Genomic DNA, 55,260 nt, shown 5'->3' on the forward strand with positions numbered 1-55,260 from the left:
ACGGCCAAACGCCGAAGACCAGACATGACCTCCGCTCTCGACCAGCTCAAGCAATACACCACCGTCGTCGCCGACACGGGCAACTTCCAGCAACTCGGCGAATTCAAGCCGCAGGACGCGACCACGAACCCGTCGCTGATCCTCAAGGCCGTTCAAAACGACGATTACAAGCCCTTGCTCGAAAAGACCGTCAAGGACCATGCAAGCAAGTCGACGGGCCATATCATCGACCAGTTGCTGGTGGCGTTCGGCAAGGAGATCCTCAAGATCGTCCCGGGCCGCGTATCGACCGAAGTCGATGCACGTCTTTCGTTCGACACGAAAGCTTCCATCGAAAAAGGCCGCGAGATCATCAAGCTGTATGAAGACGCGGGCATTGACCGCAAGCGCATCCTGATCAAGCTCGCGTCCACGTGGGAAGGCATCCGCGCCATGGAGACGCTGCAAAAGGATGGCATCCACTGCAACATGACGCTGCTGTTCTCGACCGCGCAAGCCGCGGCGGCAGCGGACGGCGGCGCGCAACTCATTTCGCCGTTCGTCGGCCGTATCTACGACTGGTACAAGAAGTCGGCGGGCGCGGATTGGGACGAAGCGAAAATGGGCGGTGCGAACGATCCGGGCGTGCAGTCGGTGCGCAAGATCTACGCGTACTACAAGAAGTTCGGCTACAAGACCGAAGTGATGGGCGCAAGCTTTCGCACAGTCAATCAGATCACGGAACTGGCCGGCTGCGACCTGCTGACCATCAGCCCCGACCTGCTCAAGAAACTCGCGGACAGCAATGACACGGTCGAGCGCAAGCTGTCGCCGGAAGCCGTCGCGAACGACAAGGTCGAGAAAATCAATGTCGATGAAGCAAGCTTCCGCTTCCTCGTCAACGACGACGCCATGGCCACCGAAAAGCTGGCCGAAGGCATTCGCGCTTTCGCGGCTGATGCGGTCAAGCTCGAAAAGCTGATCGAAGCGCTGAAGTAATCTGGCGGCTGCAACACAGAGACTACGTGTCTGGAAACGGGCGCCGGTGCTATTTCGCCGGCGCCTTTTTTTATGCGGGTCGGGGTCGCGCGAGGCGTTTTTAGCCGCAGGGCGTGGGCTAGACTTTTGAGACGGGCGGGGGCCGCCCACTACAAAAGGAGCGCCAATGCGTCTCGAACCCTATCTGTACTTCAACGGCCGCACGGAAGAAGCGCTCGTGTTCTATCAACACGCAATCAATGCGGAAACCCTCTCCGTGCTGCGTTTCAAGGACTCCCCCGACGGCGTGACCACGACGCCCGAATGGCAGCACAAGATCATGCATTCCACCTTCAGGATAGGCGCGAGCATCATCATGGCCTCCGATGGCGTGAACTCGGCGCCCCAGGTGTTCTCTGGTTTCAGCATCGCGATCGTGGCCGACGACGACGCGTCGGGCCAGCGCATGTTCGAAGCGCTGAGCGTGGATGGCAATGTCCGGATGACCTGGCAGCCGACTTTCTGGAGCAGCGGCTTCGGCATGGTCTCCGACAAGTTCGGCATCCCGTGGATCGTGAGCGTGATGGACGACCTCGGCGGCTGACTTTCTCTTTCTTTCTGATACGCGTTTTTATCGGTGGAAGGGCTGCGCGCCTTCAAGATTCCATTGCCGCTCGATCTCGATCAGCCGCAAGCGTAGCCGGTCCACTTGTTCCGCCAGCCGTTTCGCGAGCCAGTACGGCCCCTGCAATTCGGGCGCGATTTCGGCCGCCACGCTCGCGGTCCGTTCGAGCCGCGCGGCGGCCGCCGGAGAACCTGTTGCCGCGTGCAGCAAGCCGACCCTGCCGAACCGCAACGCGCGCGCCATCAGCAGCAAGGTGTGGCGCACGGCGCGCTCCTCGGCGTGCCCGCTCGCAGCCAGCCCGGGCGCGTTGTCCGGAACCGCCGACGCCATCATTTCAAGCGCGGTGATGATCGAGCGATGCTGGCGCTGGATATCCTCGAGTACGGCAACCGGCGCGTCGATTTCCTTTGCGACCGATGCCAGCAACGAACGCGACGAAACCAGCCGGGCGTTCATCGTGGCGAATTGTTGGCTCATGGCGTCCACCGGTATGTGGCGGCCTTCCACGATCGCGCCGTAGATCCGCGCGCTGTCGCGCATGTTGTCGGCGAGACGGTAGCGCCATGAATACGTGGCGTATTGCGGCAGCACGAATGAAAACGCCAGCGCGATCGCAATGCCGATCATCACCGTGAGCGTGCGCCACAAGCCCACGTCGAGAGGCAAATTCCCGTGCCCGGCCACGATCACGGTGGTAATGCCCGTAAGCAACGCGATATACCCCGGCTTGCCGATGGCGTGATACGCGCACACGCCGGTAATCACCGCCAGCAGCATGAAGGTAATCATGGTCGAATGCGTCACGGACTGCAGCAGAATCAACCCCAGCCCGAGCGACGCGCCGAGCATGGTGCCGACCGCCCGCTCCGCCGCCTTCTTGCGGATATTGCCGTGATGCTGCAAACCGCCGATCACGACCAGCAAGGTCACCGTGGACCATTCGCCGTGCGGAATATCGATCCCCGATGTCAGCGCAATCGACGCCAGCAGCGCCAGCGCCACGCGCGCCGCGTGCAGGTACTTCGCGTGGCGGTATCGGAAGTATGGCGAGCCCAGCACGTGCAGCATGCGGCGCGTGTGGCTTCGAACAGCCCTGGGTGGTTCAGTGGAGGACATGCGGTTCCGATGAGTTGAATCAGCCTTGATCAGGCAACACCGAGACAATAAAACGGCCTTCGGAAAAACAAAACGCCCGCAACATCTGTTACGGGCGTTTTACCAGCTTTCCTGCCGATCCGGAATTCGGAGGATCAGGTTTCCGCTACGTCCAGATAATCCTCGGGACTCGTGCGGTCATCGGAGCGCTTGAGGCCGATCACGCGCACCAGGATGCTGACCACGATCGACACAACCAGGTTCACGACCAGCGCCCACACAGCGGCATAACCGGGAATGGCGTAGCCGAACAGGTGAATCGTGAAGATCGATCCAGCCAGTTTCAGCGATACCGCCATCCACGTGCCCGTGACAATACCCGCAGCCCAGCCGAGCAGCAAACCACGGTGATCGAGCACGCGCGTATAAAGCCCGAGCACGAGCGCAGGCAACGTCTGGATGATCCAGATCCCGCCGAGCAATTGCAACTGGATGGCGTAGGTCAGCGGCAGCGCCAGAATAAAGACGACCGCGCCGACCTTCACCAGGAGCGACACCAGCTTCGCGACGTTGGTTTCCTGCTCCGGCGTCATCTTCGTGTTCACGAACTCACGGTGCACGTTACGCGTGTAGAGGTTGGCCGCCGCAATCGACATGATTGCAGCAGGCACCAGCGCGCCGATACCGATTGCCGCGAACGCCACGCCCACGAACCATGACGGGAAGAAGTGCAGGAACAGCGCCGGCACAGCAAAGTTCGAACCATACGCCTTGAAGTACGGCGCGAATTCCGGCATCTCCTTCACGCCGGACGCGAGCGCCATGTATCCCAGCAACGCGAGCAGGCCGAGCACCAGCGAATAGGCCGGCAGCAGCGCCATGTTGCGGCGGATCGTGTTGCCCGACTTCGAGGACAACACCGCCGTCACCGAATGCGGGTACAGGAACAGCGCAAGTGCGGAGCCGACCGCGAGCGTCGCATACGCGCTGTAGCCATTCAGGCTCGATGTATCCGGCGCCTTCAACAGGATCTTCGCCGGATCGACCGCATGGAAGATCGCGCCGAAACCGCCGAGCTGCGCCGGAATGATGATCATCGCGGCAATGATGGTGATGTAGATCAGCACGTCCTTCACGACCGCGATCATGGCCGGCGCGCGCAGTCCCGACGTGTACGTGTAGGCCGCGAGAATCGCGAACGCAATGATCAGCGGCAGATCGCCGACAAAACCAGTGGTATCGAAACCGAGTGCGCCAATCACCACTTCAATGCCGACCAGTTGCAACGCGATGTACGGCATTGTCGCGACGATCCCCGTCAGTGCAATAGCGAGCGCGAGCATGCGGCTGTTGTACCGGGCATGCACGAAGTCGGCGGCGGTGACATAGCCGAATTTCTTCGAGATCGCCCACAGCTTCGGGAACACGACGAACGCGAACGGATAGATCAGGATGGTGTACGGCAACGCAAAGAAGCCCGTTGCGCCGGCGCCGAACACGAGCGCCGGAACGGCGACGAACGTGTATGCGGTGTACAGGTCGCCGCCAAGCAGGAACCACGTGACAATCGTGCCGAAGCGGCGGCCGCCGAGGCCCCATTCATCGAGCTGGCCTAGATCGGCCTTGCGCCAATGAGCGGCTACAAAACCCAGGATCGTCACGCCGATGAAGAACAGGACGAAAACGAAGGTTGCGGTGGTATTCATCATCGCGGGCTCCCGGGCGTGAGCTTGGGAACGTCGTGGATGGGCTTGGTTTTCTTGTAGACCACGGCAGTAATCACCGCGCTGATCAAGACCCAGAGCAACTGGTACCAGTAAAAAAACGGAAAGCCCCAGAGCAACGGTTCGATCTTGTTGTAAAACGGCACCCAGACAACGGCGATCCAGGGAAGTATCAGCAGCCAAAGCCACTGCTTGTTGCGAACCTGACCGGTAGCGGTCACCGCATCTTGAGCCATGACGGTCTCCTCTTTTCTCTTGAAATTGCTGCTCGGCTGGCGAATGCGCGGCGGCTGCGTGGACCTGTTTAAAACCGGTGCGGACCTGTGCGGAACTGGCGGCAAAGCGCCAGCCTAATAGCGCCCCGAAATAACACGTGGAGTATATGGACGCATAAAAGCCGGTCAAGCAGGGCGAACCCGAACCGTAATGAGCCAGGAAAGCGTTATGTAATTTTTGCTTTCCCGGCCGCTGTAAGAGCGGCGGATTCGCCGCCGGTTGACTATTAAACCTATAGGGAAAAGTTCGGCGTATCGCCGGCGTCGGCACTGATGGCCAACGCCTTCACCCATTGACGCGCAGGAAGCTTGAGTTCCTTTTCGATGAGCTTCGCGCGCTGTTCGAGTTGCGCGTAAGGAACGTCGAGCGCCGGCCCTGCAAACGCAACGGCGATGCGGTTGCCATCGTGGACTTCCGGCAGCGCGATCACGCGGCCATCGAAGGCTTCGGAGAGGTGCTTCATGTTGCGCACGAAGCTCGGATGATCGCCGAACAGGTTGATCGTCACCACGCCTGCCGAGGGCGTGAGACAAGCACGGCATGCACGATAGAACGCCACGCTTTCGAGCACGGGACCGCGCGCGGTGGCGTCGTAGACATCGATCTGCAATGCGCCAATGCTGCCGTGATTCGCTGCGTCGTTGACGAAGTCGTAAGCGTCCTGCTCGTGGATGGTGAGGCGTGCATCGTCGTTCGGCAGTTCGAACATCGTGCGCGCCGCGATCACGACGGACGGGTTCAGTTCGACCGCTTCGACCTTCGCGCGCTTGAGGAACGCGTGCGCGAACTTGGTCAACGCGGCCGCGCCGAGACCGAGTTGCACGACGCGCTTCGGCGTCTCGATGAACAACAGCCACGCCATCATTTGCTGCGCGTATTCGAGTTCGATGTGATTCGGCTTTTTCAGTCGCATCGCGCCTTGCACCCATTCGGTGCCGAAATGCAGGAAACGCACGCCGTCCTCTTCCGAGAACGTCACGGGCGCGAAGCGCGGCTTGCGCGGGGCGTCGATACGCGGCGCGTTTTCGAGATCGTCGTCGCGTTCGCGCTTTGCGCGCCTGGCGAATTTTTTATCGTGCTTTTTTTCCTGGCGCTTGCCGCCGAACGCGCGGGCTTCAGCCGACGCGCGTTTGATTAATTGGGTCATTTAAGGATGTCGCGCCAGATGCGCAGTTTTTGATCGAACGAGAGAATAGCATTCGCCGGACTCGACGACGGCAGGACGAGCGTTTGATAGCCCGCCTCCCGGATCACGGGCTCGAAACGGCCCGAGGTCTTGCCGTTGAAGCAGAGCTTTTTCAGGCCTGGCGCGTGGCGGCGGAATGAGGCGAAGTCGTTGGGATTCGCGTGGCGGATCGCGCTGTCGAGACTGCCTTCGCGTTCGCAAGCCGCGAGCACGTCCCATAAGCCGATGCCATGTTCGAGCAGCTTGAGGACACGCTGATCGTAGGGAAGCGCGTTCAAAGGCTCGCCGACAACCGTTCCCACCAGCCGCCAGAACTGGTTGCGCGGATGCGCGTAGTACTGCGCGGCATCGAGCGAAGCTACACCGGGGAAGCTGCCGAGAATCAGCGTGTGCGTGTTTTCATCGGCGATGGGCGGGAAGCCTGTCAGCATCGGTCGCGATGCTCGAGGAACGACCAGAGCGCGGGCAGGAAACATTCGGTGACCATCAGCGGCGCGTTTTTTCTGACGAACACGGAGCGGCGCGCGACGAATGTGTGCGGTGCTTCATTTGGCATTTGCGCGCCGGCGAGGCGGTATAGCGGTTCGCGCGCGGTGAGCCGGCGCGAGGTAAGCGCCGAGCGCCATACGCTGCTGTCGCTATACAGCAGTTCAGCCAGCGGACGCGTCCTCAGGCGGCGCATGGCTTGCCATACACCCGAACTGGCGCTGAGCGGCACGATGCTGTGCGCCGCCACGAACGGCACGCCCTCCACGTTCAGCACGACTTCGCGCGTCCATACAGGCGTGCGCGGCGTGATGTTCAACGCGCTGGCTTCGTCTCGCCATGGCTGGCTCACGGCTTCGCGGGTGACATCGACGGTGACAGTGCCGAGTTCACGCAAATGCGCGGTGAGGGAGCCGCCGCGGGTGAGCCAGTCCTTCTGGTCGGCGGTGAAAGTGGGAAGCGGACGGATGCGCCATTTTCCAGGCGCCGCAACGAGGGTATTCAGCATGCGCGAGATTATAAAACCTCGCGCGTAAATAGGACGAATCGTATAGATGCGGGCGGCCTCAGGGGGAAGACTAGCAAACCGGCGGGGAAAAGCCGGTGTTCAATCAATCAGAGAGGACGCACATGTCTGTGAATACAAAACAAACATCGAAAACCGTTGCAACGCTTGCATCGCATATGTTGCATGATCCGAAGGCGACGCCCGTCGAGAAAAGTCTTGCGGCGTCGGCCCTGTCGCAAAGCCATTCAACACATCAGACCGGCGCCGAGATGGAGCACAAGGCGTCGTTGGTCTTGCATGACCCCAAGGCATCAAAGGAAGCGAAGACGCTGGCGGCTTCGGTAGTCGCTCAGGCGAACAAAGAACGGCATGCCAAACCCACTTCTTGATGGCTTGATTCGCCGTCAATAAAAAACGCGCTGCCAGTTACCAGGCAGCGCGTTTTTTTCTGCGTTGAAGCTCCAGCTACTCAATCACCGCGCCAGCAACAACGCGTTCGTCCGCTTCACAAAACTCGCCGGATCCTCCAGCGATCCACCTTCGGCCAGCATCGCCTGATCGAAAAGCAGATGACACCAGTCGTTGAAATTCGCGTCGTCGGCGTGAAGCTTCTTGACCAGCGGATGATCCGGATTCACTTCCAGAATCGGCTGCATTTGCGGCGCTGCCTGACCTGCCTGCTTCAACATGCGTTGCAGATAACCGCTCATGTCGCCGTCATCGGCCACCAGACAGGTCGGTGAATCCGTCAGGCGGAACGTCAAACGCACGTCCTTGGCCTTGCCTTCCAGTGCGGCCTTCATGCTTTCGACCAGCGGCTTCAATTCCTCGCCGACCTTCTCTTGCGCCTCTTTCTCTTCGTCGTTGAGCGCACCCAGATCCAGATCGCCACGCGCCACGCTTTGCAGCGGCTTGCCATCGAATTCGTTCAGGAACGACAGCATCCATTCATCGACACGGTCCGTCAGCAGCAGCACTTCCACGCCCTTCTTGCGGAACACTTCGAGATGCGGACTGTTCTTCGCGGCTTGCCACGTGTCGGCGGTGACGTAATAGATTTTCGTTTGCTCGGGCTTCATGCGCGACACGTAGTCGGCCAACGCCACCGTCTGCTCCGCCGAATCCGTATGCGTCGATGCAAACCGCACGAGCTTCGCAATCCGTTCGCGATTGCCGTAATCCTCGCCGATGCCTTCCTTGAAGACCTGCCCGAACTCTTTCCAGAAGGTCGCGTATCTGGCTTTATCGGCGTCTTCGGTCGCTTCAGCGGACGACGACGCCACTTCCTCCAGCATCGACAAAACGCGCTTGGTCACGCCTTCGCGAATGGCTTTCACGTCGCGGCTTTCCTGCAGGATTTCACGCGATACATTCAGCGGCAAATCGGCCGAATCGACTACGCCCTTCACAAAGCGCAGATAGGCCGGCAGAAGCTGCTCGGCGTCGTCCATGATGAACACACGCTTCACATACAGCTTCAGGCCGCCGCGATGATCGCGATTCCACAGATCGAACGGCGCATGCTTCGGCACATACAACAACTGTGTGTATTCGCTGCGGCCTTCAACGCGGTTGTGCGTCCATGCAAGCGGTTCGTCGTGATCGTGCGAGATGTGCTGGTAAAACTGCTTGTACTGCTCGTCGGTGATGTCGCCCTTCGCGCGGGTCCACAACGCGCTCGCCTGATTGACCGTCTCGTCTTCGTCCTTCGTGACCATCTCCGACTTCTCGGCGTCCCATTCTTCCTTCTTCATCAGGATGGGCAACGCGACGTGGTCCGAGTACTTCTGAATGACCGACTTCAGCTTGTGCGTGGACAGGAATTCGTCCTCTTCCGGACGCAGGTGCAGCGTGATGCTCGAACCGCGTTGCGCGCGCTCGATCTGCTCGACCACGAAATCGCCCTCGCCCGCGCTTTCCCAGCGCACGCCTTCGCTTGCCGGCAATCCGGCGCGGCGCGTTTCAACCGTGATCTTGTCCGCGACAATGAAGCCCGAATAGAAACCCACGCCAAACTGGCCAATTAGCGCAGCGTCTTTCTGCTGATCGCCGGAGAGCTTCGAAAAGAATTCCTTGGTGCCCGAGCGCGCGATCGTGCCGAGGTTCGCGATCGCCTCGTCGCGGCTCATGCCGATGCCGTTGTCGTCGATAGTGATGGTGCGCGCCGCCTTGTCGTACGAAATGCGGATGCGCAGATCCGGATCGTTCTCGTACAACGCGCCGTTTTCGATACCCTCGAAACGCAGCTTGTCGGCCGCGTCCGATGCGTTCGAAATCAGCTCCCGCAGGAAAATTTCCTTGTTGCTGTAGAGCGAATGGATCATCAGATGCAGAAGCTGCTTCACTTCTGCCTGAAAGCTCATGGTTTCTTGTGCCATGGTCGGTTCCTCTTTTGTCTAGTGTTGACGGGTTTTCAAGCGGCAGCGGTGTAAACAGACATCGCGCGAATTCTGCGACACATGAGGTCGCGGACGGAAATTTCAAGGGGCGGGTTTGAAAGCGCTACCGCGGCCCGAACTGTTCTAGCCCATGCGGTCGGCATACGCCGTGAGCATTGCCGGCAGCCCCGGATCGCCGCAATTTGCAATGTTAAAGCGCATCCACGTGCTCGGTAGCTGATGCGGGGAAAAGAGGCTCCCCGGCGTCAGCAGAAATCCGGCCTCGTGCCCGAAGGCCGCGAGACCTTCCGAATCCACGCCGGTATCGGCCCATAAGAACATGCCGGCCGCCGGCACCAGATAGGGCTTGTAGCCGACCTTTTCGAACATGCGTACAGTTTTCTCGCGCACGCCGTCGAGCTTTACGCGCAGCCGTTCGACATGCCGGCGATAGTGGCCGTCGGTCAAGACCTTGTACAGCACGCGCTCGTTGAGTTCGGGGCTCGTCATGCCCACGAGCATCTTCTGGTCCGCGATGGCGTTCGCCACCTCCGGCGCGCACGCTATGTACCCCACGCGCAGATTTGGCGCGAGCGTCTTCGAAAAGCTGTTGAGGAAGATCACGCGCTTGAGCTGGTCGAGGCTTGCGAGTCGCGTGGCCGCGAAGTTCGTCGGGCAAAGGTCGCCGTAGATATCGTCTTCCACGACGATGAAATCGTAGGTCTGCGCAAGCTGGAGGATACGAAACGCCTGGGCCGCCGTGAGCGACGTTCCCGTAGGATTTTGCAGCACCGAATTGATCACGAGCATCTTCGGACGCCATGTCTGCACGAGGTTTTCCAGGGCGTCGAGATCGGGGCCATCGGGCGTGTAAGGCATGCCGACGAGCCGCGCGCCCTGCGCGACGAAGCGGCCGAACATCTGGAACCAGGCGGGGTCGCCCACGATCACCGTGTCTCCCGGTTTCACGAACACGCGCGCAATCAGGTCGATGGCTTGCGTCACGCCCGACACCATCACGATCTGCTGCGTGGATGCACCGATCTCCAGTTCTTCCAGGCGCGTCTGCAGTTGCTGGCGCAGCGGCAAAAACCCCTGCGGCGTGCCGAAACCGAGCATTTGCGCACCGCTTTGCCGGCTCATGGAACGCAGCGCGCCGGTGAGCAATTCGCCGTTGAGCCAGCTCGAAGGCAGATACCCAATGCCCGGCCCCTTCGCCGGACTCGACGTGTGCAGCATGTTGCGCAGCAGCCAGACCACGTCGATGGTGCTCGCGACCGGCTGCGGTTCGCTGGCCGATGGCGGGTGCACGTGGGCGTCGTTCGAGCCGCTCCGGTCGCGCACGAAAAAACCCGAACCGCGCCTCGAATCGAGATAGCCATGCGCCACGAGCCGTTCGTACGCCTCGACAACGGTAAAGCGCGACACGCCTTTATCCACGGCGAGCTTGCGGATCGACGGCATGCGCATGCCCGGGCGAAACACGCGTTCGTCGATACGGCGCCGGCCCCACTGGACCAGCTGGTCGACGAGCGTAAGCTGCGGCGCGCCGTGCGGCGCGGGAATCTGGTCGAGCGGGACGGACATGTCGGGCTCCATGGAATGAATGCGTGCGGTGACTGTACCGAGAAGTATCGGATGGATTGTACCGTTACTGTTACGGTCTGAACCGATACATTTTAAGATCGCGCCTATGAAATGCGCACGCGCCACGAATCTGCTCATAACTTGGCCTGATGGCTAACGCGACCGCCTTTAGAGACGAAACAGGTATGCTGACGAGCTTGGCCGCGTTTTTTCCGCGCAATTTCATTTAGTTCATATTGACGTAGTCCGTGCACCATGACCGCTCCGCCCCTGCAACTCGACCATCTGGTAATCGCTGCCCGCACGCTGGAAGAAGGCGCGCGCTTTGTCGCCGGGAAGCTGGGCGTGGAAATGAACGAAGGCGGCGCCCACCCGCTGATGCGCACGCACAATCGCCTGTTGAACCTCTGGGGTGGCGCTTACCTGGAAGTCATTGCAGTCGATCCCAGTGCAGCCGCGGCCGATTCGCCGCGACCGCGCCTGTTCGCGCTGGACAATCCCGCGTTTATCGAGCGGCTCGAAGCGGGTCCGCAACTCGTGCACTGGGTCGCGCGCGTCCAACGGCCGAAATTGCTGACGCGCTGGCAGGCGCAATACCCGGAGCGCATTGCGCCTGCCGTGAGCATGTCGCGTGGCGCGAATAGCTGGAGCCTGACCGTTCCCGATGACGGCGCGTTTCCCGCATGGCAAGGTTCCGGCGATGGACTCCTGCCCTCGCTGATCCAGTGGGACACGCAGCGGCATCCGAGCGAATCGCTGCCGGAAACGGGCATCGCGGTGAAATCGATTACCGGGTTTCATCCGCGCGCGCATGTGCTTTTGGAACAGTTGGCGTGGCTTGGCGCATCGCACTTGATAAACATCGAAGTGACGCAAGGCATGCCCGTCCTGGTCGTGGAATTCGAGTTGCCGGATGGTTCCATCGTCACGATGGGCGAGTCCGCTGCAGCACGCGAAGCCGCTTTGCAGGCAACGAGGCAAGCCGAACTGGCCGCAGCCAGACCTGCCCGCAGGCGTGCAAGAAGCAAGCAGAGCGGGGACGTGACGGAGTCCGCCGACGCCGTGGAAACAGCGAACGATTCCACACCGGGCGAACCGGAGCAGCAAGACGAGCAGCAACCCGAGCATTAGCGAGGTTCAGCAACCCGGCGTTACAACCGGGAGTGTGTGGCTGCAACCCGCGGCGGCGCGATAACAAGAGTCCACCGCCCCATGACCAACAGACCCGTATCACAACGAGACCGACCGAGGACCCAATGAATCAAGCCGACCTTCAAGCCCAGCCGTGGCAACTTTCCGAACGCGCAAGAAAGCTCACCAGTTCGGCGATTCGCGAAATCCTGAAGGTCACCGAGCGGCCCGAAGTCATTTCCTTTGCGGGCGGCTTGCCGTCGCCGGCTACGTTTCCAGTGGAAGAAATGCGCGTGGCGTGCGACCGTATCCTGCGCGACAGTCCCGCCGCCGCGCTGCAATACAGCGCCACCGAAGGTTATCTGCCGCTGCGCGAATGGGTCGCGCAACGTTATTCGGTGAATGGCGCGTCGATCCGGCCGTCGCAAGTGCTGATCACCACCGGATCGCAGCAGGCGCTGGATCTGCTCGGCAAGGTCCTGATCGATCCGGCGAGCCGCGTGCTGGTCGAAACGCCTACCTATCTCGGCGCGCTGCAATCGTTTTCAATGTACGAGCCGAACTATGTTCAGGTTCCGACAGACGAACACGGCCTGATCCCCGAAACGCTCGATTCAACGCTGACCGCGGGCGCGCGCCTCTTGTACGCGCAGCCGAATTTCCAGAATCCGACGGGACGCCGTCTGTCCCTTGCACGCCGCACGGCGCTCGCTGCCTTCGCGCAACGCGCCGGGTTCCCGGTGATAGAAGACGATCCGTACGGCGCGCTCGATTACGCGGGCACGCCGCTGCCGACCATGCTTTCCATGGCGCCGGATCACATCGTGCATCTCGGATCGTTTTCGAAAGTGTTGTCGCCGGGTATGCGCGTGGGCTACATCATCGCGCCCGAGGAGTTGCACTTCAAGCTCGTCCAGGCCAAGCAGGCAACCGACCTGCATACGCCGAGCCTCACGCAGCGCATCGTGCATGAAGTCGTGAAGGACGGGTTTCTCGAAACGCATATCCCCAAGATCCGCTCGCTATATCGCGATCAATGCGCGGCCATGCTGGCGGCGCTTCAGGAGCACATGCCGGCGGGCGTGGAGTGGAACCGGCCGGAAGGCGGAATGTTCGTGTGGGTGAAGCTGCCGCAACACATCGATACAATGAAACTGCTCGAGCAATCCATTGTGCAGCACGTCGCGTTCGTTCCCGGCGGTCCGTTCTTCGCGAACGAAGCCGAGCACAACACGCTGCGTCTGTCGTTTGTGACGGTGCCGCCGGCCAGGATCGACGAAGGCGTGGCCAAGCTTGGCGCGCTGATCCGCGCGCAGGTTTGATTTCATCTCACTCATTTTCAAGGGAATCCCGCATGGCTCAACTGAACGTGTACGACAAGCTGAAGGAACTCGGCATTGAACTGCCGAGCGCCGGCGCTCCGGCCGCCGCCTACGTAATGAGCGCGCAAAGCGGTAACACGGTTTATCTGTCCGGTCACATTGCAAAGAAGGACGGCAAGGTGTGGGCCGGCAAGCTTGGCGACTCGCTCACAACCGAGGAAGGCCGCGCCGCCGCGCGCTCGATTGCCATCGACCTGATTGCCACGCTCCACGCGCACGTGGGCGACCTGAACAAGGTCACGCGGATCGTGAAGGTAATGAGCCTCGTCAACTCCACGCTCGAATTCACGGAACAGCATCTGGTGACGAACGGCGCATCTGAGCTGATCGCCGATGTATTCGGCGAGCGCGGCAAGCACGCGCGTTCCGCTTTCGGCGTGGCGCAAATTCCGCTTGGCGCGTGCGTCGAGATTGAATTGATCGCCGAAGTCGCCTGAGCAGCCGTTTATCGTTTGCGAAAGATTTATCCCGATGCCGCCCGGTGTCGGGACGTCGCATCGGTACGCTTTTTATATCGATAAATTGCGTCAGCGATCCATCATTTCGGTTCGCCGAACCGCCCTGGACGGGCATTTCGGCCTATCCGCGTATACCTCGATACGCCTCCCCGCCTTCACGCTTCCTTAAATGGATCGCCTTCAGTAATATCTAAGCCGGCTGTCATTGGTAATATCTGACGTACCGGCCGTAAGAGAATCTGAAATGGCCGTGAGATTTAAGTACGCGTATTCAATAAATGACTGTAAGAAATGCAAGACGTATTTGACGCAATTGCGCGCAAGTCAGCGAACGATTTCGAAAAGCACGTCCAGATGCGATCAAGTCGCTGATTCGATCGCGTCATCAAAAACACAGCCGGATTGGCATTGAACACAGGCGTGGAACTCATGCCTCGATCATTGGCCCGTTTTCGAACGCCCCACCCGTCAGCGCGTCACCGGGTCCATGAACTGACCGAACCCATGAATCGATCACGGCCGAAAGCGCCACGCGACATGAAACACGCGGATTTTCCGCGCAGGCGTCGTGCATTGTTCGCCATTCCCGCGCTGGGGACGCTCGTGCTCGTGCTGCTCTGGACGGTCATCTTCGCCCGCCTTTCCGTGGAACGCGAGGCGGCGACCCATGCGTCCATGGCGTCCGCCGCCATTCTTTCTTCGGCGCTCGAACAGCACACGATCAAGGCCATTCACCAGGTCGACCAGATCACGCGTTTCGTCAAATATGAATTCGAGAAGACGCCGGGCCAGTTCAACCTCGCGAGCACGGTAGAAAAAGGCGTGGTGCAGAGCGACACGCTGGTGCAGGTGTCCCTGATCGATGAACACGGCGTCCTGATCGCCAACACCGCCGAGCCCAATCCAAAGCCAGTCGATCTCTCGGATCGAGAGCATTTCCAGGTCCACGCGTTATCGAACGACGATCTGCTCTATATCAGCAAGCCGGTGCTTGGCCGCGTCTCGCGTCAATGGACGCTGCAGATCACACGGCGCCTGAACCATCCCGATGGCTCGTTCGCGGGCGTCGTGGTGGTTTCAGAAAACCCCAGCTATTTCACGAGCGATTTCTACAACGTCGCCTCCATCGGACGAGAAGGCGTCGTCGCCGTGGTCTCGGATAACGGCTCCGTGCTGGCGCGCAGCACCGGCGCGGGTTCGACCACGTCGAAAGCCAACGGCCGCATGATGAAAATGGGCGGAGGCAGTTCAGGAGACAACGCGGACAGCGTCTTCACGGCAAGCGGCATCTATCCGACTTCCGATCACGCGTCGGGTATTTATGTCGATCCTATCGACAATGTCACGCGCATCGTTTCATACCGGCATATCGACGGTTATCCGCTCGGCGTGCTCGTCGGCCTGTCGCAGGCCGAGGAATTCGTCGACTACAACCACACGCGCCGTGTCTATCTGCTGATGGCGACGTTCATCTCGCTTGCCATGCTCGGTTTCTTCGCCGTGGCGACCGGACTGATTGGCAAGCTCCTTGGGCGCGAGCGGGAGATGACGCATCTGGTCGAATATGATCTGCTGACAGGGTTGCGCAACCGCTACTCCACCTTGCAGACGCTCAGACACGACGTGGTGAGACCCGAGAATGTGGGCCATCTCGCGCTGCTCTTTATCGACCTCGACAACTTCAAGACCGTCAACGACACGCTCGGTCACAATGCGGGCGACATCGTCCTGCAAATGACCGCGTCGCGGCTTGCGGAAACGGTGGGCGACCATGGCACGCTCTCGCGCATAGGCGGCGATGAATTCGTGGTCGTGGTCAAGGGCGTCGATGTCGAGCGGCAGGCTGTCGAAATGGCCGAAGCGGTGTCGCACATGTTCAGCACGCCATTCGATGTGCGCGGCAGCGCCTTTGTGCTGCATGCAAGCGTTGGCATTGCGCTGTATTCGGTGTCGAGCGAAAGCGAAATCGACTTGCTGAAGAAGGCCGATCTCGCCATGTATAGCGCGAAGGACGCGGGCAAGAACTGCTACCAGTTCTATTCGCCGCAGTTGTCGCATCGCGCGGACCATCTGATGAAATGGGAGCAGCAGTTGCGGGTCGCGCTGGCGCAAGACCAGTTGTTCCTTGCATACCAGCCGAAAATAGACCTGTCGCGCCGGTGCATCACCGGCTTTGAAGCGCTCGCCCGATGGAACCATCCGCAGCACGGCCTGATCCCCGCGAACGAGTTCATTCCAGTCGCGGAATCCACCGGTTTGATCGTGCCGATCGGGGATTTCGTGATTCATACCGCGTGCCGGCAATTGGCCCTCTGGCAGCGGCAAGGCTACGACGGTCTGTCGCTTGCCGTGAACATTTCGGCGGTGCAATTCTGGCGCGGCGATCTGCTCGAGACAGTAGCGGCGGCCATTCGCGAAAGCGGTATTGCGCCGGGCAAACTCGAACTCGAGATTACCGAAACCGTGATGATGGAGTTCCCGGATATTGTGGCCGAGAAGATTGCCGCACTGAAACGGCTCGGCGTGAGGATCGCGCTCGATGATTTCGGCACGGGCTATTCGTCGCTGTCGTATCTGAACCGTTTTGCCGTCGATACACTCAAGGTCGACCGGTCGTTCATCCAGGCCATCCCGCAGGACCGCAGCGTCTGCGTGATGGTCTCGGCAATCGTCAATCTGGCGCGGTCGCTGGGACTGACCGTTGTTGTGGAAGGCACCGAGACCGAGGAGCAGATTGCGTGGCTGTCGCGGCTCGGGCCCATAGAAGCGCAAGGGTTTCTCTTTTCCCGCGCCGTGCCGGCCGACGGCGTTCAGGCGTTGCTCGACCGGTTTGGCGTGTGCGGCCTGAGCCTTGTCGCCGATGCCATCGCGCTGCCATTTGGGGATGCGCCGTCGAATACGATGGATTAGGTTTGGTGTTGTATTGGGCGCGTCACCAGCGGTAATCGAATCCGACGCTTGCAGCGTGCGTATGTCCGCCGCCGCCAAATTCGCCGTCGTAGCGCAAGCCCGCATGCATTCTCTGGCCCAGCGCAACACGTACGCCAACGCCCGCTTGCATTGCGTCGCGCACCGGTCCGCTGCCGTGCACGGTAAATCCGCTGTCCGTTGCGCCTTCGAAACTCGCGCTGACCGCCTGCGTCCGTGCACCGTATTGATGGATCCACGCCAGTTCGCCGTTCACGCTCCATGCATGGCCGAGCAAGCCGAAGCCGTTGCGCCAGCGCGCGCCCAACAATGAGCGCATTGAGTTTGCAGTGTCGGCGGATACGGCGAGATTCACCGAGTCGGCGCCGCTTTCGTTGAACGCCGGGGTTTGAACGCGCTGCATTTCAAGCGATACGAACGGCGACACCACGCCGATCTTTCCCATCGATACATCGACCCCGTTGCTGAGCGTGGCGAAATACTGGTTTCCATCGACACTGCCCAGCGCCGTGCGGGGTGTATCGGTGAAGAAGACCGAGCGCTTCATGTCGTCGCTGTTTCGCGCATAGCCGGCCAGCGCCTGCAGCCAGTACAGTCCCGGTGCGTAACTGCCATAAAACGCGGCCTGGTAAGTATCGAACTGGCCGTGAACCGGCAACGTGCTGGTCGAGGTATTGCCATGCATGGCCGCAAGCGCCGCGCCGATCGTCACCTTCTGCGCGATCCGGTAATCGATGCCCGAAATCACGCCGCCCACGCTTGTTTGCTGGCCGAGCCACGTATCGTAGCCTCCGAGCCTGCCTGTGCTGCCCAGAACGCTGATCCACGAGCACACGCGTTCAGCGTTGAGCGGCGATGCCCCGGCTTCGTCGGCGGCGCATTCTCCCGCGACGCGCGCTGCGCCGAGCCTGTTATCGATTGCATTCATGCCGAGGCGCGACGCTTCGAAGTGTGCGTTCGGGAATGCGGCGTAGGCTTCCGCACTCAACTGGTCGAGCGCCGCATACGCCGATGAACCCTCAAGGCTCAACAGATCGCCTGCAACGCCCAGAAAATCGCGGGTCGGAGAGACGCCGGCCCCGATCTGCGCGACGCCATGATCGAGCGCCGCCTCGACCGCGATCTGGTTCGGCGTGCCGCCCGCGAGCTGGAAACCGCGCTGGACGTGGAGATACGCGTTGTTGGCATCGTAGGTGAGCGACGCCGAGACAAAAGGATTGACGGTCGTCATGCCGGAGAAAACGCCGGTGAGACCGGCGGTCGTGCTCAGGATCGTGTACGTGTCGGTTGGCGAGAAAGATGCAGCGCGCAGACGCACTAGAACGAGGCCACCCTGCAGCGTTGCCGTTCCATCCACGGCGATCAGGTCGTTTCCTTGCGGCGTGATATCGGCTTCGTAACGGCTTCCGGATGCCTGCATGTATGAACCGGCGACGGACAACGTGCCGGTCGCCAAAGGCTGAGGACCGGTTGTTGCCAAGGTGCTCGGCACGCCGGGCGCGATAACGCCTTGCATCGCGAGCGCGCCTTTTAGCGTGCCGGTGCCGTTGAGCGTGGCGTCGGACGCGACGGTGATTGCCGGACTCGACAGGCTGCCCGTCAATGTCAGCGTGCTGTTTCGAATCGTGCTGTCGGACGCAATCGAAACCGGTCCCGACACGGTCCAGTCGGCGTCCTGCACAGCCAGCGTGGAAAAGCCCGAGGTCCGGCTGGACAACGTGCCCGCGCCTTGCAGCATCAATGCATTCGATGAACCCATTCCGCCGTCTATGTCACCGGATACATCGCTGCCGCTAGCGAGCGTCAGGCGATTGTTCGAACCCGTGAAACGCAGCGCGGCGGCCTGTCCGCTGATCGTTCCCACGTTGACTATGGAGACATTCGAGCCGCCGAGAACGGCAACGCCCGCCGCGCTATTGATCGATGCCCCCTGCTCGTTCGTGAGGCTTGCAACACCGTTGGGCGCGTCGATCGATACCGCTGTTCCGTTCGTCCCTTGCGCCGCGATGACACCCGCGTTCTCTATGGAAACATTGGCGCCCGATCTCGCCGAAACGCCGTTGCCGCCTTTGATCGACGCACCCCGCTGGTTGATCAGGCCGACGAAACCCGCCGGTGCGTCGATTGCAACACCGGTTCCCGTAGCGCCGCTCGCCGCGATGGCGCCCGCATTGCTGATCGACACGTTTGACCCCGTCGACACCGAAATGCCATTCGCACCGCTGATCGATGCGCCCAGTTTGTTCGTGAGACTTGCCGAACCCGCGGCGGCACTGATCGCAACACCGGTTCCGTTGACGCTACTCCCCGCGATCATCCCTGCATTGATTATCGAAACATTCGAGCCGGCCTGAACCGCGTTACCTGCAGCGCTCGTGATCGATGCGCCCAGCTCGTTCGTGAGGCTCGCGCTGCCCGTGGGTGCATCGATCGCAACACCAATCCCGTTCGCCCCTTGCGACGCGATAAAACCCGCGTTCTCCACGCTCGTCGCGCTGCCAGTCGCAAGCACCGCGGCCACGCCGTCGGCACTGCTGGCAATCGAGCCGCGATTGACCACCCGGCTCGCGTCATTCACCAATACAGCGTTGCCCGAACTCGCATGAACTGACCCGCCGGGCAGGACTTCAATATCGACTCCCGTCACTCCGGGCTGTGCAAGGACGCTTCCGCTCAACTGACCGGCCACCGAAATACCACCGCCGCCAATGAGCCAGTTTTGCGTGCCGCTGTTCGCGCCGGCGAGCGTCCACGCGCCCGCATCGTCTTTGCGCAGCGTGCCGAAGCCGCGATATTGCGCCAATGAACCCAGCCTCGATATATCGAAGCTGCCGTCTTTCGTCCCGCCGAGAATCAGCGTATTGGAACCCGCGCCCGCATCGATGACGCCCACGATGCTCGACGTGCCCGTCAGCAGCAGCGTATCGTCGCCAGGTCCGAAGAGAATCGCCGTGCCGCCCGAGCCTGTGATGCCGCCGCTATTCGAAACGAAGCTTCCGCCTGAGCCAGCACTCAAATCGATTGCCGTGCCACTCAGCGAAATGATCACGCCGTCGTTCAGAACCCGCGTTGCCGCGTTGGACAGAATGCCGGGACCGTATCCCACTATCGTTCCCGTGGCGAGATTCACGACCGTGCCTCCGGCCGGCAAATGAACGCCCGACTGAACGGTCGTCACGTCCTCGGCGGAGCCGCCGATCGTGCCCGCGTTCGTGACGATGCTGGCTGAACCGTTGGCGTAGATGGCATCCCGATGACCCACGATAAAAGCGCCCGCAGAATTCACAACATCGCCGCCGTTGTACAAGGCGACTCCGGTGGTCGTATTACTGCGCATCGATCCGTTATTCAGGATTGCCGCGGGACTGTCGAATTCAACGGCAAAATAAGGGCTGATCACAACGCCGTTATTAGTGAGCGTCCACGTGATTGCGTCATTCGGTTCGCCGTAAATCGCAACGTGCGCGGTTGCATCGATAAGCGTGTTCGGCGCGACGGTGAACGGATTGTCAGTCGGGCTCAGCACGTAACCGGTCTGGGAACTCGGCAGGTCGGTGGCATTCGCCAAATCCGGCATGCAGTTGGCGAGAGCAATCATGGTTGCCAGAAGACCGATCCAGCAATGCTTTTTTCTTTCCCTCGACACCCAACCAGCGGCTTGTCTCTCTGATCTTTTCGAAGCGCTCATTGCCCGTTTCCAAGACGATTCGACTCAGCACTTTAGACCGTCGAGAACGCGTTGGAAACGGGCAATGAGACCCGTGAACAGGGAATGAAATACTGCGATCTATCGTTGTTGGAGCAGTAGCAGACTATATTCCGCGCGATAAAACCGCCGTGCCGATAGTCACTACGCCGAGCACAATATTGATCAGCACCAGACGCCGGATCGTGCCGACCGAGCGCGCGCCATCGGGCCAGTTCTGCGACTGGACTGCGCGACGTATCTTCGGAAATACGCCGAAACGGATATGCCCGAAGATCAGCATCATCACAATGCCGATACCGGCCATTGCATGCAACGGCCACGGCGCATGTCCGCCGCCAAACTGAGACAGCAGGAAGCCGCCAGTCAGCAGGATCACGAGCACGGAAGCCGCCACCCAATTGAAAAACCTGGCGAATACGGATTCCCAAAGAGGCAAGCGTAATTGCGGCGATAAATCCGCTATTGCCGGACGCAGGCAAAAATGCGCGAATATCATTCCGCCAATCCAGACTGCGATTCCCAACAGATGAAGGAACAGCGCCACTTCAATCGCCTTGCTCATCGATGTTCCTTCTCGTTTCCGGTTGCAGATAAATAAGTGCACTGAATGCACATTCGGGCGTTCGACTCACTCAAACGAAACCAGTTCAAGTATTTTTCAAGATAAAGAAATGCCCCGGACACTGCTGCCCGGGGCATATTGGATAAACACGTGTTTTCAGCTTTCGAACACAGGCCTTAGTTCGGTCACCTTGATGGTCACATCCGGCGCGCGGCCCTTGCGCGCCCGCTTGCCAACATAGGCTTCCAGCGCGGCGCCCGTGAGCTTCTCGTCGCGCACCTTGCCGCCGCGCCCGGCGCCAGTCAGCACGAGGCCACGCTTGTCGATGGTCAGCGCCTGCCGCAACGTTTCCTTCGGCTCGAGCGCCACGAGGATCACGCCCCGCCCGCCGCCAGAGAGCGTCTTCATTTCATCTGTGCCGAACACCAGCAGCCGCCCGTTGCTCGTCAAGCACGCAACGTGCGTGGCGCCCGGCAGCACCGGCATGGGAATCAACGGAAGCGCGCCCTCGTCGATCGTCATGAACGACTTGCCCGCCTTCACGCGGCTGACCATATCGCCGAGTTTGGCCAGGAAGCCAAAACCGTTACTCGATGCCAGCAACAACGGTTGATCCACCGCCGCCGCGTAGTAATGCAGCAGATGCGTTCCCGACTCGAGTTCGATCAGCGACGTGACCGGCACGCCATCGCCGCGACCGCCCGGCAACGTGGCGACAGGCACGGAATAGACGCGCCCATTGCTGCCCCACGCAATCAAGATGTCGGGCGTGCGCGCCTGGAACGCGGCGTAGATGCCATCGCCCGCCTTGAACTGGAAACTCGCGGGGTCGAGGCCATGGCCCTTCAGCGCACGCACCCAGCCCTTCTGCGATACAACCACCGTCACCGGATCGTCGACTACACGCGCCTCGAACGTCGCGCGTTTTTCCGCCTGGATCAGCGTGCGGCGCTCGTCGCCATACGTCTTGGCATCGGCTTCGATTTCCTTGATCAGGAGGCGCTTCATGGCGGCGTCGCTGTTCAGCAACTCTTCGAGCTTCTCTTTCTCGCTGCGCAGGTCCTTCAGTTCCTGCTCGATCTTGATGGCTTCCAGCCGCGCGAGTTGCCGCAAACGGATTTCAAGAATGTCGTCGGCCTGGCGCTCGCTGAGCTTGAAACGCTGCATCAGCGCTTCCTTGGGATCGTCGGCTTCACGAATCACGCGGATCACTTCATCAATATTCAGGAAGACGATCATCCGCCCTTCGAGAATATGGATGCGGTCGTTCACCTTGCCCAGGCGATGCTGCGTGCGGCGCGTGACCGTGGTGAAGCGAAAGCCGATCCACTCGTGCAGGATTTCGCGAAGACCCTTCTGGCGCGGCCGTCCGTCCGCGCTGATCATGACCAGGTTGATCGATGAATTCGATTCCAGGCTCGTATGCGCGAGCAGCGAATGCACGAACTCGGTCTGGTCGATACGGCTCGACTTAGGTTCGAACACAAGGCGCACGGGCGCGTCGCGGCCGGATTCGTCGCGAACCGTGTCGAGCAGCGCGAGCATGGTCTGCTTCGTCTGCAACTGATCGGGGCTCAACGCCTTCTTGCCAAGCTTGATCTTCGGGTTCGTCAGTTCCTCGATTTCCTCGAGCACCTTCTGGCCCGACGTGCTCGGCGGCAACTCGGTGATCACGAGTTGCCACTGACCGCGCGCCATGTCCTCGATCTTCCAGCGCGCCCGCACCTTCAGACTGCCGCGGCCTGTTTCATAAGCCGCGGCGATTTCCGCAGGACTGGAGATGATCTGGCCGCCGCCGGGAAAATCGGGCCCCGGGATCATGTTCATGAGCTCGGCGTGCTCGATCTTCGGATTGCGGATCATCGCGACCGATGCGGCGGCGACTTCACGCAAGTTATGCGAAGGGATTTCGGTGGCAAGACCCACCGCAATGCCCGATGCACCGTTCAGCAGCGCAAACGGCAGACGCGCCGGCAAGAGCTTCGGCTCCTGGAACGAGCCGTCGTAGTTCGGCATGAAATCGACCGTGCCCATGTCGATTTCATCGAGCAGCAACTTGGCGATAGGCGTAAGGCGCGCCTCCGTGTACCGCATGGCCGCTGCGCCGTCGCCGTCGCGGGAACCGAAGTTGCCCTGACCGTCGATCAGCGGATAACGCATGGAGAAAGCCTGCGCGAGACGCACCAGTGCGTCGTAGGCCGACTGGTCGCCGTGCGGATGATACTTACCCAGCACGTCGCCCACCACGCGCGCCGACTTTACCGGCTTGGCCGTGTTTGCCAGGCCCATCTCGTTCATGGCGAACAGGATGCGGCGTTGAACGGGCTTCTGGCCGTCGCTGACATCAGGCAACGCACGGCCTTTGACCACGCTCACCGCATAGTCCAGATACGCGCGCTCGGCGTAGTCGCCAAGCGTCAGTTTTTCGCTATCGGGCGCGGCTTCTTGTTCCGCGAAGAGATCGTCCATCGAATTTCCAGTTTTATGCGTTGACGCGTTTCAGGTGCAGGCGGAAGCCGTCAGATATCGGCTTCGACTTCGTTGCCCTTCTCCTCCAGCCAGCTACGCCGCGACGCCGCTTCGCCCTTGCCCATCAGCATGGTCATGCGCGTGACCGTATCGTCGAAACCAAGCTCGCCAAGCTGGACCGGCAGCAGGCGGCGCGTGTCGGGATTCATGGTCGTGTCCCAAAGCTGCTCCGCGCTCATTTCGCCCAGGCCCTTGAACCGGCTGATCGACCACTGGGTTTCGCGCACGCCGTCCTTTCGCAGCTTGTCCAGGATGGCTTCGAGTTCGCCTTCGTCGAGGGCATAGAGTTTCTGCGCCGGTTTCTTGCCGCGAGCCGGGGCGTCGACACGAAACAGCGGCGGCCGCGCGATGCACACATTGCCCTGCTCGATCAATTGCGGGAAATGCTTGAAGAACAGTGTGAGGAGAAGAACCTGGATGTGCGAGCCGTCCACGTCCGCGTCCGACAGAATGCAGATCTTGCCGTAGCGCAGGTTCGAAAGATCGGCCTTGCTGTCGAGACTATCCGGACTATGCGGGTCGACACCGATCGCTACCGCGATGTCATGCACCTCGTTGTTGGCGAAGAGCCTGTCGCGCTCGGTTTCCCACGTGTTCAGCACCTTGCCGCGCAAGGGAAGAATGGCCTGAAATTCTTTATCGCGGCCCATCTTGGCGGAGCCGCCCGCAGAATCGCCTTCCACGAGGAAGAGTTCGTTGCGCGAGACGTCCGTGGATTCGCAGTCGGTAAGCTTGCCGGGCAACACCGCCACGCCGGAACTCTTGCGCTTCTCGACCTTTTGCCCGGCACGCGTGCGCGCCTGAGCCTGACGAATGACGAGTTCCGCGAGCTTCTTGCCGTACTCGACATGCTGGTTCAGCCACAATTCGAGCGCGGGCCGCGAAAACGAGGACACGAGTTTCACAGCGTCGCGGCTATTGAGACGTTCCTTGATCTGGCCTTGAAACTGCGGGTCGAGCACCTTCGCCGACAACACGAATGACACCCGCGCGAACACGTCTTCCGCGAGCAGCTTGACGCCTTTCGGCTGCAGGTTGTGCAACTCGACAAAGCTCTTGACCGCCTGGAACAGACCGTCGCGCAAGCCGGATTCGTGCGTGCCACCCGCCGGCGTGGGAATCAGGTTGACGTACGACTCGCGCAGCAACGGACCTTCCTCGCTCCACGCGACAACCCAACTTGCGCCCTCGCCTTCGGCAAAGGTTTCTTCGCTCGATTTGGCATTACCCGCAAAACGCTCGCCTTCGAACAACGGGATCAGAAGGTCGCTGCCGCCCATGCCTTCGAGCAGATAGCCCCTTAGTCCGTCTTCGTATTTCCAGCTCTGGCGCTCGCCGGTTTTCTCGTTGACGAGCACCACTTCCACGCCCGGCAGCAGCACGGCCTTCGAGCGCAACAGGCGCTGCAACTCGCCCACAGGCAAGTTCGGAGAATCGAAGTATTTCGGATTGGCCCAGGCGGTGACGCGCGTGCCCGACTTCTTCTCGCCGCGATTCATGGTCCGGGTTTCGAGCGGTTTGACTACGTCGCCATTCGCGAAACCGAGGTCGGCTACCTTGCCGTCACGCCAGACTGTCACGTCCAGCCGCGTGGACAGCGCGTTCGTCACCGACACACCCACGCCATGCAGCCCGCCCGAGAAGGTGTACGCTCCGCCGGCGGCCTTGTCGAACTTGCCGCCCGCATGCAGGCGCGTGAACACGATTTCGACGACCGGCACGCCTTCCTCGGGATGCATGCCGAATGGGATGCCACGTCCATCGTCTTCGACGGACACCGAATGGTCCGCATGCAGCGTCACCGTGATCTGCTTGCCATAGCCGCCGAGCGCCTCGTCCGAGGCGTTGTCGATGACTTCCTGAATGATGTGCAGCGGATTTTCGGTGCGGGTGTACATGCCGGGCCGTTGCTTGACCGGCTCGAGCCCCTTCAGCACCTTGATCGATGCTTCGCTGTATCCGCTGTTCTTGCCGCCTTCGGCGGCGCTGGGTTTTTTCGTTGACATGTCTGGACGTAGGTCCGGCGCTCCGGGCCGCCCGCGGCATGTTGAGCCGTGGCCGGGCCGGTCAGCCGGCGAATGCGTGAACAGTACGGAATTGCGCGTCAGTATCTTGCTTCCGCGGCGGCGAGCGCTGATTCGCGGCCAACTGCAGCCTCAAACCAACGCCGCCGAAAACGCGACGTATTTTACTGATTTCGACAAACTTTTCGATAAGGCGAATAAATCCGGTCTCAACAACCGGTTTTACTTGCGCTTGGCTTCCAGTTCTTCCCAGCGTTCGAGCGCGACCAGCAATTCTTCGTCGATCGCCGCGTGGCGCTCGCTCAACCGCGCGCCCTCTTTTGGATCTTTGGCAAAGACAGAACCGTCTTCCAGCTTCGCCGCAATGGACTTCTGCTCGGACTCGAGCGCGGCGATTTGCGCGGGCAACGCTTCAAGTTCGCGTACTTCCTTGTACGGGAGCTTGTTCGAGCGTTGTGAATTGCGTCCCGCGCCGCTGTCTTTCGGGCCGTCGTCCTTCTTCGCCTGCCTGGCCGTGTTGCGGGCGGCGTCCGCCACTATTTTCTCGGAGCGCTCGCGCTGGATTTGCCAGTCGGTGAAGCCGCCGACATATTCCCGCCACTTGCCTTCTCCCTCCGACGCAAACACCGACGTCACCACGTTATCCAGAAACTGACGGTCATGGCTGACCAGTAAAACCGTGCCATCGTAGTCGGTGAGCAGTTCTTCCAGCAGTTCGAGCGTCTGGATATCGAGGTCGTTGGTCGGCTCGTCCAGCACCAGCACGTTCGCCGGGCGTGCAAACAGGCGCGCGAGCAGCAGCCGGTTGCGTTCGCCGCCGGAAAGCGAGCGAACAGGCGAACGCGCGCGCTCCGGCGCGAACAGGAAGTCGCCGAGATAGCTCATCACGTGCTTCTTCACGCCGTTCACTTCGACCCATTCGCTGCCGGGACTGATGGTGTCGGCGAGGGTTTTGTCCAGATCGAGTTGTGCGCGCATCTGGTCGAAATACGCGACCTGCGTATTCGTGCCGGTGCGCACCGTGCCGCTGTCCGGCGCGAGTTCACCGAGAATCATCTTGAGCAGCGTGGTCTTGCCCGCACCGTTCGGCCCGATGAAACCAATCTTGTCGCCGCGCATGACAGTGGCGGTGAAGTTATCCACGATGATCCGGTCGCCGTACTTCTTCGTGACGTCAGTCAGTTCCGAGACGATCTTGCCCGAACGCTCGCCCTGGCCCACGTCGAGCTTCACATTGCCTTGCACGTTGCGGCGTTCGGCCCGTTCGTTGCGCATTTCGACCAGCCGCGCGATCCGTCCGACACTGCGCGTGCGCCGCGCTTCGACACCCTTGCGAATCCACACTTCTTCCTGCGCGAGAAGCTTGTCGAACTTGGCGGCTTCGACCTGCTCGATTTCAAGCTGCTGCGCCTTGCGCGTCTGGTAAGCGCTGTAATTGCCGGGATAGGACAGCAGGCGCCCACGATCCAGATCCACAATACGGGTTGCGACCTTGTCGAGAAACGCCCGGTCGTGGGTGATGAACAGGAGGCCCGTGCGCAGCGTGACCAGCAGGTCTTCGAGCCACCGGATGCCTTCGAAGTCAAGGTGGTTGGTCGGTTCGTCGAGCAGCAGCACGTCCGGTTGCACGACCAGCGCACGCGCCAGCGCCACGCGCTTTTTCATGCCGCCAGAAAGCGCACCCGAGCGGACGTCGCCATCAAGACCAATCTGTTGCAGCGTGGTGGCGACCCGCGTTTGCCAGTTCCACGCATCGCTTGTGTCCAGCGACGACTGCAGCGCGTTCATGCGCGCCATCAGCGCGTCGTGCTCCGGACCCTCGTGCGGCGCGTCCGCGAGCTGATGCGCGACGGCGTCGTAATCGTCGAGCAACTGGCGCGCGTGCGACAGCCCTGACGCGACAACGTCGAAAACCGACGCCTCGAGGTCGAACTCCGGCTCCTGCGGCACGTATACGGTCGTAAGCTCGTTCTGGCGCGTGATCAGGCCGTCGTCCGGCTTCGCCAGTCCCGCGATGATCTTCAGCAGCGACGACTTGCCCGCGCCGTTACGGCCGATAAGCCCGACGCGTTCGCCCGCTTCGAGTGAAAAGTCAGCGTGATCGAGCAACGCGACGTGGCCGAACGCGAGTTGCGCGTCGGAAATGGAATAAAGCGACATGGGAGGCAGCCGGAAAAGTGCAAATACTGGAAGCGGCCATTGTACCGGTCTTGGCCGGTGCGCCCGGACCCCTATGCCATCAGGTCTAGTAAAGACGCCTGTCTGGTTACAACTAAACGAATCGATTCCCGGGATTTTGAGATTCGGGCGGACTTCCTGGAAACGTCGGCACGACGTCCTCGCGAAGACCGCCCAACAGCCTTGCGGCTGCTTATTTCACGTGAATCTTGATCGTCTGGCTCATTTCGGGGCCGAACGACTGGTGCGCGCCGTCGCCGAATTGCAGCGTCAGTGTGTGATCGCCAGGAGGCAGCTTGATGTCCGCTTCCGTTTGCGCCTTGCCGAAATGAAGTGATTTTTCATTCGCGGGGATGACGAGGCCCTTTTGCATCGGGCCGGCATCGATCAGCAGGTGATGGTGGCCCTTGGTCGGATCGGTATCTCCCGCTGGTGCGAGCCCCATGCCTTCCAGTCCGAACACCACGTGCACCGGACTTGTAACCGTCGCGCCGTCTTTCGGCTGCACAAAAAAGACACGTGCTTCTGCGTGCGCCGCGGCGGCCACGAGAAACATGCTCGACAACACCAATCCCGACAACAGTTTCTTAAACATCATTTTTTTGCTCCCAAGAAGAGTGCGGCTGCCGATCTGCGAATTCAGCAGCCAAAACGGCTTCGTGCGTTACGTGATGCATGTCGCCCAGACGGCGCAAGACCTCGCGAAAACACACAAAAACCGCCGGCAGAGGATACACCGAGCCTGTGATAGAACGCACGTCGCATGAAGCTCCCCCTTTCCAGCGTCTTTAGCGTCCATTATTCGCCATGTTTTACCTGCGATGAGACGGTTCCCACATTCCGGTACCATGCGGTGCGCCAGACGTACCGATGGCAATGTTGCACCGGTGTAGAACTGTATTCTTGCCGCCAAATCGGCCGGCAGGAAAATTCACTATTTTTGTTGAACGAGAAAAAAGAGTCTGTCGTGAGCGAAGTCTTAGAATATAAAAGTTGGGTTTGCCTGATTTGTGGTTGGATATACAACGAAGAAGATGGCTTGCCGGAAGACGGCATTGCAGCCGGCACCCGTTTCGCCGATATCCCGGAAAGCTGGCGGTGTCCGCTATGCGACGTTGGCAAGGAAGATTTCGTGGCGGTCGAATTCTGAGCGCTTTGTCCGCGCCACGTCAGCGCGCGATCACAATCAATTCGCGGCTTTGGGCCGATACCGCCGCCTCATCCCAATCGCCAAACCAGTGAAGCTTGCCGAAACCCGCCTCGTGCAACAGCGCGGCAAGTTCGTCCTGGCTGCGAAATCGAAGTTCGCTTTGCGATATCAGCTCTTCTCCCGACGCCGAAAACCTGTAATGCGTGCTGAAGCGTACGACTGAGTGCGCGTGTTCGCTGACATTGTCGAGCCAGACTTCTACTTCGCCCGCTCCTTCCACCGCGATTTTCCTCAGCGAGCGCGCAGGCGTCCACGCGCCCCACGCGCGCGCTGCCGGATTGCGGCTTTCGAAGGCGAGTTCGCCGCCCGTACGCAACGCGTGCCGGGCGGCCTTCAGTGTCGCGAGAAAAGCGCTGTCATCGATAAAAACCTGCGCCACATGTCCCGTCATCAGCACCAGATCCGCAGGTGGCAAAAGGGCAAGCGCGCCTGCGTCTCCTTCAATCCAGTCCACCTGCGCGGCATGCGGGCGCTTGCGCGCCACTTGCAGCATTGCGCGCGCCGGATCGATGCCGATCACGCGAGCGCCTTGTGCCGCCAGTTCGCATGCAAGCAAACCAGTGCCGCATCCCAGATCGATCACACAACTCTTGCTGGCGGCGAGCGCGAGGTAAAAGGCGGTATCGGCGGCGGCGGGGTTGAGGGTGTCGTAGAGCGCGACGAGGCGTGGATCGGTGTAATGGGGCGATGGCATGTGGATCAGGATCAGCGGCTCAAATACGCAAGCGCGTCGCGCAGGGGTTGGCTGGGCACGAGTATGGACCCCGTAAACGGCGTGTCCAGGTCGAGGATCACGAGCACGGCGGACGCTATGGACAGCGCGCCGAGCGTGATGAGCACGAGCGCCAACGCGTTGCGCGGCGCGATCAGTCCGAAGCACAGGAAAATGACGACCAGCCAGAAGACCAGGATATGGTCGAACGGCGTCGATATCGAACCGCGCGCCTCCTCGACGATTTTCCATCGTTGCTCAATGAGATCGTTGAACTGGATCAGCGCTTCGTTATCGAGTCTCTGATGATAAGGGTCGCGCGGCTGCAGTTCCCGCACTTCCCGCTGCGCACGTTCGAGAAGCCCGCCCAGTTCGCGGCTGTCCAGATGATGCGCGCGCGGGTCGGGTGCGATGGTTTTCGGGAAGTAATCGCCGGGCGGCGGCGGTTCCTGCGTCCAGGTCGAAGCAATCGCGGCCGCCGTGTACGCGCGCAGGATCTGGCGCGGCGAATCGGCGTCGGGGCCGTACTGGCGCAGGCTGTTGTCGAGCTGGATCAGCGCGGTGGCGTAGGTGCGGATGTCGTTGTTGGTGGTATCGAACAAGGTTTTCGCCGATGCCGTGAGCAAGCCCAGCACGAGCGCCGCGAACGTGACGAGCATGCCAATCACGAGCTTCAGCAACTGCACGGTTTCAAACGCCGTGTGCTCTTTGGGCAATAACGGGCGCACGAATACGCCAAAGCCAGACGCCGCGAGTAAAAAGAAGAAAACAGCAGAGGCAGTTTCGAATTCAGTCATTGGCAATGGGAACGAGAGGGTTATCGCTGGCCTCTTGGCGATCGGTCGCCATAAGTAATGTAATAAGCTACGTTATTGAACGTATGTTCGAAATTGACGCTATTACCAACTCGAACGATAATCTGCCCGGCCTGGCCCACTCGCTTTCACATGACGAGATCGACCAATGAAAAAGAAAATGCCCCCGATGGCTGCAGTCGTTCTGAGCGCATGCGGTTTAGCCTGCATGGTGTCGAACGCGAACGCCAACACCGCCGCCGATAACATCCGGCTAAGCGCCGCGCCGCTCAACCACGCCACGCTTGGCAACGAATGCACGAACCGTTCGATCCAGCCGTTCGCCAGGCCAAACGACAATACTGCCTCCGACGATGCATTGCGCCTCGCGCTGAATGTGATCAAGGGAATGGCCGGCGGGACAGAGCACATGGCGCTGACGAAAGTTTGCGGCGAAAATTCGGCGTTGTAGGCGTGGAGCGGCTCTTAGACGCAAATGACGGGTTTTGCGCGAAATGCCTTTGATATACTCTGGCCGCTGCAACCGGGCAAACTGGTTACGTAGCCGGTAAATTACGATTCAAGGCTCGGCTTCAAGGCTCGTTACGGCGCTTCGTTTAGGAAGAAGCAGGTTAGCCGGAACGTACGCTTATATCCATCTCCCTGTAGTTCAATGGATAGAACAAGTGCCTCCTAAGCGCTAGATGCAGGTTCGATTCCTGCCAGGGGGACCAGATACCAGTTCACATCGGCTGCGCGTATTGCTGAAAGTCACAAGCGCATATTTTCGTAGACGGCTAAGCCCAAATCGAAGAGCAACAACGCAAACCAGCAATACCGCCAGAACGTTGGCGATGGCGGGCGCTTGCTCCAGTTTATCTTCCAGGCTGCCACGCTCACTAACACGGTCGCAATGCCGACTGCTTTCAGTCCTATCAGCACGCACAGGCCAAATGTCGCGATCAGGCTGACTGAACACCATGCGACGACCAAAAAATCGCATCGAATGGATGCAGCCGTCTTAGCATTCTCAGTGCGCGGCATCACGTAGGCTCTGTCTCGGTCGGCAGTTGGTACGGCGAGGAAGCCTGTTCCTGAACGCGACCAATGGCAGTCGCGCGACGTGGGCGGTGTTTCGCGTTGTATCTGGCGGCCGCGAATTTATCAACTCGCCTGAAAAACTTTTCCTTGATCTTCATTGACAACGAAGTAACACCTGTGCGAATGCCAAGCGTAGATTCGAGATCTAGCGTCGAAACATATTCCGGCTCGGTGACATACAACCGCAGCTTGTGCTCCCAATGCCGATCAATCGCGGTGTCGATTGCGTGGACAATTGAAGCTGTGTGCTTTAACAAAGTCGCAGCACCCGCTCGGGAGATTACGTAGCACTGTGTACCTACCGGCTGACGGTCCATCCACATGAGCTGGATGCCGCTTGGCATAGTGACGCACGGAATGCGCTTGCGCCGGTTTAGTCCCATCAACCGCACGACATCCCAGTGGTCATCATGGGTCACCAGCTCTTCCACTGTCGCCGCGAACCCGTGGTGAAGGCGGATGTCATCCTCCAGCACACACCACGCTTTGTCGTCAGAATTTAAAAGCTGCTTCCAGATTTCCCGATGGCTCAGATAACAGCCGATCTCGCCGTTCGTGAGTGGCCGGCCGTATCGGCGCATGCGCGACGCAACTTCCGTTGCAGATACATCAAACGACGGGTCCCGTACCCGTATTCCGTTGAAGAACTGAACGTCCAGACCATGCTGCTGAAATTGCTCGGCCATCAGCGCGCGTCGCTCGGTTGCGTCCGCAAGCGAAATACAGACGTATGAAACCACCGCTGCCATCTCGTCACCGTTTTATTTAAACCGATTCATAATTGTCGCTGACGAATAGTAAGAATTGCAGGAATTTTTGTACACTAATTTATTGGTAAAAATTGCCAAAAACGCGAAGAAGTCGCTATGTAAGGCGTTTCGGCCAGGTCAGACCGATCGAGTGCCGAGTGCACAAGAGGCAAATGTCGCTTTGCCGCAACGAAAGATCAGTAAACGCTTACCGCGAACCCATCCAGAACTCGTCATCGAGCGCTTCGAAGAAAAACGCTTCCAGCGCGTCTTCCGACAGATCATCGATAGTGATGCCGCGCAGGCGGCAGAGCAGATGAAGGGTCTCGTCGGCGGCGAGTACGAGATTGCGGAACGCGGTCGCGGTGGGATTATTCATGTCCATGACTCGGCTAACGGCCGCGCTGGACGTAACTTTAGAAAAATGCAGGAATTTCGCGCGTCGCCGCGGAGCGGAACGTATAAGCGAACGCGTACCGCCGTCAGGCATCAACCGCGAGTGCGTTCAGGAAAAACTCGCCGAGTTCATCGTCGGAGAGCGCTTCTATCGGAATTCCGCGCAGGCGGCAAATCAGTTCGAGCGTCTCGCCGGCTGCCCGGATCAAGTCGCGGGAGGTATCGAATGTGGGGTTCAAGGGTTCCATGTCAGTAATAACGGCGCGGCCGCGCTCAACTTTAAACGCCGCGCGCCAAGGACCGGCGGCATGACGTCAAACCCCGGCCCAACCGCCACCCTATTCCCGCTCGGCTGGAAAGCGCCGGTCCAGCTCGCGCTTCGCCCACATCAGCGCTTCATTTTCGGCAACGTTGCTGGTCGGCGCCATTTCGCCCGCGTTGGTCTTGAGCGGCAGCGCGCCCGCCTGTACCGACCAGTCCCAGCGGTCTCCACGCTTTTCAACGAACACGTCGATAGCATGTTCGCGGTGCATATAACGCATGGCTTCTCCCGTTGGCAGGCCGCGATCCTAGCACGCCGCGCACGGCATCAGCCCGCATGCTCGCTGCACCAGTCGATAGCCCACGCTCGCGCGCATGCAATGGCGTCGTTGTCGTTATCGAATGCATCGATATCGCCCGACTCGTGTCGTACAGGATGGCCATTGGCTCGCACGGCGGCCCGTGTTATGTGCGCCTGCGCGTAGTAGAGGCCATCCTGATCGTGCCGCGACCGGCAGTCGATGTGAAAGCCCTCATAGTCGAAACGCATGAACGTATTCCTCGCGAAAAAGTAAGCAGTCCACGAACAAACGCGCAAAACTCGTTCCGCGCGCATTCCACATCTGGCTAAAATACGCCGACCTCGCCCGCTCAGGATAACGGCGGGACACATACCGGCCCTCAAGGTCAATCTAGTCAGTCACGGATTCCGCCATGAAATTGTTCGTCGCCGTCGCGCTCTGCATGTGCTTCTCCGTCGCTCGCGCCTCGCCGGAAACCGATGCATGCGACGCTCATCGACAAAGCCTGGAACGGCAGATGGCCATCGCGCTGAACCGCGAAGACTCTGCCCAACTCGACACGCTGCAAGCCGCGCTCGACAAGACCAACGCCGAATGCACACCGGACGCCATCGCGCAACGCAAGGCCGACGCACTCAGGCGTCACAACGACGCCATCGCGCAAGCCAGGAACACGCTGCGCGCCTGGGAAGCCGAACTGGCGAGGGCGCAAAAGAAAGGTACGGACCAGCTTAATATCGCGGCATGGCAACGCAAGGTGAACCGGGCGCGCGCGGACCTCGACCGGGCAATCGCGCGACCCATTCAATAGCAATCAGGCAGATTACGGCCCCAAGGGTTTGTACCGACACACGTGTACCTAAAGTTTTACTTGCCGGAGCCGTTTAGCATTGATGGACCTCGTCACAGACACGAAGCCGCAGGGCGCGTTTTCCGCGCTTCTGGCGGACCAGGAGTTGACGCACCTCGAACTGGTGCTGCGGCGTTCGCTCATTGACGACGCGCTGAGCCCTATTCTCCCGCCGGCGTACTGGCGGGAGCGACTAGCGTTAATAGCGCGGGGATCGCACTTGTCGCACACGCAGATTCAGACGGTGCATCGGCTGTATTTGCAGATCGATGCATACGAGGCGAGTCATCGGACGATGCTCGATGCACCCCGGCTGACGCCCGATACCGGCAAATAACCACTCCCCGCCCGGGAAATTTGCCAGATATCCGCCGAACACGTGTCAGTGGCGATGGCGCATCCACCAGTCATGCAGGGAATCGTGGACCGAGCGGCCCATCATCCGCTCGCGAAATTCGTCGCGCCAGTCGTGCGCAAGCAAGCCAATCGCCAATGCGGCCAGCAACGCCAGGCCAACGAGAATATGTTCAAGTCCGTTCATGGCGCCCTCCGCTTCGGTCGACAGCCATGTATCAAGCATAGGTCACGCGATGAAAACCGGGTAATCGGAAAAGCCGCGTACCGCACCGTCGAACACGAATTCGAACCAGCGGCATAACGCTTGTTTCATAGGTTTTCCGACTGCCCGGCCAAGCTCGCAAATAGCGCCCTGGGCACTTTGGCTATACTTGCGCACCCACGTTCAAGCTTCGATTTGCGCCCCCATAAAAGGATTTGCATGACTCTCAAGCACGCCGCGCCGCGCGTGAATTCCGCGCTGATTGCATGCGTTATGACTTGCGCCCTGACCTTGCCGCCGTCAATGAGCGCCCATGCGCAAAATCAATCCGCGCAGCCTTCCCCTGCCCAGATGCTGCCGCCGGGACATCCCGCCGTGCAGCAGCCGTCACCACAAAGCGTCGCGGCCGAAGGCGTGCGCACGAGCGCGAACATTGCCCGAGGCGCGGCGGATATCTGCCACATCGATGCAGCGAAAATAGCGCGCTTCAAGGCCGTGGCGCGCAAGAACTTCACCGATGCGCCCGATTTCGACGGCGAATGGAACCTCGGCTACAAGGAAGCGCAATCGACCGTCGACCGGTTCGCCGCGCTCAAGACAAGCAACCCGCAAGAGTATGCGCAGAAGATCGGCGAGGCGTGCCCGGCGCTCTCGCGCGGTATCGATGAATCGACGGCGGGTCAGTAACCCGCTACGCGCTCGGCGTTTCGTCAGGCGTGCCGTAATGCGCGCGCTTTTCGAGGTACATGGCGGCGTCGGCGCGCTGCATCATGGCTTCGAGGCGCTCGCCGTCCTGCGCGGTGGCCGCGCCCATGGCAAAACTCAACGGCATGCCTGAATAGAACTGGTTGTTGACCTCCACCAGTTGCCGGATGCTGTCGATCACCGCCGCGCCGCCGCGTTCGTCCACGCCTGGCAAAAGCAGCACGAACTCGTCGCCGCCAATGCGCGCGGCGTGGCTTGGCTTCTCCACGGCCTTGCCCAACACTTCGCCCGCGCGCCGCAGCAACGCGTCGCCGGCGGCGTGTCCTAGCTGGTCGTTGACGGCCTTGAGGCCATTCACGTCCACGGCCACGGCCGTCACCGGGAACGGACCCTTGCGCTCGAGCCGGTTCATTTCATCGATATAAAACGAGCGGTTCTTCAGCTTCGTCAGCGCGTCGTGTTTGCCGAGGAATTCCAGGTACGCCTCCGCTTTCTTGCGCGCGGTGATGTCGGTCAACGCAACCAGCACGAGATCCCACTCGGCTTCATGTCCGGGGAAGACCGAAAACTGCAGATGCACGTTCAGTTGATGGCCTTCGAGCGAATAGTTGATCACTTCGCGTTGGTGAAAGAGGCGGTTCTCCCAAAGATCGATGAGCTGTTCCTGGAAATGTCCCACCATCTCGTCGCGAAAAACTTCGCCGAGGCGGCTGAGCAGCATGGCTTTGTCCGTGGCGCCGAACATGGTGAGCGTGTGCTGGTTCACGTCGAGCACGTGGATTTCCTGCATGCAGCGCTCGACGAATTCCGGATGCACGTTCGTGAACGTGCGGAAATCGACGATACCCCGATCGCGGATATCGTCCAGCAGCGACTTCACCGTGCTGAAATTTTCCACCCACAGCGAAACCGGCGAATGCTCGAACAGGCCGCGCGCGTAGAGTTCGCTGAGCGCCGCCTTGCGCCGTATATTTTCGAGTTCCGTGATGTCCTCGACTGTCACGAGCACACGGTCCCAGGTCGCTTCATGGCCCGGCAGAATGACCGCCTTGAGCAGGACGTCGAGGCGTTTTCCATCGAGCGCGTAGTTCACGGTCTTGCTCAGGAACTGCGTCTTTCCCGACCAGAGCTGCTCCAGTTCATCTGCGTGAGTGAGCAGCATGTCGTCGCGGAAAACCGCGCCGAGACTGTCCACCAGATGGTCGAAATCCCTTGCACCGAACAGCGTGAGCGTGCGCTGATTGACCTTGATCACGCGGATGCGCGACGAACACTCGGCAATGCGCGAGGTATCGGCGCGCAGGAATGTACGCAGATCAGCAACGCCGTTCGCGCGCCAGCCTTCGAACACTTCGCGCACTGCGCTGAAATCTTCGAGCCATAACGAGACGGGCGCGAGTTCGAACATATCGGCGTCGTCGGCGGCCGGATTCGGCGCCGGCGTCACGCTGTGCAATGCGCGCCCCAAGCTATTCGGCATGTCCATCCTTTCAAAAACGTGCGTGAAGCGTTTCAGGTATTAGTATTTTATGCGCACACGTCTCAAAAATATGCCGAAAGCCAAAAGTCCCGCGCCCGGGTCTGCCACTTGCGCTTGTCAGGCATGTTTGCTGCACCCGGCGTTCAAATACTCAACCGTCAAAGGAGGCGATGTCCCATGGCTGATTTTCGTATCTGGTCCGATGAATTCGCAGCAAACGGCTATCTGTCGAAGACACATGAATTCGATCAGCAGGCATTCGGCGTCGACGGTGAAAACCTCTCGCCCGCACTGCAGTGGGAAGGCGTGCCGCCCGAAGCGGAGAGCCTTGCGCTGACCGTCTATGACCCCGATGCACCCACGGGCAGCGGCTTCTGGCATTGGGTGGTCGCTAATATTCCGGCCGGGACGCACTCGCTCCCGCAGAACGCGGGGAAGGCGGATGGCAGCCTGCTGCCGGCCGGCGCGCTGCAACTGCGCAACGACTATGGGACGGTTGGCTTTGGCGGCACGGCGCCTCCGCGCGGCGACAAAGCGCACAGATACATCTTCCGGATCCATGCGCTGAAGGCCGCCCATTTGCCCGTGGATTCCGCCACGACAAACGCAGTCGCGCGCTTCATGATCCATCTCAACGAAATCGATTCCGCAACGTACACCGGGCTCTACGAACTGAAATAAGTTCGGATTCCCGGCGCATCGCTGGCAGCCGCTCGGGTGCGAAAGGACCCAGCGGCCGCGGCGTTGCTGCCGCTCGAAGTAAACTGACTGAAAGGCGCACGCCTTACACTTCGCGGCTCTCCTTCTCTTCCCTATCGATGGACGCAGAACAAGGCCTTCCGTATCCTCAGCGCTATTGGGCCATCCTGGTCGTTGCGCTTGGCATCACGCTCGCAGTGCTCGATGGCGCTATCGCGAACGTCGCGCTTCCGACTATCGCACGCAACCTGAACGCCAGTCCTGCCGACTCCATCTGGGTCGTCAACGCCTATCAGCTTGCCATCACGGTTTCGTTATTGCCGCTTGCTTCGCTGGGCGACCGGATTGGCTATCCGCGCGTGTACATGGCGGGGCTGGCGCTGTTCACGCTGGCATCGTTTGGATGCGCACTGTCGGGGTCGCTGACGTCGCTTGCAATCACACGCGTGATCCAGGGGTTCGGCGCGGCGGGAATCATGAGCGTCAACACCGCGCTCGTGCGCATGATCTATCCGCCCGAACACCTTGGCCGCGGCGTCAGCATCAACGCATCGGTCGTGGCCGTCTCGTCCGTGATCGGACCGACGGTTGCGTCCGGCGTGCTCGCCATCGCGCCGTGGCCCTGGCTCTTCGCGATCAATGTGCCCATCGGCATCGCGGCGCTCGCCGTGGGCTGGAAAGCGCTGCCGCACATGCCGGGCCATCGCCGGCCTTACGACTACATCAGCGCGTTGATGAACGCCGTGGTGTTCGGCCTCGCGATCACCGCCGTCGACGGGCTTGGCCACGGCGAGCATCGTCCATTCGTGATTGCTGAATTTGTGGTGGCGGGCGTTATCGGCTACTTCTTCGTGCGTCGGCAACTGACGCAAACGGCGCCGCTGCTGCCGGTGGACTTGCTGCGCATTCCGACTTTCGCGCTGTCGGTCGCGACATCGTTTTGTTCATTCACCGCGCAAATGCTGACTTTTGTCTCGCTGCCTTTCCTGCTGCAGAACACGCTCGGCATGACGCAGGTCCAGACAGGCTTCCTGATGACGCCCTGGCCTCTGGTGATCGTCTTCATAGCGCCGCTCGCCGGCATGCTCTCGGACCGGTATTCGGCCGGAGTGCTTGGCGGGATCGGGCTGGCCTTGCTGAGCGCCGGCCTGCTGCTGCTCGCGACCACGGGCGCGCATCCGGCTCCCTTCGACATAGCGTGGCGCATGGCGCTTTGCGGCCTCGGCTTCGGGCTCTTCCAGTCGCCGAACAACCGGCAGATGCTGTCGTCGGCGCCACGCAACCGCAGCGGCGGCGCGAGCGGCATGCTCGGCACCGCGCGGCTTTCCGGACAAACACTGGGCGCGGCGCTCGTCGCGTTGATCTTTGGTGTCGCGCCGCTGCACGGGCCCACGATCACGCTGATCGTTGCAGCCTGTTTTGCAGCAGCCGCTGCAGGCGTCAGCCTGTTGCGCATGTCCCACAACAAGACTTCGGCCGCCGCCTGAACCACGCTCGCCGCCCAAGCCGCTCAAGCCTTTAGGCACACCCTTTGCTGCGTTGATCGAATGCGGTTCTGGACGCCAGAACCAGTCCTTCAATGCATCAAAGGAGCTTACACATGACCGCTTCCCTGAACGGTTACAAGGTCGCGATCCTTGCCGTCGATGGCTTCGAACAAGCCGAACTCGTCGAGCCGCAGAAGGCGCTCAAGGCGGCCGGCGCGAAAGTCGATGTGGTGTCGCAAAAGCCGGGGCAGATCCAGGGCTTCGTTCACACCGACTTAGGCGACAAAGCCAACGTAGACATCACGCTCGACAAGATCAATGCCGCCGATTACGACGCGCTCGTGCTCCCGGGCGGCGTGGTGAATGGCGACGCGATCCGCATCGATACAAAGGCGCAAGGCATCGTCAAGCAATTCAACTCGGATGGCAAGCCCATCGCCGTGATTTGCCACGGCGGCTGGTTGCCGATCTCATCGGGCATTGTTTCAGGACGGACGATGACAAGCTGGCCCACGCTGCAGGACGACATCCGGAACGCGGGCGGAACGTGGGTTGACGAGGAAGTGCATCGCGATGGCAATCTCATCACGAGCCGCAAGCCCGACGACATTCCCGCGTTCAACAAAGCCATCATCGAGGCGCTGAACGAGCGGCCGAAGGCGGCCTGAGCGTTCGCGAGTTCGGCTCGCGTCCGATCTTCTCGAGCGCGGCACATCGCCAGGCTAAGGGTATCTCATCATGACCGCCGTTCAGGACAGGGCTGTTCCACACGATCCGCAACACCGGCTGGCCCACGAGGATTCGACCATGCAAATCCAGTTTTCCGACGATCAACCCGTCTACGACGGCGACGATTTCGCGCTTCACTTCACCGCCCTGGTCGACGCGGAGCCTGTTGTCTGCTCCATTTCCGCCGAAGCGCTCGAAGATCATTTTGGCGCGGCGTCAGCGCGCGAAGACGATCTAAGGAACGCATTCACACAGGGGCGCGCGCGGATTCTCTCAGTGTGTACGGAAGCGCTCGATCGCAATGGCGGGGAAAGTGTCGTGCTGCGCAGTGGCTTGTTCCGTGTCGCGGGCATGGAGCCGGAATGACGGCTTGAGCGCGCGCTCGATTGACTCGATTCAACGTTTTCCGGGAGATCCTCATGTCGCTGATCATCGCTGGACGATTTCAAACATTTCCAAAAGCCGAGGCCGCGGCACAGCGCCTATTCGCACGCGGGTTTGTGGAGGAGGACGTCACGCTGTTCTACGTTGCGCCGAGCGGCCAGCACTCGCGCCTCAATACCGGCGGCGACCACAGTGCCAATGCCGGCGCCAAAGATTCATCGAAAGGCGCGGGTAAAGGCGTGACAATCGGCGCCGTGCTCGGTGCAATCGTCGGTGCAGCCGTTTTCCTCGTGTTCAAGGCGCCGTGGCTTGCCGCAGTTGTCGCAGCGGGCGTGGGCGCGTACGTCGGGTCGCTGGCGGGCGCCATGGCGCAATCGAAGTCCGGCAAGCGCGCCCCGCAGGATGCAACCAGCGCCGACAACCACGGCTCCGCGAATGCAATCGATGCGCGCCAATCCGGCGTTCTCGTGGCGGTGCATTGCGCCCCGGAGCAGCAGACGGAAGCCGCATCGATTCTCCGGGACGCCGGCGGCATGGAAGTAGAACGTGCCTCGGGACAGTGGAGAAACGGACGCTGGGCCGATTTCGATCCGGTCAAGCCACCGGAGCCGGTCAAGGAATTCGCTGAACCGCGGCCCTGAGAAACACGCTGAAGTTGTTCGTGACCGCCGTGCGTGCATCAACCGCCAGCGGTCCTTTTTTTTATGTGTCACAAGGTCATTCAGGCACGCCCGTTGCGACTGTACTTGCGACCACGGTCCGATAGGATTTTGCGGAATATCTTCCGCAAGACCCGGCCGCGGGCCATCTTCGATAACTCACAGGAGGTTCCACATGAGCACGAACATCGTCTCGGTACTCAACGATCTGATTGAAACGTCGAAGGACGGCGAAAAGGGCTTCAGGAAGGCTGCAGCCGATACGAAGGATGCGTCGCTTCAGCAATTGTTCACGGGCCGCGCGGACGACTGTGCTCGCGGCGCAAGCGAACTTCAAAACGTGGTTCAGGGACTGGGCGGCAAGCCGGAAACTGGCGGAAGCGTGGGCGGTGCGTTGCACCGTGGATGGGTGGACGTGAAGGCGGCGGTCAGCCATCGTACCGATCATGCAATCCTTGAGGAATGCGAGCGCGGTGAAGACGTCGCGAAGAAGAATTATCGCGAAGCACTGGACAAGGAACTGCCCGCCGATGTGCGCGCAGTCGTCGAACGTCAGTACCAAGGCGTGATCCAGAACCACGATCGCATCCGCGATCTTCGCGACCAATACGCAGCGGCCGCCAAGTCCTGATTTAGGCCAGGGCTGTAGTGCATGAAAAAAGCCGCCGCGCTGTGACAGCGCGGCGGCTTTTTTAATTGGAGTGGCACGAAAGGAAAGCTTGTGAGGCGTCCGGCTCCGCCATCCATTCCAGCGGGCGAAGATCGAAGCTCGAAAAACTAAAAAGCCGCGCTCGTGGCCGAGCGCGGCTTTTCTTTCAAGACTCTTGATAGGGCTGCGCCTACATCAATGCGGCGCACCTTTGTCGTTTGTGCCCATCGCTGACGCCGCTGCTGCTGCAGAAGCGCCGTGCAGATGCGACTTCTTGTCTTGCTGATGCAGGGTCGTGCCGCCCATGCCCTTCTTATGCATGCTCATTGTGCCCGACGCTGCCATCGCGCTGTCTGCATCACTCGGTCCGCCTGAATTGCCACCACCACCGCCCGCTGCTCCTCCGCCCGACTGCGCCATCGCCGGGGCCGCCAAAGCAAAAGCCACTGCACCAAGCAAAGCAAATTTCTTCGTATTTTTCATGGTCATCTCCAGTTCCTTGTGAGCCGGGCATCCGCGATAAAACCAGACGCTCCGGAATCCAGTCATGTTATTCGTAGTTCTGATCAATTATGTCCGCCGTCATATCATCAACGGTCAGAGTAAAAGTGCGGACGACCTCTCAGCGCGTCCGCATCATCTTCTCTTTAATGCTTACTGCACAACCTTCAGGTGATTCTTGACCGACTCGACGCCATCAACCTTTGCCACCACATCTTCAGCACCGGTCTTGTCGTCGGCCGTCGGCACCGTGCCCGTCAGCGAAACAATTCCGGCACGCGTCTTAACGTGGATGTGCGTGGACTTGACATTCTTCGCGCCCAGCAACTCAGCCTTGACCTTCGTCGTGATTGCAGAGTCATCGACCTTGGTGCCGATCGACGTGGAAGCGCCTGTTGTGTGCGTAGCAGTCTGCGCGTTGACGTTCAGCGCGAAGACCACACAAGCAATACCGCCAGCTGCCTTCAGGAATTGGGTCGACTTCATAGAAATTCTCCTTTTTATCGAATTAACAGGACTGCGGAGTCCGCTGTCCTGGCTGAATCGCAGGCCGCCTCGTACGGCCGCAGCTTTGTTGCTGCACTAACCTGCTCGTATTCATACCGGGAGTGTCAAACATCCTGGTCGCTCTCCCTACCGCAAGTATCATGCCGGACGCGTCCGGTAACTCGTGGACACGCCGCGCACGAATTGCCAGGGCCATATGTGGCAAAGCATGGCGCCTGTTTTTACATGTGATGTTTTCTGTCCCCACGCTGCACAGTCCCAAACTTCAGGACCGCCGCGCTTTGCCGATACGCGTGTAAAAAGTGCGCGAAACCGGCTCGCATTAACGGCATGCAGCCAGATGCCACTCCCGGAAATCTGCATTGAATCGTGTGTTCACGCACGCTGCACAACAATCATCGATCGCATGGCACGAGTGTTGCTTTTAGAGGTCGCACGAAAGACCCAATACTGAGGAACAATACGCAATGCCGCCTTCCCTCGAACTACGTACCAAGCAAAGCCTCGCGCTCACGCCGCGCCTTCAGCAGTCGGTTCGTCTACTGCAGCTTTCGTCGCTCGAGTTTCAGCAGGAATTGCGCAACGCGCTCGATACGAATCCCTTCCTCGAGTACGACGAGACGCAAGCAGAAGACAACGCCCTGTCCACCGACAACGGCAGTTCCATAGGCGACACGCCGACGCTCGGCGAAGCCACAGCGCCGGTCGATGCACCCATGGCCTCAGAAGGCAGCGCAGACGGTTCCGACAGCAGCGATTCGCAGTCGCACGAAGACTCCATGAGCGAGTTCTCGTCCGATCCGTTCGGCCGCACATCGACACGAAACAACGGCGATGGTGAAGGCTCCGATCCTGCGGACTGGGTTCGCATCGAACCGTCCTTGCATGAAACGCTTCACGACACGCTGCGCCTTTATCCGATCAACGATCGTGACCGCGCCGTGGCGCAACTCATCATTGAAGCGCTCGATGACGACGGTTATTTGCGTCAGGACCTGCAGGAGTTGTCGGAACTGGTCGACATAGAACCCGCGCTGTCCGAAGACGAACTGAATATTGCGCTGAAGCTTGTGCAATCGCTCGACAAGCCGGGTGTTGGCGCGCGCACATTGTCCGAATGCCTGCGCCTGCAACTGGAGGCGCTGGAACCGGAAACGCCCGGACGGGCCGTGGCGCTCGAAATCGTGACGCATCATCTGGAAAGGCTCGCGCGCCGCGAGCAGGCCGAATTGCAGAAGAAGATTGGCTGCAGCGCCGACGAGTTGCGCATTGCCTGCGCGCTCGTGCGCAAACTCGATCCGAAACCGGGTTCGAACTATGGCGCCGCAGAAGACAATTACGTCGTGCCCGACGTGATCGTGCGTCAGGTCAAGAAGAACTGGGTCGTGACGATCAACCCCGCGGTGCTGCCGCGCGCGCGCATTCATCGCATGTACGCGGAACTGTTCGCGCAATCCGCTGGCGCAAGCCGTTCGCCGCTTGCCCAGCAATTGCAGGAAGCACGCTGGCTGATCCGTAACGCGCAGCAGCGCTTCACGACCATTCAGCGCGTGGCGGAATGCATTGTGTCGCATCAGAAAGCGTTTTTCGACTATGGCGAAATCGCGCTCAAGCCGCTGGTCCTGCGCGACGTGGCCGACGAACTCGAACTCCACGAATCGACCATCTCGCGCGCGACGGGCAACAAATATATGTCGACGCCGCGCGGCATTTTTGAATTCAAGCACTTCTTCCCGCGCGAGTTGAGCACGGAAAGCGGCGGCACGTGTTCGGCGGCAGCTGTTCGTGCGTTGCTCAAGGAAATGATCGCGAAAGAAAGCAGCAGCGAGCCGCTTTCGGATGTCAGCCTCGCCAAGATGCTCGCGGACCAGGGCGTGATTGTCGCGCGCCGGACGGTAGCAAAATATCGTCACCTCATGAAGGTACCGCCGGCGGAATTGCGTCGCGCTTGAATGAAGGCACGGTGGCAAAAAGCGCCCTTGAAGTGGATTCAAGGGCGCTTTTTTATCGCCAGCCGGACATATATTGCGTGCGTCTGCGACCCGCTGTCGCCGCGACTTCCGCGCCCAGCAAGAACACCGCCGCCGAGTAATACAACCACATCAGGATGATCGCGAGCGATCCCGCTGCACCGAAAGTATTCGTCATGCCTGCATGCTGCAGGTAAAACGCGAACAGCCGTTTGCCGCATTCAAACAGCAACGCAGCCGCCGATGCACCCAGCGCCGCGTCGCGCCATTTCATGCGCGAACTCGGCAGGAACTTGAGCAGCACCGCGAACGCCAGCATCATCATGAAGAGCGAGATTGCGCGTTGTGCAAGCGCCGCGATCAGGAACGATGGACCGTTCGTGCCGAGCACCCATTGGCCGACCAGCACCACGACGGCATCGAGCACGAGCAATGCGACAATCAGCAGACCCGCGCCGATCACGAACGCGAACGAGATCGCCCGCACGCGCAGGATGGCGAGGATGCTGTCGCGCGTGCTGGAAATCGGCGCGGGCCAGATTACGTTGAGCGCCGTATGAAGCGACGAAAACGTCGCTGACGCACCGACCAGCACGCCGACGCCGGAAAGAATCGCGGTGCGCGCTGCAATGTCGGCGTGCCATGCATTTGCCACGATCGCTTCCAAGGCATGCGCCGCATCCGTTCCCACCACGCCCGCAATCTCGCCGAACAATCGCCCTTGCACTGCGTCGGCGCCAAAAAAGATACTTGCGACCGCGATGATGATCACGAGCGTGGGCGCGATTGAAAACGCCGCAAAGAAAGCGATGGCGGCCGAGAACATGACGCAATGATCCTGCGACCACTGGACGACCGGCTCCTGGATCCAGGACCAGAACAATTTAAGTCTTTGGCCTTTGGGTTTCGATGTTGCCGTGGTCAAGAAATAGCGCTCCCGCAAAATGTCCGTGTGTCCTTTCCCCGCGATGGTAGCGCGGATTCGCGGATTCATCGGCGGGAGCGGGTCGGGCCGCCTTTGCTTAGCATCGCTGATTTTTACGCGCAAAATAAAACGGCGCGCCTCGAAGGGCGCGCCGTTTTTGCATGAAACCGCGAGATTTTACGGCTGTTCCTCGTTCTCATCGTTGGCCGGGTCGGCCGTCTCGTCATCGATTGCGCGGGTTTCGTCTTCTACTTCGTCCGGCAGGATATCCGAGTCGGGTTCGAGGTTGTTATCGCCATCCGCGGATGCCGTCTCGCCCGTTCCGTAGCGGTCGGTGTCGCTGTTCAGTTCCGCGGCGGACTGGCCGAGCGCGTGCTGATCGAGTTCGTCCTCAATGTCGCCCGGATAGCGCTTTTCGCCCTGCACGTCCGAGCCGCTGTCCGACGAATCGCTCGGCCCGAGTGCGCCGGTTCCATGCCCCTTGCCAACCTCGACACCGCCCTCTTCGTCCGGATCCAATGTGCTTCCACTCATGATGACCTCCTGATTTGCGTGTACTCATCAACGCAAAACCCGTTCCGCGAAGCGCTGCCCGCGCAAATAAAAACCCCGCACGGCATAACCACGTGCGGGGCCTCGCTACACAGGGAACACGCAAACGTATTTCAGCTCGATGCACGCGCCGGACGCTTCGCTTCCGAAACCTGCCGTACCGCTTTTTTCGTCACCGACGCCGCAGCGGCCACGCTGCGCAGATCGCGCAGGAAGGAATCGCGCCAAACGGAAAGATTGTTCTCGCGCAACGGCGCCATCATGTCGGTGTGACGCGCCTGGCGCTCGGCCAGCGGCATCGACAACGCACGTTCCAGCGCCTCGGACATCTGGGACAGGTCGAACGGATTGACCACCAGCGCGCCCGGCAACTGATCGGCTGCACCGGCAAATTGCGACAACACGAGCGCGCCCGGATCGGCAGGATCCTGTGACGCCACATATTCCTTCGCGACGAGGTTCATGCCGTCGCGCAGTGGCGTGACATAACCCACTTGCGACAACCGGAACAACGCCATCAGCAAATTTCGATCGTACTTGCGATTCAGGTACTGGATCGGCGTCCAGTCGAGCTGCGCGAAGCGGCCATTGATTCGCCCGGCTTCGCCTTCCAGGTTTTGCCGGATGCGCTGATAGGTCTGGACATCGGAGCGCGTAGGCGGCGCGATCTGCACCATCGACACCCGGCCATGCCATCCCGGCGCATGAAGCAGCAAGCGTTCGAACGCCTGGAAGCGCTCGGCAAGGCCTTTTGAATAATCGAGGCGGTCCACGCTCATGATCAGCTTGCGGCCGCGCAAGCTGTCGCGCAGGCTCTTCACCGGCTTGCGATTCGAGAACTGCTCTGCAACCTTCGCAATGGCGTCAGGATAGATACCGATCGGATAGGCGCCAACCTTCAGCATGTGTCCATGCGCCTGCAACATCCCGTCTTCGCTGAGATGCCCGAGGTGTCCCCGCTCGATGTAATCCACGAACGACTGTTTGTCCGCCTCGGTCTGGAATCCGACTATGTCATAGCTGCACATTGCCTTGATCAGTTCTTCGTGAGGCGGCACGGTGCGCAGGACTTCGGGAACGGGAAACGGGATGTGAAGGAAAAAACCGATCGGATTCTTGATGCCGGCGGCGCGGCACTCTTGTGCGAACGGCAGCAGGTGATAGTCGTGAACCCAGATGATGTCATCGGGCTCGAGCAACGGCTTCAGTTGCCTTGCAAGACTCGCGTTGACGCGCGCGTACCCGGCATATTCCTCGCGATCAAACCGCGACAAGTCATTGCGATAGTGAAAGGTCGGCCACAGCGTCGCGTTTGAAAAGCCGCGGTAGTACTGGTCATAATCGCGCCGCGTCAGCCCGACGGTCGCATACGTGACGTTGCCGCGCTTCTCTACCACGGGAGCCGACGCCTCGCCGACAATCTCGCCGCTCCAGCCGAACCACACGCCGCCTGTCTCCTTTAGCGCGTCCAGAACGCCGATTGCCAGGCCGCCGGCTGCGGGCTTGCCCTCCTGGATCGGTGCGACGCGATTCGATACCACGATCAATCTGCTCATTACTGCTTCACCTCATCAGTTGTCGTTGCTCGTTCGAATTGACCGGAATAGCAATGCAAGAGACGTGCCGTTTTTTACAATCTATAAAACAAAAGTTGTGTATAAATGTGACAGACGAACAAAAACATCCGACACCTGGTCACGGCGCAGAAAATTTTGGTGGTTATCGGCGCGGATTGCCCGGGCCGATTCTTCAAGTCAGGCGTCTTGCTCCGAGCCCAGGTCCCGCTGGTAGTCGATGCCTTCCTTGCGCACTCCACCTTGATTGTGGTCGCCGTCCGGCGGTACGCCAGGCACGGGACGGTTCTGCCCTGCGGGGTCATGCGATGGTTCATCGTTGCTGGTTGCCGGAGCGGTCTGCGTCGAATCGATTGCCGCGATGTCCGGCGGGACCGAAGACTTGACGGACTCGGCGCGCGCCTCACGACGCGACGTATGGCGCGCGGAACGGCGCAGTGCGGGATGCCTCATGGATGCCTCCAGGAAGAAGGCCGTCGGAGAAGTGGATCGGCGGCAGATCGCTGTGTGAAAAAGCAATAATGACCGAAACAAACTGGATTATACGGTCACTATTGCCTGATACGTTGTAATGCCTACAGCGAGATGGAAAATTCTTCAAGAAAACCGGTGCAGCGTCGTATCAATGAAACGTGCCGGATACGTGCGGCGTTTCGTTTGGCGCCGGAGGCGGATCACCGATCGGCTGACTGGGCGGCGACGGTGGCTCGCGCGTCGGATCGGGAACGGTGTCGGGCGGCTCCTGCGGTGACGGCGGGGGCTGCTCGGGCGTGAACGGAGGATCCGGCGGCTGGGGCGTCTGTGCATACACGCCTCCGAGCAATTCAGCACGAGACAATCTTTGGGACGAAGACGAAGCGAGATCAGTCATGGCGGGCTCCCTGGATCTTGTGGTGGTGACACTCGTACGAACCCGAAAAATCGAATCCGGCCAAGGACTCCTTGTTAGGCTCACATCGCACGTCGCGCGTTTATCTCCGGCAACTCGCGCGAGCCAAACATCTCCTCACAGCAAGGGCCATGCCCTGCATTTCGCTTTATCCCACGCGGCTACATCAGCCATTAACATTATCCGCGCTCATATTGCATGTGCAAACGAAAAACGCCCGTCCAAAGCGGACATCTTTCGATATCCCAATGAACGGGCGTTGTAGCCAAAAACCTGTGACCCGAACGCTGTTTAGCGACCGTTGGCGCCTGCGTCGCCTACTTCGCTGGCTTCGCTTTCAGCCGCTTTGCTGGCTGCGTCGTCGCCATATTCGACCAGGCGGTTATAGAGCGTCTTCAGGCTGATACCGAGAATTTCCGCCGCCCGCGTCTTCACGCCGCCGCACTGTTCGAGCGTTGCGAGGATCAGTTGGCGGTCCGCTTCGGCGAGCGACGTGCCGAACGGAATGGTCACCGCCGTTCCCGCCGATGGCTTCGACAACGAGATCTGCAACGGCACAGTGGCGGTACTGTCCGACTCGGCGCCCGACATGATGTAGGCGCGCTGCACGTAGTTCTTCAGCTCACGCACATTCCCCGGCCACGGGTAAGAAGCCAGCATGTCGCGCACGGCCGCCGGGAACGTCTTCTTGGTGTTGTAGCGGGAATTGAGTTCGTCGAGGAACGCCTGTCCGAGCAGTTCCACATCCGTACCACGATCCCGCAGCGGCGGAAGGTTGATCGGAAACACGTTGAGCCGGTGATACAAGTCGAGGCGCAGCTTACCTTCGAGCACGGCCTGCTCGGGATCGCGGTTCGTGGCCGCGATCAGGCGCACGTCGGTCTCGAGCTCCTTGGTCGTACCCACGCGCATGAACATGCCCGTTTCCAGCACGCGCAGGAGTTTCACCTGCAGTTCGATGGGCATCTCGGTGATTTCATCGAGGAACAGCGTGCCGCCGTTCGCGCGTTCGAAATAACCTTTGTGTTGCCGGTCGGCGCCGGTGAACGATCCACGCTCGTGACCAAACATTTCCGACTCGATCAGGTTCGGCGATATCGCCCCGCAGTTCACGGCTATGAACGAATGCTTGCGACGCAAGCTCAGCTCATGCAGCGTCTGCGCGGCGACTTCCTTGCCGGTTCCCGATTCGCCGATCAATAGCACGGATGCCGCCGTGGGTGCGACCCGGCCAACCTGGTCGTAGACGGTTTGCATGGCGGGCGAATTGCCGAGCATCAAACCGAAACGGCCCATGCGGCGCAGTTCGCCGCGCAGCGTGCCAATCTCGGCCTTCAGGTCGCCGGGACGCGGCAGACGGCTCAGGATCGCCTTCACGCGCTGCATGTTGATGGGTTTGACGAGATAATCCGTCGCGCCCATCTTCAACGCATTCACGGCGGACTCAACGGTCGCGTGGCCGGTAATGACGATGATTTCCACGCCCGAACGCGGATCGAGGTCCTCGAACAGGTCGACGCCCGATCCATCGGGCAATTTAAGGTCGGTGAAGACGACGTCAGGCGTCTGGCGCACGAGCTGGATCCGCGCTTCGCGCAGGTCGCCAGCAGTTGCAGTCGTCAGTCCATCTTCGCCGATGATCGCGGCTAGTGCCTCGCGGGTACTGGGATCGTCATCGACAATCAATACATGTGGCATGCGTCTCGAATTTATCCAAAGCGTTGAGGGTCACACGACGCTGAACGCGCCGTGGAGGTCTCTGGGAGCGCGGACCCTGCATTGCCCGTACGCATCAACGTACCGCGATGAAGGCTCGCCCACCAGGCCGAATGCGCACCGATGGAACTCAAGTACGCCGAAAGATGAAATACTTCCCGATTGACTGGCTACATGTCACCGCATTACGCAATTATTGCCATATAGCGTAGTTATTGCAGTGTGTTCTTCGATTATAAGGCTTTATCAAGATGAAACGCACGCCGGAGCGTGCGTTTGGATCATGTCTTGAGCCAATGTTCTGGCCTGCGCAAGCAGACGACAATCGGCCTTCGTTCGCCTTCGTTCGCTTTAGCTATGCGGAAAATGCCAGGCGTCGGGCGTTCCGCCCACTACGCCGTTGCCGTTGTTCGCCGCACTGGCCGGCCTTGCGTCAACTGACGCCGATGCAGATGCCGGCGTAACGATCTTGCCGCCTTCATCCTCCCATCGGTTCAAGTCGCGCGGGGCGCGTGTCGCTGTGTCGCGCCTCGCCTGCGCCCATTTCCATGCGAGTACGCTGCCAACCGCGAACAACGCTCCGAACAAGCCGATCTTCGGTCGTGCCATTGTGCATCTCCTTATCTTCAGATGATCGAGGCCTTCGTGCGGCCTCGATGTGTGGCCTGTTTGCAGGGTCTATCGGGAAACGAGAATGCCAGCCAGGAAGCCAATGCCCGCAGCAATGCCAAGCGCCTGCCACGGGTTGTCGCGTGTATAGCGGACCGTGCCGTCGAGGCTCGCGCGGTATCGGTCCTGCGCGCCTGCCTGCGCCGCTTCGAGCGCGTGGCGGGCGGTATCGACGTGATCGCGCAAGCGCGCACGCAACGCATCCACGCCTTCCGCCGGCAGCGACGCGCTCAGGCGCACCAGTTCCTCGGAATCGTTCAGCAAGACCTTGATGTCTTCGATGATCTTCTGCTTGCCCAAAGAAATCTGGACTGTCGTTTGACTCATGTTGTGAAACCCCTTGCCATTGACTTGTGATTGATCGGCCGGCAGCGACATACGGTTCATGACGCGTGCCGGTCGAGTGCTGCAGCCGCGGTGTCGCCTTGGCGTTCACGCAGTGTTCGCAGCATGCCGCCAAGCACCAGCGCGCAGCCGAACGAGGCGAACACGAAACTTGTCACGCCCGCTGCGCGCGAAAGCGCTGGCGTGCCCGCGGCCCACGCCATCACCACGCACATGAGCGCGGTCACGAACGCCACGGCGGCCCAGTGATAGGCGTTGATCGGCTCGGCCGTGAGGAGTTCCTGACGTTCATCGACGCGTTGCGAGGCACGTTCGCGACGTGCCGGGCGCGTGCGCTGTTGCACATGAATGTCGAAGTGAAGAGAATCTTCCATGGCTGTCTGCCGTATCACGGCCGTTCGATTGCAGATAACACATGCGACGCAGATTCCGTGCCATACGACCCAAAGCGCCGTAATATCTGGTCATTCATGCCGTGCCGCTTGGCGCCGCGCAACCCGTTGGCTACCCCGGTCGGGTCCGGAGTACGCGTAACAATTACGCCCGGCCGTGTGTAAAGGAGGGGCGAGATCGGTGAAGCTTTCCGCTGGGTGAGCGCAACATGATGGATTGCGGATTTATTTGAGCCCCGATTACCCAAGCCGAGCAAAGCACGTTGCCGCTAAGTCGTTACGGATGGTTAAATACGGTTTACGAGATAAGTTGCACGCTCGCGCCGATCATCGAAACGGCCCTCCAACATTGCTTCGCCACTCGAGCGGCAGTGGGACCCTAGCCTGCCACTGACACGGCGCAATGCGTGCACCGCTGCGCTTCATCCCTGTCTTGGGGCCAGCGGCCAACCCCCGTCGCCCGAACAACTTTGCAGGACACAAGACTCATGGCGTCAACCGATCTGGACTCGCCGGCCGTCGCCTCCGGCGATACGCCATTGCAGAAGAAACGTAACGCGGGAGAGATTGCCGGATTGAAGTCATACGGACTTCTGTACGGTTCATCGCCCGTCATGATGGAGCTTTACTCGCAGATAGAACGCGTGGCGGCAACAGACGCCACCGCGTTGATCATTGGTGAATCGGGAACCGGCAAGGAGTTGATTGCCCGTACCATTCACGATCAAAGCGCGCGACGCGACGCGCCATTCGTGGCGGTCAATTGCGGTGCAATCCCCGATAACCTCATTGAACCCGAACTTTTCGGACATGAGAAAGGCAGCTTTACCGGCGCTGTTCAGGGACGCCTTGGTTATTTCGAACATGCCAATGGTGGAACGCTGTTTCTGGACGAAGTCACCGAGATGTCGCCCGTGCGTCAGGTCAAGCTGTTGCGCGCGCTTGAAACCGGAACGTTCTTTCGAGTTGGCGGCAATGAGCTGATTCACTCCGATGTCCGGGTCATCGCCGCGACCAATCGCGATCCTATTGTGGCGGTCAAGGAGAATGGCTTGCGCGAGGACTTGATGTATCGGCTGGCTGTGTTTCCGTTGCGCGCGCCGCCACTGCGCGAACGCGACAGCGACCGCGAATTTCTCGCGCAGCATTTCCTCTCCGAGATGAACGCGCAAGAGGGGACCAACAAGTCGTTCAGCAAGCGCGCGATCGAGATGTTGCGGACGTATTCATGGCCTGGCAACGTGCGCGAACTGAAGAACACGATCTATCGTGCGTTCATTCTTGCCGAAAAGACCGTTGAGATTGCGCATCCGCATCTGGCGTCACGGGTGAAGAAGCCCGTCACGCAGGGCGATGCCATGAACGTCTGGGTCGGCACGCCTCTCGCCGATGCGCAGAAGCAGATCATCCTGGGTACGCTCAAGCATTGCGGCGGCGACAAACGCCGCGCTGCAAAAGCGCTCGGCGTGAGCCTGAAGACGCTTTACAACCGGCTCGGCACTTATGAAAACGAGGGTGGCGAAGGAGAGCCTTCAGCTTCCGGTTCCGAGACTGCCGAAAGCTGAGTGCAAGTCAATGTGCAATCGATGAATCGTTCGTCAGTTCATCGATTGCGTTCAGCCAACTGTCACGCCAGTTTTTCATTTTTCGCACCACGTTCCCCGCATTTGCAATTTCTTGCAAATTTCTATGCCCGGCGCTTCGCTATGTCATTCAAAATGCGCGGGCGCTCCGATTGCTTAAGTGTTGCCCGCTCAGTGTTCGCACGAGCAAAGCGGTTGCCGTCATCGAAAGAATAAGGAAAGGCGAGGAAGGAATAGCACCATGCAGAAAACGATTCACCGGCGTCCAGCTCACGCCGCGGCACTGGCAACGCTTCTAGTCGGAGCGATCGCGTGTTCCACCCTTTCAGGTTGCAGTTCCCTATATAGCGAAGGCGCCGTGGCAGGCGCCGGTATTGCCGGCGCAGCGGTCGCGGGCAGCGTGACGCGCAATGCGGCTGTTGCGACAGGTATCGGCCTGGGCGCTGTTGCTGCTGCCAAAGCAGGCGTTCAGTACAGCGAGCGCGTGATGCACACCTATACGCAGGACCGGATCGCGGGCGCAGCCGGTCCTCTCGCCGTGGGCGCCGTAGCGACATGGGCGGCGGTGCATACCGTGCCTATCGAGCCGGATGAGAAAGGCCGCGTGACGGTTAGCCGCACCATCAGCACGGGCACGCTCGACTGCAAGGAAATCGTCTTTTCGGTGGACACCGACGCCACCAAGGACAAGCCTGCCGATAGCGGCTTCTACGTAGCTTCGATCTGCCGCGATGGACAGACGTGGAAGTGGGCGTCGGCAGAACCCGCCACGCCGCGTTGGGGCGCGCTGCAATGAGGCCCGGCCTGAGCTTGATGCTCGCGGCAGGCGTTGCTGCGAGCTGCGTATTCGTGAGCGGATGTGCATCGATTGGTGCGGCGGCGGGCGCGGCGGCGGGTGTATCGACTGGCGTGGTGACGAGCAATCCGGCGATTGGCTTCGGCGTGGGCATCGCGGTCCAGGCCGCCACCGACGAAGCCGTCGCGCGTCTCATGAAGCGCCTGCACAGCGATCAGCAGATCGCCATTGCGACGACCGCGGGCGACCTTCCCATCGGCGATGAAAAAGCGTGGAAGGTGAAGCACACGCTGCCGGTGGAAAACGGCCATGGCAATGTGCGCGTGCTGCGCGAGTTCAGCAGCGCGCTTGCGACATGCCGCGAGTTCGCTTTCTCGGTTGCCGATGGTGACAAGCCCGATGCACATCAGGACTGGTTCCTCGCGCAAGCATGCAAGGGCAACGACAACAGCGGCGGATGGAAATGGGCATCGGCGGAACCGGCCGTGGCGCGTTGGGGAAATCTGCAATAACGCGGCGGCGCATGCCCGCCGCCGTGCGTGCCGACATGCTCACCAGCGCCAGCGCACGCCCGCGTCGCCGCCTATGACCGCGCGCGTGGCTCCGCCGACGTTCATCGCGTAATGGACGTTTGCAAACAGGCTGCCGCGAACGCCGATGTTGATGGCCACGCCGGTTTGGAAATCGACCAGCGTCGCCGATGACGGTGCCGGAATCGTGGTGGAATCGCCGAAACCCACGTGGCTCGATGTGTCGAAGTAACGCCACAGATTCACACGCGCATACGGCTGCCAGGTCGCGCCGCCCACTTGCCAGCGCCCTGCCACGCGTAGCCCCAGGCGTGCGGCTAGCGAACTGGGGTTATCGAAGGTGACGGACGAGACGCCGTCGTTCAGGTCGTTAATGGACACGCGCTGCCAGATCACCTGCGCCTGCGGTTCAATGCTCAAGCCAGCCAGCAACGCCAGCGGCAATCCTCCTTCCACTGATCCGGCTATCGAATGGCCGTGCGTGGTCACGCTGATGCCATCGTTGGACGATGGCTTGATCGTCAATGCGCTGCCCGCGACGATGGTGTCCGTGTACCAGCCGCTCGGGCCGATGTGCGTCCAGTACGCGCCCACACTCGCCGAATCCACGTCCACACTGCCTGCCTGAACCGACGGCATGCCAAGCGCGAAACCGCTGATATCGCCCGAAGCGCGCGCAGCGCCCAGCAGCAAACCATAATGATTTCGATTTCCTGACGGCGTTGTATTGGCGTAGATGTCCTGGCCAATCTGCGTGCCGCCCGTAAAACCGCTGAAATGCGGATCGACGCCGGTGTCGCTGCCAACGCGTGCATGATTGCCCCAGACGCGAGCCCAGGTTGCGGGCAGCGTGCCGGTTTCG

The 55,260-nt window shown here is 60.4% G+C and carries 56 protein-coding genes, 1 tRNA gene and 1 pseudogene (1 of these 58 cut by a window edge); 23 read left to right on the top strand and 35 right to left on the bottom strand.

Features of this window, described 5'->3' with window-relative positions:
- Window positions 1-24 precede the first annotated feature (24 nt).
- A complete protein-coding gene (gene tal / locus AWB64_RS02475; RefSeq protein WP_060817012.1) occupies window positions 25-978 on the top strand; it encodes a transaldolase in 954 nt (317 codons plus the stop codon).
- A gap of 166 nt (window positions 979-1,144) precedes the next feature.
- Window positions 1,145-1,561, top strand: coding sequence for a VOC family protein (locus AWB64_RS02480; RefSeq protein ID WP_060817013.1), 417 nt, complete (start codon window positions 1,145-1,147; stop codon window positions 1,559-1,561).
- A 27-nt stretch (window positions 1,562-1,588) separates the two neighbouring features.
- Here the strand turns inward: AWB64_RS02480 and AWB64_RS02485 are convergent, their stop codons facing one another.
- The 6 genes and pseudogenes from AWB64_RS02485 to AWB64_RS02510 all read right to left on the bottom strand — a co-directional run.
- The gene (locus AWB64_RS02485; RefSeq protein ID WP_075643221.1) at window positions 1,589-2,698 is read right to left on the bottom strand and encodes an FUSC family protein; all 1,110 of its coding nucleotides are present in this window, start codon (window positions 2,696-2,698) and stop codon (window positions 1,589-1,591) included.
- A 134-nt stretch (window positions 2,699-2,832) separates the two neighbouring features.
- Complete coding sequence (gene mctP / locus AWB64_RS02490) at window positions 2,833-4,383, bottom strand: monocarboxylate uptake permease MctP (RefSeq protein WP_060817189.1); 1,551 nt, start codon at window positions 4,381-4,383, stop codon at window positions 2,833-2,835.
- Window positions 4,383-4,637 carry a DUF3311 domain-containing protein gene (locus AWB64_RS02495; RefSeq protein WP_060817015.1) on the bottom strand — a complete coding sequence of 85 codons (255 nt, stop codon included), beginning with the start codon at window positions 4,635-4,637 and terminating at the stop codon, window positions 4,383-4,385. Before AWB64_RS02495 ends, mctP begins: the two co-directional genes overlap by 1 nt.
- Before the next feature lie 272 nt (window positions 4,638-4,909).
- Window positions 4,910-5,824 (bottom strand): class I SAM-dependent methyltransferase, encoded by a 915-nt coding sequence (locus tag AWB64_RS02500; RefSeq protein ID WP_060817016.1) that lies wholly within the window; start codon window positions 5,822-5,824, stop codon window positions 4,910-4,912.
- Complete coding sequence (locus AWB64_RS02505) at window positions 5,821-6,294, bottom strand: DNA-deoxyinosine glycosylase (RefSeq protein WP_060817017.1); 474 nt, start codon at window positions 6,292-6,294, stop codon at window positions 5,821-5,823. The genes AWB64_RS02500 and AWB64_RS02505 overlap by 4 nt, the downstream gene beginning before the upstream one ends.
- 11 nt (window positions 6,295-6,305) lie before the next feature.
- Window positions 6,306-6,857: pseudogene (locus tag AWB64_RS02510) on the bottom strand (chorismate--pyruvate lyase family protein); the annotation flags it as partial.
- A 122-nt stretch (window positions 6,858-6,979) separates the two neighbouring features.
- Between AWB64_RS02510 and AWB64_RS02515 the strand changes: the two are divergent.
- Complete coding sequence (locus tag AWB64_RS02515) at window positions 6,980-7,246, top strand: hypothetical protein (protein WP_060817019.1); 267 nt, start codon at window positions 6,980-6,982, stop codon at window positions 7,244-7,246.
- 84 nt (window positions 7,247-7,330) lie between these two features.
- Here the strand turns inward: AWB64_RS02515 and htpG are convergent, their stop codons facing one another.
- Both htpG and AWB64_RS02525 read right to left on the bottom strand, forming a co-directional pair.
- Window positions 7,331-9,235 carry a molecular chaperone HtpG gene (htpG, locus tag AWB64_RS02520; protein WP_060817020.1) on the bottom strand — a complete coding sequence of 635 codons (1,905 nt, stop codon included), beginning with the start codon at window positions 9,233-9,235 and terminating at the stop codon, window positions 7,331-7,333.
- A 144-nt stretch (window positions 9,236-9,379) separates the two neighbouring features.
- The gene (locus tag AWB64_RS02525) at window positions 9,380-10,822 is read right to left on the bottom strand and encodes an aminotransferase-like domain-containing protein (protein WP_060817021.1); all 1,443 of its coding nucleotides are present in this window, start codon (window positions 10,820-10,822) and stop codon (window positions 9,380-9,382) included.
- Window positions 10,823-11,077: 255 nt separating this feature from the next.
- On the opposite strand from AWB64_RS02525, the gene AWB64_RS02530 reads away from it, so the two are divergent.
- The 4 genes from AWB64_RS02530 to AWB64_RS02545 all read left to right on the top strand — a co-directional run bounded on the left by AWB64_RS02530 (window position 11,078) and on the right by AWB64_RS02545 (window position 16,703).
- Window positions 11,078-11,953, top strand: a complete 876-nt coding sequence (locus tag AWB64_RS02530; protein ID WP_082850338.1) for a VOC family protein — start codon at window positions 11,078-11,080, stop codon at window positions 11,951-11,953.
- A 125-nt stretch (window positions 11,954-12,078) separates the two neighbouring features.
- Complete coding sequence (locus AWB64_RS02535) at window positions 12,079-13,275, top strand: aminotransferase-like domain-containing protein (protein WP_060817022.1); 1,197 nt, start codon at window positions 12,079-12,081, stop codon at window positions 13,273-13,275.
- Window positions 13,276-13,307: 32 nt separating this feature from the next.
- Window positions 13,308-13,772, top strand: coding sequence for a RidA family protein (locus AWB64_RS02540; protein ID WP_060817023.1), 465 nt, complete (start codon window positions 13,308-13,310; stop codon window positions 13,770-13,772).
- A gap of 525 nt (window positions 13,773-14,297) precedes the next feature.
- Complete coding sequence (locus tag AWB64_RS02545) at window positions 14,298-16,703, top strand: bifunctional diguanylate cyclase/phosphodiesterase (RefSeq protein WP_060817024.1); 2,406 nt, start codon at window positions 14,298-14,300, stop codon at window positions 16,701-16,703.
- Window positions 16,704-16,725: 22 nt separating this feature from the next.
- Here the strand turns inward: AWB64_RS02545 and AWB64_RS02550 are convergent, their stop codons facing one another.
- From AWB64_RS02550 to AWB64_RS02575, 6 genes are all read right to left on the bottom strand, one after another.
- Window positions 16,726-20,319, bottom strand: a complete 3,594-nt coding sequence (locus AWB64_RS02550; RefSeq protein ID WP_060817025.1) for an autotransporter outer membrane beta-barrel domain-containing protein — start codon at window positions 20,317-20,319, stop codon at window positions 16,726-16,728.
- A gap of 214 nt (window positions 20,320-20,533) precedes the next feature.
- Window positions 20,534-20,992 (bottom strand): CopD family protein, encoded by a 459-nt coding sequence (locus AWB64_RS02555; protein WP_060817026.1) that lies wholly within the window; start codon window positions 20,990-20,992, stop codon window positions 20,534-20,536.
- 156 nt (window positions 20,993-21,148) lie between these two features.
- Window positions 21,149-23,461, bottom strand: a complete 2,313-nt coding sequence (gene parC / locus AWB64_RS02560; protein ID WP_060817027.1) for a DNA topoisomerase IV subunit A — start codon at window positions 23,459-23,461, stop codon at window positions 21,149-21,151.
- A 50-nt stretch (window positions 23,462-23,511) separates the two neighbouring features.
- On the bottom strand, window positions 23,512-25,527 hold the full coding sequence (locus tag AWB64_RS02565) for a DNA topoisomerase IV subunit B (protein ID WP_060817028.1): 2,016 nt from the start codon (window positions 25,525-25,527) through the stop codon (window positions 23,512-23,514).
- Window positions 25,528-25,767: 240 nt separating this feature from the next.
- The gene (locus tag AWB64_RS02570) at window positions 25,768-27,705 is read right to left on the bottom strand and encodes an ATP-binding cassette domain-containing protein (protein WP_060817029.1); all 1,938 of its coding nucleotides are present in this window, start codon (window positions 27,703-27,705) and stop codon (window positions 25,768-25,770) included.
- Between the two features lie 211 nt (window positions 27,706-27,916).
- Window positions 27,917-28,318, bottom strand: a complete 402-nt coding sequence (locus tag AWB64_RS02575; protein ID WP_374728601.1) for a DUF4399 domain-containing protein — start codon at window positions 28,316-28,318, stop codon at window positions 27,917-27,919.
- Between the two features lie 372 nt (window positions 28,319-28,690).
- On the opposite strand from AWB64_RS02575, the gene AWB64_RS02580 reads away from it, so the two are divergent.
- Window positions 28,691-28,873, top strand: coding sequence for a rubredoxin (locus AWB64_RS02580; protein WP_060817190.1), 183 nt, complete (start codon window positions 28,691-28,693; stop codon window positions 28,871-28,873).
- 19 nt (window positions 28,874-28,892) lie between these two features.
- On the opposite strand, the gene AWB64_RS02585 is transcribed toward AWB64_RS02580, so the two are convergent.
- Both AWB64_RS02585 and AWB64_RS02590 read right to left on the bottom strand, forming a co-directional pair.
- On the bottom strand, window positions 28,893-29,627 hold the full coding sequence (locus tag AWB64_RS02585) for a class I SAM-dependent methyltransferase (RefSeq protein ID WP_060817031.1): 735 nt from the start codon (window positions 29,625-29,627) through the stop codon (window positions 28,893-28,895).
- Between the two features lie 11 nt (window positions 29,628-29,638).
- On the bottom strand, window positions 29,639-30,442 hold the full coding sequence (locus AWB64_RS02590) for a bestrophin-like domain (RefSeq protein WP_060817032.1): 804 nt from the start codon (window positions 30,440-30,442) through the stop codon (window positions 29,639-29,641).
- A gap of 187 nt (window positions 30,443-30,629) precedes the next feature.
- On the opposite strand from AWB64_RS02590, the gene AWB64_RS02595 reads away from it, so the two are divergent.
- Both AWB64_RS02595 and AWB64_RS02600 read left to right on the top strand, forming a co-directional pair.
- The gene (locus tag AWB64_RS02595) at window positions 30,630-30,911 is read left to right on the top strand and encodes a hypothetical protein (RefSeq protein WP_157766570.1); all 282 of its coding nucleotides are present in this window, start codon (window positions 30,630-30,632) and stop codon (window positions 30,909-30,911) included.
- Between the two features lie 187 nt (window positions 30,912-31,098).
- Window positions 31,099-31,173: transfer RNA gene (locus tag AWB64_RS02600), tRNA-Arg, on the top strand.
- A gap of 309 nt (window positions 31,174-31,482) precedes the next feature.
- Here the strand turns inward: AWB64_RS02600 and AWB64_RS02610 are convergent.
- The 5 genes from AWB64_RS02610 to AWB64_RS02620 all read right to left on the bottom strand — a co-directional run bounded on the left by AWB64_RS02610 (window position 31,483) and on the right by AWB64_RS02620 (window position 33,496).
- On the bottom strand, window positions 31,483-32,289 hold the full coding sequence (locus AWB64_RS02610; RefSeq protein WP_060817035.1) for a glycosyltransferase family 25 protein: 807 nt from the start codon (window positions 32,287-32,289) through the stop codon (window positions 31,483-31,485).
- A 208-nt stretch (window positions 32,290-32,497) separates the two neighbouring features.
- Window positions 32,498-32,668 (bottom strand): hypothetical protein, encoded by a 171-nt coding sequence (locus tag AWB64_RS31465; RefSeq protein WP_157766571.1) that lies wholly within the window; start codon window positions 32,666-32,668, stop codon window positions 32,498-32,500.
- Between the two features lie 103 nt (window positions 32,669-32,771).
- Complete coding sequence (locus AWB64_RS31470) at window positions 32,772-32,924, bottom strand: hypothetical protein (RefSeq protein ID WP_157766572.1); 153 nt, start codon at window positions 32,922-32,924, stop codon at window positions 32,772-32,774.
- Window positions 32,925-33,023: 99 nt separating this feature from the next.
- The gene (locus AWB64_RS02615; protein WP_060817036.1) at window positions 33,024-33,227 is read right to left on the bottom strand and encodes a hypothetical protein; all 204 of its coding nucleotides are present in this window, start codon (window positions 33,225-33,227) and stop codon (window positions 33,024-33,026) included.
- 47 nt (window positions 33,228-33,274) lie between these two features.
- Window positions 33,275-33,496: a hypothetical protein gene (locus AWB64_RS02620; protein ID WP_060817037.1), complete on the bottom strand. Its 222-nt coding sequence runs from the start codon at window positions 33,494-33,496 to the stop codon at window positions 33,275-33,277.
- Between the two features lie 164 nt (window positions 33,497-33,660).
- Between AWB64_RS02620 and AWB64_RS02625 the strand changes: the two genes are divergently transcribed.
- Together AWB64_RS02625 and AWB64_RS02630 are read left to right on the top strand one after the other, a co-directional pair.
- Window positions 33,661-34,059 carry a DUF1090 family protein gene (locus AWB64_RS02625; RefSeq protein ID WP_060817038.1) on the top strand — a complete coding sequence of 133 codons (399 nt, stop codon included), beginning with the start codon at window positions 33,661-33,663 and terminating at the stop codon, window positions 34,057-34,059.
- Between the two features lie 82 nt (window positions 34,060-34,141).
- Complete coding sequence (locus AWB64_RS02630; protein WP_060817039.1) at window positions 34,142-34,435, top strand: hypothetical protein; 294 nt, start codon at window positions 34,142-34,144, stop codon at window positions 34,433-34,435.
- A gap of 45 nt (window positions 34,436-34,480) precedes the next feature.
- On the opposite strand, the gene AWB64_RS02635 is transcribed toward AWB64_RS02630, so the two are convergent.
- A complete protein-coding gene (locus AWB64_RS02635; RefSeq protein WP_157766573.1) occupies window positions 34,481-34,639 on the bottom strand; it encodes a hypothetical protein in 159 nt (52 codons plus the stop codon).
- Between the two features lie 237 nt (window positions 34,640-34,876).
- On the opposite strand from AWB64_RS02635, the gene AWB64_RS02640 reads away from it, so the two are divergent.
- Window positions 34,877-35,344 carry a hypothetical protein gene (locus AWB64_RS02640; RefSeq protein WP_244163908.1) on the top strand — a complete coding sequence of 156 codons (468 nt, stop codon included), beginning with the start codon at window positions 34,877-34,879 and terminating at the stop codon, window positions 35,342-35,344.
- 4 nt (window positions 35,345-35,348) lie between these two features.
- Here the strand turns inward: AWB64_RS02640 and AWB64_RS02645 are convergent, their stop codons facing one another.
- Window positions 35,349-36,848, bottom strand: coding sequence for a sensor domain-containing diguanylate cyclase (locus tag AWB64_RS02645; protein ID WP_099050473.1), 1,500 nt, complete (start codon window positions 36,846-36,848; stop codon window positions 35,349-35,351).
- Between the two features lie 171 nt (window positions 36,849-37,019).
- Here AWB64_RS02645 and AWB64_RS02650 point away from each other — a divergent pair, with 171 nt between their 5' ends.
- The 6 genes from AWB64_RS02650 (at window position 37,020) to AWB64_RS02675 (ending at window position 41,431) form a co-directional block, all read left to right on the top strand.
- Window positions 37,020-37,523 (top strand): YbhB/YbcL family Raf kinase inhibitor-like protein, encoded by a 504-nt coding sequence (locus AWB64_RS02650; protein WP_060817042.1) that lies wholly within the window; start codon window positions 37,020-37,022, stop codon window positions 37,521-37,523.
- Window positions 37,524-37,660: 137 nt separating this feature from the next.
- Entirely contained in the window at window positions 37,661-39,028 is a 1,368-nt protein-coding gene (locus AWB64_RS02655; protein WP_060817043.1) for an MFS transporter, read from the top strand.
- A gap of 113 nt (window positions 39,029-39,141) precedes the next feature.
- Entirely contained in the window at window positions 39,142-39,696 is a 555-nt protein-coding gene (locus AWB64_RS02660; RefSeq protein ID WP_060817044.1) for a type 1 glutamine amidotransferase domain-containing protein, read from the top strand.
- Between the two features lie 70 nt (window positions 39,697-39,766).
- Complete coding sequence (locus AWB64_RS02665) at window positions 39,767-40,123, top strand: DUF1488 family protein (RefSeq protein ID WP_060817045.1); 357 nt, start codon at window positions 39,767-39,769, stop codon at window positions 40,121-40,123.
- 53 nt (window positions 40,124-40,176) lie between these two features.
- On the top strand, window positions 40,177-40,782 hold the full coding sequence (locus AWB64_RS02670; RefSeq protein WP_060817046.1) for a hypothetical protein: 606 nt from the start codon (window positions 40,177-40,179) through the stop codon (window positions 40,780-40,782).
- Between the two features lie 193 nt (window positions 40,783-40,975).
- A complete protein-coding gene (locus AWB64_RS02675; protein ID WP_060817047.1) occupies window positions 40,976-41,431 on the top strand; it encodes a PA2169 family four-helix-bundle protein in 456 nt (151 codons plus the stop codon).
- Between the two features lie 213 nt (window positions 41,432-41,644).
- Here AWB64_RS02675 and AWB64_RS02680 read toward each other — a convergent pair whose 3' ends face one another.
- Window positions 41,645-41,932 carry a hypothetical protein gene (locus AWB64_RS02680; protein ID WP_060817192.1) on the bottom strand — a complete coding sequence of 96 codons (288 nt, stop codon included), beginning with the start codon at window positions 41,930-41,932 and terminating at the stop codon, window positions 41,645-41,647.
- A gap of 171 nt (window positions 41,933-42,103) precedes the next feature.
- Entirely contained in the window at window positions 42,104-42,436 is a 333-nt protein-coding gene (locus tag AWB64_RS02685) for a BON domain-containing protein (protein WP_060817048.1), read from the bottom strand.
- A gap of 488 nt (window positions 42,437-42,924) precedes the next feature.
- Between AWB64_RS02685 and AWB64_RS02690 the strand changes: the two genes are divergently transcribed.
- Window positions 42,925-44,409 carry an RNA polymerase factor sigma-54 gene (locus AWB64_RS02690; protein WP_060817049.1) on the top strand — a complete coding sequence of 495 codons (1,485 nt, stop codon included), beginning with the start codon at window positions 42,925-42,927 and terminating at the stop codon, window positions 44,407-44,409.
- Between the two features lie 52 nt (window positions 44,410-44,461).
- On the opposite strand, the gene AWB64_RS02695 is transcribed toward AWB64_RS02690, so the two are convergent.
- From AWB64_RS02695 to AWB64_RS02735, 9 genes are all read right to left on the bottom strand, one after another.
- Window positions 44,462-45,421: a YihY/virulence factor BrkB family protein gene (locus AWB64_RS02695; protein ID WP_082850341.1), complete on the bottom strand. Its 960-nt coding sequence runs from the start codon at window positions 45,419-45,421 to the stop codon at window positions 44,462-44,464.
- A gap of 108 nt (window positions 45,422-45,529) precedes the next feature.
- Complete coding sequence (locus AWB64_RS02700) at window positions 45,530-45,886, bottom strand: chemotaxis protein (protein WP_244163910.1); 357 nt, start codon at window positions 45,884-45,886, stop codon at window positions 45,530-45,532.
- A gap of 131 nt (window positions 45,887-46,017) precedes the next feature.
- Window positions 46,018-47,460, bottom strand: a complete 1,443-nt coding sequence (otsA, locus tag AWB64_RS02705; RefSeq protein ID WP_060817051.1) for an alpha,alpha-trehalose-phosphate synthase (UDP-forming) — start codon at window positions 47,458-47,460, stop codon at window positions 46,018-46,020.
- A gap of 198 nt (window positions 47,461-47,658) precedes the next feature.
- The gene (locus AWB64_RS02710; RefSeq protein ID WP_060817052.1) at window positions 47,659-47,931 is read right to left on the bottom strand and encodes a hypothetical protein; all 273 of its coding nucleotides are present in this window, start codon (window positions 47,929-47,931) and stop codon (window positions 47,659-47,661) included.
- A gap of 169 nt (window positions 47,932-48,100) precedes the next feature.
- Window positions 48,101-48,349, bottom strand: coding sequence for a hypothetical protein (locus tag AWB64_RS02715; RefSeq protein ID WP_063493144.1), 249 nt, complete (start codon window positions 48,347-48,349; stop codon window positions 48,101-48,103).
- Between the two features lie 309 nt (window positions 48,350-48,658).
- Complete coding sequence (locus AWB64_RS02720) at window positions 48,659-50,065, bottom strand: sigma-54-dependent transcriptional regulator (RefSeq protein ID WP_060817053.1); 1,407 nt, start codon at window positions 50,063-50,065, stop codon at window positions 48,659-48,661.
- Between the two features lie 369 nt (window positions 50,066-50,434).
- Window positions 50,435-50,692 carry a hypothetical protein gene (locus AWB64_RS02725; RefSeq protein ID WP_060817054.1) on the bottom strand — a complete coding sequence of 86 codons (258 nt, stop codon included), beginning with the start codon at window positions 50,690-50,692 and terminating at the stop codon, window positions 50,435-50,437.
- A gap of 69 nt (window positions 50,693-50,761) precedes the next feature.
- Entirely contained in the window at window positions 50,762-51,079 is a 318-nt protein-coding gene (locus tag AWB64_RS02730; protein WP_060817195.1) for an ElaB/YgaM/YqjD family protein, read from the bottom strand.
- A 56-nt stretch (window positions 51,080-51,135) separates the two neighbouring features.
- On the bottom strand, window positions 51,136-51,471 hold the full coding sequence (locus AWB64_RS02735; protein ID WP_060817055.1) for a hypothetical protein: 336 nt from the start codon (window positions 51,469-51,471) through the stop codon (window positions 51,136-51,138).
- A gap of 506 nt (window positions 51,472-51,977) precedes the next feature.
- On the opposite strand from AWB64_RS02735, the gene AWB64_RS02740 reads away from it, so the two are divergent.
- The 3 genes from AWB64_RS02740 to AWB64_RS02750 all read left to right on the top strand — a co-directional run bounded on the left by AWB64_RS02740 (window position 51,978) and on the right by AWB64_RS02750 (window position 54,380).
- Window positions 51,978-53,054 carry a sigma-54 interaction domain-containing protein gene (locus AWB64_RS02740; RefSeq protein WP_060817056.1) on the top strand — a complete coding sequence of 359 codons (1,077 nt, stop codon included), beginning with the start codon at window positions 51,978-51,980 and terminating at the stop codon, window positions 53,052-53,054.
- A gap of 259 nt (window positions 53,055-53,313) precedes the next feature.
- The gene (locus tag AWB64_RS02745; RefSeq protein WP_060817057.1) at window positions 53,314-53,868 is read left to right on the top strand and encodes a hypothetical protein; all 555 of its coding nucleotides are present in this window, start codon (window positions 53,314-53,316) and stop codon (window positions 53,866-53,868) included.
- Window positions 53,865-54,380, top strand: coding sequence for a hypothetical protein (locus AWB64_RS02750; protein ID WP_060817058.1), 516 nt, complete (start codon window positions 53,865-53,867; stop codon window positions 54,378-54,380). Before AWB64_RS02745 ends, AWB64_RS02750 begins: the two co-directional genes overlap by 4 nt.
- Window positions 54,381-54,419: 39 nt before the next feature.
- On the opposite strand, the gene AWB64_RS02755 is transcribed toward AWB64_RS02750, so the two are convergent.
- Window positions 54,420-55,260 carry the 3' portion of an autotransporter outer membrane beta-barrel domain-containing protein gene (locus tag AWB64_RS02755; protein ID WP_060817059.1) on the bottom strand. 2,636 nt of this gene lie beyond the right edge of the window, so 841 of the gene's 3,477 nt are visible here — the last part of the coding sequence; its start codon lies off the right edge, out of view; it ends in the stop codon at window positions 54,420-54,422.

Source organism: Caballeronia sordidicola, from assembly GCF_001544455.2.
GTDB classification, from domain to species: Bacteria; Pseudomonadota; Gammaproteobacteria; order Burkholderiales; family Burkholderiaceae; genus Caballeronia; species Caballeronia sordidicola.

What these genes read in the sequence shown, in the direction of transcription:
- AWB64_RS02585 (WP_060817031.1), bottom strand. Translation starts at nt 29,627, where the DNA reads ATGCCATCGCCCCATTACACCGATCCACGCCTCGTCGCGCTCTACGAC.
- AWB64_RS02695 (WP_082850341.1), bottom strand. Translation starts at nt 45,421, where the DNA reads ATGAATCCGCGAATCCGCGCTACCATCGCGGGGAAAGGACACACGGAC.
- AWB64_RS02680 (WP_060817192.1), bottom strand. Translation starts at nt 41,932, where the DNA reads ATGAAAAATACGAAGAAATTTGCTTTGCTTGGTGCAGTGGCTTTTGCT.
- AWB64_RS02500 (WP_060817016.1), bottom strand. Translation starts at nt 5,824, where the DNA reads ATGACCCAATTAATCAAACGCGCGTCGGCTGAAGCCCGCGCGTTCGGC.
- AWB64_RS02640 (WP_244163908.1), top strand. Translation starts at nt 34,877, where the DNA reads ATGACTCTCAAGCACGCCGCGCCGCGCGTGAATTCCGCGCTGATTGCA.
- mctP (WP_060817189.1), bottom strand. Translation starts at nt 4,383, where the DNA reads ATGAATACCACCGCAACCTTCGTTTTCGTCCTGTTCTTCATCGGCGTG.
- AWB64_RS02675 (WP_060817047.1), top strand. Translation starts at nt 40,976, where the DNA reads ATGAGCACGAACATCGTCTCGGTACTCAACGATCTGATTGAAACGTCG.
- AWB64_RS02615 (WP_060817036.1), bottom strand. Translation starts at nt 33,227, where the DNA reads ATGCGTTATATGCACCGCGAACATGCTATCGACGTGTTCGTTGAAAAG.
- AWB64_RS02740 (WP_060817056.1), top strand. Translation starts at nt 51,978, where the DNA reads ATGGCGTCAACCGATCTGGACTCGCCGGCCGTCGCCTCCGGCGATACG.
- AWB64_RS02495 (WP_060817015.1), bottom strand. Translation starts at nt 4,637, where the DNA reads ATGGCTCAAGATGCGGTGACCGCTACCGGTCAGGTTCGCAACAAGCAG.
- AWB64_RS02515 (WP_060817019.1), top strand. Translation starts at nt 6,980, where the DNA reads ATGTCTGTGAATACAAAACAAACATCGAAAACCGTTGCAACGCTTGCA.
- AWB64_RS02750 (WP_060817058.1), top strand. Translation starts at nt 53,865, where the DNA reads ATGAGGCCCGGCCTGAGCTTGATGCTCGCGGCAGGCGTTGCTGCGAGC.
- AWB64_RS31465 (WP_157766571.1), bottom strand. Translation starts at nt 32,668, where the DNA reads ATGAATAATCCCACCGCGACCGCGTTCCGCAATCTCGTACTCGCCGCC.
- AWB64_RS02700 (WP_244163910.1), bottom strand. Translation starts at nt 45,886, where the DNA reads ATGAGTGGAAGCACATTGGATCCGGACGAAGAGGGCGGTGTCGAGGTT.
- AWB64_RS02670 (WP_060817046.1), top strand. Translation starts at nt 40,177, where the DNA reads ATGTCGCTGATCATCGCTGGACGATTTCAAACATTTCCAAAAGCCGAG.
- parC (WP_060817027.1), bottom strand. Translation starts at nt 23,461, where the DNA reads ATGGACGATCTCTTCGCGGAACAAGAAGCCGCGCCCGATAGCGAAAAA.
- otsA (WP_060817051.1), bottom strand. Translation starts at nt 47,460, where the DNA reads ATGAGCAGATTGATCGTGGTATCGAATCGCGTCGCACCGATCCAGGAG.
- AWB64_RS02660 (WP_060817044.1), top strand. Translation starts at nt 39,142, where the DNA reads ATGACCGCTTCCCTGAACGGTTACAAGGTCGCGATCCTTGCCGTCGAT.
- AWB64_RS02620 (WP_060817037.1), bottom strand. Translation starts at nt 33,496, where the DNA reads ATGCGTTTCGACTATGAGGGCTTTCACATCGACTGCCGGTCGCGGCAC.
- AWB64_RS02530 (WP_082850338.1), top strand. Translation starts at nt 11,078, where the DNA reads ATGACCGCTCCGCCCCTGCAACTCGACCATCTGGTAATCGCTGCCCGC.
- AWB64_RS02550 (WP_060817025.1), bottom strand. Translation starts at nt 20,319, where the DNA reads ATGATTGCTCTCGCCAACTGCATGCCGGATTTGGCGAATGCCACCGAC.
- AWB64_RS02505 (WP_060817017.1), bottom strand. Translation starts at nt 6,294, where the DNA reads ATGCTGACAGGCTTCCCGCCCATCGCCGATGAAAACACGCACACGCTG.
- AWB64_RS02655 (WP_060817043.1), top strand. Translation starts at nt 37,661, where the DNA reads ATGGACGCAGAACAAGGCCTTCCGTATCCTCAGCGCTATTGGGCCATC.
- AWB64_RS02685 (WP_060817048.1), bottom strand. Translation starts at nt 42,436, where the DNA reads ATGAAGTCGACCCAATTCCTGAAGGCAGCTGGCGGTATTGCTTGTGTG.
- AWB64_RS02745 (WP_060817057.1), top strand. Translation starts at nt 53,314, where the DNA reads ATGCAGAAAACGATTCACCGGCGTCCAGCTCACGCCGCGGCACTGGCA.
- AWB64_RS02710 (WP_060817052.1), bottom strand. Translation starts at nt 47,931, where the DNA reads ATGAGGCATCCCGCACTGCGCCGTTCCGCGCGCCATACGTCGCGTCGT.
- AWB64_RS02715 (WP_063493144.1), bottom strand. Translation starts at nt 48,349, where the DNA reads ATGACTGATCTCGCTTCGTCTTCGTCCCAAAGATTGTCTCGTGCTGAA.
- AWB64_RS02690 (WP_060817049.1), top strand. Translation starts at nt 42,925, where the DNA reads ATGCCGCCTTCCCTCGAACTACGTACCAAGCAAAGCCTCGCGCTCACG.
- AWB64_RS02525 (WP_060817021.1), bottom strand. Translation starts at nt 10,822, where the DNA reads ATGTCCGTCCCGCTCGACCAGATTCCCGCGCCGCACGGCGCGCCGCAG.
- AWB64_RS02595 (WP_157766570.1), top strand. Translation starts at nt 30,630, where the DNA reads ATGGCTGCAGTCGTTCTGAGCGCATGCGGTTTAGCCTGCATGGTGTCG.
- AWB64_RS02555 (WP_060817026.1), bottom strand. Translation starts at nt 20,992, where the DNA reads ATGAGCAAGGCGATTGAAGTGGCGCTGTTCCTTCATCTGTTGGGAATC.
- AWB64_RS02480 (WP_060817013.1), top strand. Translation starts at nt 1,145, where the DNA reads ATGCGTCTCGAACCCTATCTGTACTTCAACGGCCGCACGGAAGAAGCG.
- AWB64_RS02565 (WP_060817028.1), bottom strand. Translation starts at nt 25,527, where the DNA reads ATGTCAACGAAAAAACCCAGCGCCGCCGAAGGCGGCAAGAACAGCGGA.
- htpG (WP_060817020.1), bottom strand. Translation starts at nt 9,235, where the DNA reads ATGGCACAAGAAACCATGAGCTTTCAGGCAGAAGTGAAGCAGCTTCTG.
- AWB64_RS02635 (WP_157766573.1), bottom strand. Translation starts at nt 34,639, where the DNA reads ATGAACGGACTTGAACATATTCTCGTTGGCCTGGCGTTGCTGGCCGCA.
- AWB64_RS02735 (WP_060817055.1), bottom strand. Translation starts at nt 51,471, where the DNA reads ATGGAAGATTCTCTTCACTTCGACATTCATGTGCAACAGCGCACGCGC.
- AWB64_RS02650 (WP_060817042.1), top strand. Translation starts at nt 37,020, where the DNA reads ATGGCTGATTTTCGTATCTGGTCCGATGAATTCGCAGCAAACGGCTAT.
- tal (WP_060817012.1), top strand. Translation starts at nt 25, where the DNA reads ATGACCTCCGCTCTCGACCAGCTCAAGCAATACACCACCGTCGTCGCC.
- AWB64_RS02630 (WP_060817039.1), top strand. Translation starts at nt 34,142, where the DNA reads ATGGACCTCGTCACAGACACGAAGCCGCAGGGCGCGTTTTCCGCGCTT.
- AWB64_RS02590 (WP_060817032.1), bottom strand. Translation starts at nt 30,442, where the DNA reads ATGACTGAATTCGAAACTGCCTCTGCTGTTTTCTTCTTTTTACTCGCG.
- AWB64_RS02535 (WP_060817022.1), top strand. Translation starts at nt 12,079, where the DNA reads ATGAATCAAGCCGACCTTCAAGCCCAGCCGTGGCAACTTTCCGAACGC.
- AWB64_RS02570 (WP_060817029.1), bottom strand. Translation starts at nt 27,705, where the DNA reads ATGTCGCTTTATTCCATTTCCGACGCGCAACTCGCGTTCGGCCACGTC.
- AWB64_RS02665 (WP_060817045.1), top strand. Translation starts at nt 39,767, where the DNA reads ATGACCGCCGTTCAGGACAGGGCTGTTCCACACGATCCGCAACACCGG.
- AWB64_RS02645 (WP_099050473.1), bottom strand. Translation starts at nt 36,848, where the DNA reads ATGGACATGCCGAATAGCTTGGGGCGCGCATTGCACAGCGTGACGCCG.
- AWB64_RS02730 (WP_060817195.1), bottom strand. Translation starts at nt 51,079, where the DNA reads ATGAGTCAAACGACAGTCCAGATTTCTTTGGGCAAGCAGAAGATCATC.
- AWB64_RS02540 (WP_060817023.1), top strand. Translation starts at nt 13,308, where the DNA reads ATGGCTCAACTGAACGTGTACGACAAGCTGAAGGAACTCGGCATTGAA.
- AWB64_RS02725 (WP_060817054.1), bottom strand. Translation starts at nt 50,692, where the DNA reads ATGGCACGACCGAAGATCGGCTTGTTCGGAGCGTTGTTCGCGGTTGGC.
- AWB64_RS02575 (WP_374728601.1), bottom strand. Translation starts at nt 28,318, where the DNA reads ATGTTTAAGAAACTGTTGTCGGGATTGGTGTTGTCGAGCATGTTTCTC.
- AWB64_RS02610 (WP_060817035.1), bottom strand. Translation starts at nt 32,289, where the DNA reads ATGGCAGCGGTGGTTTCATACGTCTGTATTTCGCTTGCGGACGCAACC.
- AWB64_RS02485 (WP_075643221.1), bottom strand. Translation starts at nt 2,698, where the DNA reads ATGTCCTCCACTGAACCACCCAGGGCTGTTCGAAGCCACACGCGCCGC.
- AWB64_RS02720 (WP_060817053.1), bottom strand. Translation starts at nt 50,065, where the DNA reads ATGCCACATGTATTGATTGTCGATGACGATCCCAGTACCCGCGAGGCA.
- AWB64_RS02625 (WP_060817038.1), top strand. Translation starts at nt 33,661, where the DNA reads ATGAAATTGTTCGTCGCCGTCGCGCTCTGCATGTGCTTCTCCGTCGCT.
- AWB64_RS02545 (WP_060817024.1), top strand. Translation starts at nt 14,298, where the DNA reads ATGAATCGATCACGGCCGAAAGCGCCACGCGACATGAAACACGCGGAT.